Annotated in this window: 44 protein-coding genes (1 of these 44 running past the window's edge); 17 read left to right on the forward strand and 27 right to left on the reverse strand. The window is 57.7% G+C overall.

Features of this window, described 5'->3' with window-relative positions; translation table 11 throughout:
- The 5 genes in view from ACMGGH_RS15895 to ACMGGH_RS15915 are tightly spaced (each overlapping or abutting the next) and all read left to right on the forward strand, a layout consistent with a single transcriptional unit that may run on beyond the window.
- On the forward strand, positions 1–272 hold the final stretch of the coding sequence (locus ACMGGH_RS15895) for a DUF1365 domain-containing protein (RefSeq protein WP_232948205.1). Its footprint begins 451 nt before the window's first position; the window shows 272 of its 723 coding nt (coding positions 452–723); its start codon lies beyond the left edge, outside the window; it ends in the stop codon at positions 270–272.
- Positions 269–1,489, forward strand: a complete 1,221-nt coding sequence (locus ACMGGH_RS15900) for an SAM-dependent methyltransferase (protein ID WP_232948206.1) — start codon at positions 269–271, stop codon at positions 1,487–1,489. The genes ACMGGH_RS15895 and ACMGGH_RS15900 overlap by 4 nt, the downstream gene beginning before the upstream one ends.
- Positions 1,486–1,971 (forward strand): DUF2878 domain-containing protein, encoded by a 486-nt coding sequence (locus ACMGGH_RS15905; RefSeq protein ID WP_028013061.1) that lies wholly within the window; start codon positions 1,486–1,488, stop codon positions 1,969–1,971. Before ACMGGH_RS15900 ends, ACMGGH_RS15905 begins: the two co-directional genes overlap by 4 nt.
- Positions 1,968–2,492, forward strand: coding sequence for a hypothetical protein (locus ACMGGH_RS15910; RefSeq protein ID WP_048960633.1), 525 nt, complete (start codon positions 1,968–1,970; stop codon positions 2,490–2,492). Before ACMGGH_RS15905 ends, ACMGGH_RS15910 begins: the two co-directional genes overlap by 4 nt.
- A complete protein-coding gene (locus ACMGGH_RS15915) occupies positions 2,489–3,022 on the forward strand; it encodes a DUF3833 domain-containing protein (protein WP_100170340.1) in 534 nt (177 codons plus the stop codon). Before ACMGGH_RS15910 ends, ACMGGH_RS15915 begins: the two co-directional genes overlap by 4 nt.
- Here ACMGGH_RS15915 and ACMGGH_RS15920 read toward each other — a convergent pair.
- Both ACMGGH_RS15920 and ACMGGH_RS15925 read right to left on the reverse strand, forming a co-directional pair.
- Entirely contained in the window at positions 3,019–3,477 is a 459-nt protein-coding gene (locus tag ACMGGH_RS15920; RefSeq protein ID WP_028013064.1) for a DMT family transporter, read from the reverse strand. The two genes, ACMGGH_RS15915 and ACMGGH_RS15920, sit on opposite strands and share 4 nt — an antisense overlap.
- Positions 3,478–3,481: 4 nt before the next feature.
- Complete coding sequence (locus ACMGGH_RS15925) at positions 3,482–3,916, reverse strand: DMT family transporter (protein WP_028013065.1); 435 nt, start codon at positions 3,914–3,916, stop codon at positions 3,482–3,484.
- A gap of 95 nt (positions 3,917–4,011) precedes the next feature.
- Between ACMGGH_RS15925 and ACMGGH_RS15930 the strand changes: the two genes are divergently transcribed.
- Positions 4,012–4,944: a LysR family transcriptional regulator gene (locus ACMGGH_RS15930; RefSeq protein WP_048998481.1), complete on the forward strand. Its 933-nt coding sequence runs from the start codon at positions 4,012–4,014 to the stop codon at positions 4,942–4,944.
- Between the two features lie 5 nt (positions 4,945–4,949).
- Here the strand turns inward: ACMGGH_RS15930 and ACMGGH_RS15935 are convergent, their stop codons facing one another.
- The 4 genes from ACMGGH_RS15935 to ACMGGH_RS15950 all read right to left on the reverse strand — a co-directional run bounded on the left by ACMGGH_RS15935 (position 4,950) and on the right by ACMGGH_RS15950 (position 8,422).
- Entirely contained in the window at positions 4,950–5,978 is a 1,029-nt protein-coding gene (locus ACMGGH_RS15935; protein ID WP_041910105.1) for a methionine synthase, read from the reverse strand.
- Between the two features lie 23 nt (positions 5,979–6,001).
- Positions 6,002–6,976: a DUF1852 domain-containing protein gene (locus ACMGGH_RS15940; protein ID WP_420299137.1), complete on the reverse strand. Its 975-nt coding sequence runs from the start codon at positions 6,974–6,976 to the stop codon at positions 6,002–6,004.
- 179 nt (positions 6,977–7,155) lie between these two features.
- Complete coding sequence (locus tag ACMGGH_RS15945) at positions 7,156–7,647, reverse strand: Hcp family type VI secretion system effector (RefSeq protein WP_232948209.1); 492 nt, start codon at positions 7,645–7,647, stop codon at positions 7,156–7,158.
- A 253-nt stretch (positions 7,648–7,900) separates the two neighbouring features.
- The gene (locus ACMGGH_RS15950; RefSeq protein ID WP_232948210.1) at positions 7,901–8,422 is read right to left on the reverse strand and encodes a DUF2778 domain-containing protein; all 522 of its coding nucleotides are present in this window, start codon (positions 8,420–8,422) and stop codon (positions 7,901–7,903) included.
- Positions 8,423–8,689: 267 nt separating this feature from the next.
- Here ACMGGH_RS15950 and ACMGGH_RS15955 point away from each other — a divergent pair, with 267 nt between their 5' ends.
- A complete protein-coding gene (locus ACMGGH_RS15955) occupies positions 8,690–9,229 on the forward strand; it encodes a DUF2058 domain-containing protein (RefSeq protein ID WP_049137897.1) in 540 nt (179 codons plus the stop codon).
- Positions 9,230–9,236: 7 nt separating this feature from the next.
- Here ACMGGH_RS15955 and ACMGGH_RS15960 read toward each other — a convergent pair whose 3' ends face one another.
- Together ACMGGH_RS15960 and azoR are read right to left on the reverse strand one after the other, a co-directional pair.
- Positions 9,237–9,923, reverse strand: a complete 687-nt coding sequence (locus ACMGGH_RS15960; RefSeq protein ID WP_232948211.1) for an RluA family pseudouridine synthase — start codon at positions 9,921–9,923, stop codon at positions 9,237–9,239.
- A gap of 89 nt (positions 9,924–10,012) precedes the next feature.
- Entirely contained in the window at positions 10,013–10,618 is a 606-nt protein-coding gene (gene azoR, locus ACMGGH_RS15965) for an FMN-dependent NADH-azoreductase (RefSeq protein WP_232948212.1), read from the reverse strand.
- A gap of 205 nt (positions 10,619–10,823) precedes the next feature.
- On the opposite strand from azoR, the gene hrpA reads away from it, so the two are divergent.
- On the forward strand, positions 10,824–14,726 hold the full coding sequence (gene hrpA / locus ACMGGH_RS15970; RefSeq protein ID WP_232948213.1) for an ATP-dependent RNA helicase HrpA: 3,903 nt from the start codon (positions 10,824–10,826) through the stop codon (positions 14,724–14,726).
- Positions 14,727–14,780: 54 nt separating this feature from the next.
- Here hrpA and ACMGGH_RS15975 read toward each other — a convergent pair whose 3' ends face one another.
- The 4 genes from ACMGGH_RS15975 to ACMGGH_RS15990 all read right to left on the reverse strand — a co-directional run bounded on the left by ACMGGH_RS15975 (position 14,781) and on the right by ACMGGH_RS15990 (position 19,676).
- Positions 14,781–15,440 (reverse strand): O-methyltransferase, encoded by a 660-nt coding sequence (locus ACMGGH_RS15975; protein ID WP_047368505.1) that lies wholly within the window; start codon positions 15,438–15,440, stop codon positions 14,781–14,783.
- Between the two features lie 102 nt (positions 15,441–15,542).
- Positions 15,543–16,922: an efflux transporter outer membrane subunit gene (locus tag ACMGGH_RS15980; RefSeq protein WP_232948214.1), complete on the reverse strand. Its 1,380-nt coding sequence runs from the start codon at positions 16,920–16,922 to the stop codon at positions 15,543–15,545.
- Positions 16,919–18,001, reverse strand: a complete 1,083-nt coding sequence (locus ACMGGH_RS15985; RefSeq protein ID WP_063437349.1) for an HlyD family secretion protein — start codon at positions 17,999–18,001, stop codon at positions 16,919–16,921. The genes ACMGGH_RS15980 and ACMGGH_RS15985 overlap by 4 nt, the downstream gene beginning before the upstream one ends.
- Before the next feature lie 22 nt (positions 18,002–18,023).
- Positions 18,024–19,676: an MFS transporter gene (locus ACMGGH_RS15990; RefSeq protein WP_032644875.1), complete on the reverse strand. Its 1,653-nt coding sequence runs from the start codon at positions 19,674–19,676 to the stop codon at positions 18,024–18,026.
- Between the two features lie 202 nt (positions 19,677–19,878).
- Here ACMGGH_RS15990 and ACMGGH_RS15995 point away from each other — a divergent pair, with 202 nt between their 5' ends.
- Positions 19,879–20,673 (forward strand): YdcF family protein, encoded by a 795-nt coding sequence (locus tag ACMGGH_RS15995; protein WP_232948215.1) that lies wholly within the window; start codon positions 19,879–19,881, stop codon positions 20,671–20,673.
- A 53-nt stretch (positions 20,674–20,726) separates the two neighbouring features.
- On the opposite strand, the gene gap is transcribed toward ACMGGH_RS15995, so the two are convergent.
- Positions 20,727–21,728, reverse strand: a complete 1,002-nt coding sequence (gap, locus tag ACMGGH_RS16000) for a type I glyceraldehyde-3-phosphate dehydrogenase (RefSeq protein WP_333021351.1) — start codon at positions 21,726–21,728, stop codon at positions 20,727–20,729.
- Between the two features lie 189 nt (positions 21,729–21,917).
- On the opposite strand from gap, the gene cybB reads away from it, so the two are divergent.
- Positions 21,918–22,448, forward strand: a complete 531-nt coding sequence (gene cybB / locus ACMGGH_RS16005) for a cytochrome b561 (protein ID WP_232948217.1) — start codon at positions 21,918–21,920, stop codon at positions 22,446–22,448.
- A gap of 44 nt (positions 22,449–22,492) precedes the next feature.
- Here cybB and ACMGGH_RS16010 read toward each other — a convergent pair whose 3' ends face one another.
- Together ACMGGH_RS16010 and ACMGGH_RS16015 are read right to left on the reverse strand one after the other, a co-directional pair.
- On the reverse strand, positions 22,493–23,560 hold the full coding sequence (locus ACMGGH_RS16010; RefSeq protein ID WP_232948218.1) for an oxidoreductase: 1,068 nt from the start codon (positions 23,558–23,560) through the stop codon (positions 22,493–22,495).
- Between the two features lie 13 nt (positions 23,561–23,573).
- Positions 23,574–24,317 carry a DeoR/GlpR family DNA-binding transcription regulator gene (locus ACMGGH_RS16015; protein WP_028013082.1) on the reverse strand — a complete coding sequence of 248 codons (744 nt, stop codon included), beginning with the start codon at positions 24,315–24,317 and terminating at the stop codon, positions 23,574–23,576.
- A gap of 716 nt (positions 24,318–25,033) precedes the next feature.
- On the opposite strand from ACMGGH_RS16015, the gene ACMGGH_RS16020 reads away from it, so the two are divergent.
- From ACMGGH_RS16020 to ACMGGH_RS16035, 4 genes are all read left to right on the forward strand, one after another.
- A complete protein-coding gene (locus ACMGGH_RS16020) occupies positions 25,034–26,371 on the forward strand; it encodes a TolC family outer membrane protein (protein WP_232948219.1) in 1,338 nt (445 codons plus the stop codon).
- Between the two features lie 121 nt (positions 26,372–26,492).
- Positions 26,493–44,498, forward strand: a complete 18,006-nt coding sequence (locus tag ACMGGH_RS16025; protein ID WP_232948220.1) for an Ig-like domain-containing protein — start codon at positions 26,493–26,495, stop codon at positions 44,496–44,498.
- Positions 44,499–44,570: 72 nt separating this feature from the next.
- On the forward strand, positions 44,571–46,751 hold the full coding sequence (locus tag ACMGGH_RS16030) for a type I secretion system permease/ATPase (RefSeq protein ID WP_232948221.1): 2,181 nt from the start codon (positions 44,571–44,573) through the stop codon (positions 46,749–46,751).
- On the forward strand, positions 46,748–47,923 hold the full coding sequence (locus ACMGGH_RS16035) for an HlyD family type I secretion periplasmic adaptor subunit (RefSeq protein ID WP_028013086.1): 1,176 nt from the start codon (positions 46,748–46,750) through the stop codon (positions 47,921–47,923). The genes ACMGGH_RS16030 and ACMGGH_RS16035 overlap by 4 nt, the downstream gene beginning before the upstream one ends.
- A 34-nt stretch (positions 47,924–47,957) precedes the next feature.
- Here the strand turns inward: ACMGGH_RS16035 and ACMGGH_RS16040 are convergent, their stop codons facing one another.
- Complete coding sequence (locus ACMGGH_RS16040; RefSeq protein ID WP_028013087.1) at positions 47,958–48,842, reverse strand: hypothetical protein; 885 nt, start codon at positions 48,840–48,842, stop codon at positions 47,958–47,960.
- A gap of 280 nt (positions 48,843–49,122) precedes the next feature.
- Here ACMGGH_RS16040 and ACMGGH_RS16045 point away from each other — a divergent pair, with 280 nt between their 5' ends.
- Entirely contained in the window at positions 49,123–50,586 is a 1,464-nt protein-coding gene (locus tag ACMGGH_RS16045) for an EAL domain-containing protein (RefSeq protein WP_232948222.1), read from the forward strand.
- Between the two features lie 25 nt (positions 50,587–50,611).
- Here ACMGGH_RS16045 and ACMGGH_RS16050 read toward each other — a convergent pair whose 3' ends face one another.
- From ACMGGH_RS16050 to ACMGGH_RS16060, 3 genes are all read right to left on the reverse strand, one after another.
- The gene (locus ACMGGH_RS16050; RefSeq protein ID WP_028013089.1) at positions 50,612–50,884 is read right to left on the reverse strand and encodes a DUF883 family protein; all 273 of its coding nucleotides are present in this window, start codon (positions 50,882–50,884) and stop codon (positions 50,612–50,614) included.
- Between the two features lie 119 nt (positions 50,885–51,003).
- Positions 51,004–51,672 (reverse strand): epoxyqueuosine reductase QueH, encoded by a 669-nt coding sequence (locus ACMGGH_RS16055; protein WP_232948223.1) that lies wholly within the window; start codon positions 51,670–51,672, stop codon positions 51,004–51,006.
- Between the two features lie 122 nt (positions 51,673–51,794).
- Entirely contained in the window at positions 51,795–52,271 is a 477-nt protein-coding gene (locus tag ACMGGH_RS16060) for a GNAT family N-acetyltransferase (RefSeq protein WP_045260478.1), read from the reverse strand.
- A gap of 89 nt (positions 52,272–52,360) precedes the next feature.
- Here ACMGGH_RS16060 and ACMGGH_RS16065 point away from each other — a divergent pair, with 89 nt between their 5' ends.
- Positions 52,361–53,299, forward strand: a complete 939-nt coding sequence (locus tag ACMGGH_RS16065; RefSeq protein WP_232948224.1) for a LysR family transcriptional regulator — start codon at positions 52,361–52,363, stop codon at positions 53,297–53,299.
- A gap of 106 nt (positions 53,300–53,405) precedes the next feature.
- Here the strand turns inward: ACMGGH_RS16065 and ACMGGH_RS16070 are convergent, their stop codons facing one another.
- Together ACMGGH_RS16070 and xisR are read right to left on the reverse strand one after the other, a co-directional pair.
- On the reverse strand, positions 53,406–54,686 hold the full coding sequence (locus tag ACMGGH_RS16070; protein ID WP_420299138.1) for a tyrosine-type recombinase/integrase: 1,281 nt from the start codon (positions 54,684–54,686) through the stop codon (positions 53,406–53,408).
- Entirely contained in the window at positions 54,686–54,898 is a 213-nt protein-coding gene (xisR, locus tag ACMGGH_RS16075) for an excisionase family protein (RefSeq protein WP_032657248.1), read from the reverse strand. Before xisR ends, ACMGGH_RS16070 begins: the two co-directional genes overlap by 1 nt.
- 176 nt (positions 54,899–55,074) lie before the next feature.
- Here xisR and ACMGGH_RS16080 point away from each other — a divergent pair, with 176 nt between their 5' ends.
- Positions 55,075–55,566 (forward strand): hypothetical protein, encoded by a 492-nt coding sequence (locus tag ACMGGH_RS16080; RefSeq protein WP_420299139.1) that lies wholly within the window; start codon positions 55,075–55,077, stop codon positions 55,564–55,566.
- A 1-nt stretch (position 55,567) separates the two neighbouring features.
- On the opposite strand, the gene ACMGGH_RS16085 is transcribed toward ACMGGH_RS16080, so the two are convergent.
- The 6 genes from ACMGGH_RS16085 to ACMGGH_RS16110 all read right to left on the reverse strand — a co-directional run bounded on the left by ACMGGH_RS16085 (position 55,568) and on the right by ACMGGH_RS16110 (position 57,664).
- Positions 55,568–55,786 carry a TraR/DksA family transcriptional regulator gene (locus ACMGGH_RS16085; protein ID WP_032657245.1) on the reverse strand — a complete coding sequence of 73 codons (219 nt, stop codon included), beginning with the start codon at positions 55,784–55,786 and terminating at the stop codon, positions 55,568–55,570.
- A 91-nt stretch (positions 55,787–55,877) separates the two neighbouring features.
- A complete protein-coding gene (locus tag ACMGGH_RS16090) occupies positions 55,878–56,069 on the reverse strand; it encodes a DUF1382 family protein (protein ID WP_022650956.1) in 192 nt (63 codons plus the stop codon).
- Positions 56,066–56,383: a hypothetical protein gene (locus tag ACMGGH_RS16095; protein ID WP_420299140.1), complete on the reverse strand. Its 318-nt coding sequence runs from the start codon at positions 56,381–56,383 to the stop codon at positions 56,066–56,068. Before ACMGGH_RS16095 ends, ACMGGH_RS16090 begins: the two co-directional genes overlap by 4 nt.
- Positions 56,380–56,598 (reverse strand): hypothetical protein, encoded by a 219-nt coding sequence (locus tag ACMGGH_RS16100; protein WP_023300422.1) that lies wholly within the window; start codon positions 56,596–56,598, stop codon positions 56,380–56,382. The genes ACMGGH_RS16095 and ACMGGH_RS16100 overlap by 4 nt, the downstream gene beginning before the upstream one ends.
- On the reverse strand, positions 56,595–57,254 hold the full coding sequence (locus ACMGGH_RS16105) for an MT-A70 family methyltransferase (RefSeq protein WP_420299141.1): 660 nt from the start codon (positions 57,252–57,254) through the stop codon (positions 56,595–56,597). The genes ACMGGH_RS16100 and ACMGGH_RS16105 overlap by 4 nt, the downstream gene beginning before the upstream one ends.
- A complete protein-coding gene (locus ACMGGH_RS16110; protein ID WP_126811198.1) occupies positions 57,251–57,664 on the reverse strand; it encodes a hypothetical protein in 414 nt (137 codons plus the stop codon). Before ACMGGH_RS16110 ends, ACMGGH_RS16105 begins: the two co-directional genes overlap by 4 nt.
- Positions 57,665–57,671 lie beyond the last annotated feature (7 nt).

The following is a 57,671-nucleotide window of genomic DNA, read 5'->3' on the forward strand; positions in this document are numbered from 1 at the left end:
ACCCGATGGACATGGTCTACCACTGGCGCTTCAACAACCCGGACAACACGCTGCATATGCACATTGAAAATCATCAGGAAGCGAAGGTCTTTGACGCCACGCTGGCCCTGCGCCGGGAGCCTCTGACCCGCCCGGCGCTGCGCTCGCTGCTGCTGCGCATCCCGCTGATGACTCTGAAAACCGTTTTCGCCATTTACTGGCAGGCGCTGAGGCTGTGGCTCAAGCGCGTGCCGCTTTATAACCATCCCGTCAGCAGGAGTGAACGCTCATGACCGATCCCGTCTTTGCGCTAGAACCCGATATCCCGCGCAACGTCCGCATCGCGCGATGGCTGCTGTTTCGTCTGTTAAGCGGCATTCGCGGCGGCTCACTCACCCTGCGTGAAGGGGTGCAGACCTTCCATTTTGGCGAGACATCCTCCGCGCTGCACGCCGACGTGCAGATCCTCACGCCCGGCGTCTACTGGCGCGTCTTAACGGGCGGGAGCCTTGCCGCCGCAGAAGCCTGGATGGACGGCGAATGGGAGACCGCGCAGCTTACGCCGCTTCTGCAAATTCTGGCCCTCAACGGTGAGGTGCTTGGTCGTCTGGAGAACGGGTTCCGGCTGCTTGGCCGACCGCTGGAGCGGCTGCGCCACTGGACGCGGCGCAACTCTCGTACCCAGGCCCGCGAAAATATTGCCGCCCATTACGATCTGGGCAACGCTTTCTATGCCCATTTTTTGGATAAGGAACTGCTTTACTCCAGCGCACTGTTTACCGCGGACGAAGAGGATCTGACGGCGGCTCAGCAGGCCAAAATGGCGCGCCTGTGCGAGCAGCTGGCGCTAAACCCGGGTGATCACCTGCTGGAAATTGGCACCGGCTGGGGGGCGATGGCGGAATACGCCGCCCGTCACTACGGCTGTCGGGTGACCACTACCACGCTGTCGCAGGAGCAATATATCTGGGCGACCGAGCGCATTGCCCGCGCCGGGCTGCAGGATCGGGTTGAGGTACTGCTCTGCGACTATCGCGACCTCACCGGGCAGTACGACAAGCTGGTCTCGATAGAGATGATTGAAGCCGTCGGGCAACGCTATCTGCCTACGTTCTTCCGTACCTGTCAGGCGCGGCTGCGCCCCGGTGGACGGATGGCGATTCAGGCCATCACCATTCAGGACCAGCGCTACCGCGACTACAGCAAAAGCGTCGATTTTATCCAGCGCTACATTTTCCCCGGCGGCTTCCTGCCGAGCATTACGGCGATGAACGAGCTGATGACGCGCCACACCGATTTCGTGGTGCGCAATCTCTTCGACATGGGACCGGACTACGCCCGCACGCTGGCCCACTGGCGGCAGCGCTTTGTCCACGCCTGGCAGGAGATTGAAAAGCTTGGCTTTGATGAACGGTTCCGCCGCATGTGGCTGTACTACTTCGGCTACTGCGAAGCCGGGTTTAACGCCCGCACCATCAGCGTGGTGCAGTTGACCGCCGAGCGCGTATGAGACGCTACCTTCAGGTCTTTCTGCTGGCCGTCGCGTTCGATCTCTACTGGGCGCTGGTAGTGCTGTTTCGCGAACAGGGCCTGATTATCTGGCTCGGGCTGGCGATCCTGGCGTGCCTGCTCTTGCCGTCAGCATACCGTCTTTACGCCATTGGGCTGGCCGCGGCGGGCAGCCTGCTGGATGCGCTCTGGGCGTTGACGGGGCTGATTGCCTTCACGGGCGACTCCCTGATGCCGCTATGGATGGTGGCATTGTGGTTGATGTTCGCCGTGGTCTGGACGCAGCTTGCGCGTACCACCACGTTACCCGGCTGGCTGCTGACCCTGCTGGCGGCCGTGGGAGGCCCGGTGGCCTACCTGATTGGCGAGCGGTTGGGCGCCATCACGTTTCTGGAGCCGACCTTTATCGTCGTCAGCTGGATGGCGCCGGGCTGGCTGGTGCTGATGCTGTTTTTCCACCTGCTAATGGGGAGACAAAAATGAGGACTGCGGTTCTGCTGTTTTGGCTCATGCTGGTTGTTCCTGGTGCTCAGGCCGCCGACTGGCTGGCCTGGCGCAAGGTGGGCGACGCCACGCTTACCTGGGGGCCGTTCACGGTCTATACCTCTCAGCTCCGCACGCCGGATGGCCGTTACAGCCGGGACGATCAGGATCAGGCGCTGATTATTACCTACGCGCGCGACATAGATCGCGATGAACTGGTTGAGGCGACCCGCGACCAGTGGCAGGCGCAGGGGATCCTGACGCAGGAACCGCAAAGTGAAGCCTGGCTAAGGATGCTCCAGTCCCTGTGGCCGGATGTCAGACCGGGTTCACAGCTGGCGTTTGTTCTCAACGATAAGCAGGGGCAGTTCTGGTACCGCGCGTCGTCGGCGCAAAAATCTTTTATTCCGCTCGGTCCGCGCCAGTCAGAAGCGTTCAGCACCCGCTTTCTGGCCATCTGGCTCGATCCCCGCACGCAATATCCTGAGCTGCGTCAGCAGCTAATCGGAGGCAAAAAATGAAACGAATCCTGACGCTGGCGCTGGCATTCACGATGCTGCTGGCCGGCTGCAGTACGGAGGTGTCCGAGTATCGTCAGCAGCAGCCGCGGCTTGATATCTTCCACTACTTCCAGGGCAAAACTGAAGCGTGGGGCATGGTGCAGGATCGCAGCGGCAAGCAGATCCGCCGCTTTCACGTTGAGATTGCCGGGGACGTCATCGGCGATACGCTGACGCTGAACGAGCGCTTCGTTTACGACGACGGCGAGAAGCAGCAGCGGGTATGGCACATTCGCCGCGTGGGGAACGACCGCTACGAGGGAACGGCAGGTGATATTGAAGGGATTGCCACCGGGCAGGCCGCAGGCAACGCCTTTAACTGGCATTACAGCATGAACGTGAAGGCCAACGGCAAAACGTGGCTGCTAAACTTTGATGACTGGATGTACCTGCAGGATGAGACGCATCTGTTCAATAAAACCGAGATGAAGAAATTTGGCGTCACCGTCGCCACGGTGACGCTGTTCTTTACCCGGAATACGGAAGCTTAGTCGCGAACATCGCCGGTTTTGCTGCTGGAGTAAATGAAGTACAGGGCAATCCCCAGGCACACCACCGCGCCCAGACGGCTCGGTGAAAACGGAATAGCGGGATTGTTCAACCAGCCAAAGTTATCTATCAGCATGCTCATGGCGAGCTGGCCGAATATCACCGCCACCGTGGCGACGGCGGTGCCGATGCGCTGCACGGCGAGCACCATGATCACAATGTAGGGCACGCCGAACATCGCCCCGAGGAGCTGCCATTTCGGCACGTCCAGCAGCGTGACCGTCTGCTTAGGCTCAAAGAAGAAAATGAGCAGGGCGGTCACCAGCGCGCCGACGGAAAACGTCAGAAACGCGCTCTTGAAAACGCCCACGCTGCTGCCGAGCTGTCCGTTAATTGCGGCCTGTATGCTCAGCGTCGCGCCGCCGCAGATGGCCAGAATTATCATCATCAGTGTCATGTGCTTACCCCTTTGCGACCAGTACCAGTGCGGCAATAATAAAAACCAGCGCCACGATGCGTCTTGCGTTTATCTTCCTGTGCGGCGTACCCAGCAGGCCAAAGTGGTCAATGATCAGGCTTTTAAAAACCTGACCTGCCAGAATGCCGATCATCGTCAGAGCGATGCCGATAGCGGGGGTGGCGATAGTCAGAATGACAACGTAAACAGGACCCAGCACGCCGCCAAGCAGCTGCCAGCCGGGCTGTGCGAAAAACGACGGACCGTTGCGCGGGCTGAAAAACAGCATCAGCAGAAAGGTCAGCGCGGCGCCGACCCCGAAAATGCTGAACGTGGCCCATAAATCGCCTACTTCTCCCCCTAACGGCCCCAGCAAACCCGCCTCGACGGAGAGGCCCATCCCGCCGGCAATCACCAGTAAAATCAATACAAACTGCATTATGCTTCCTCCGTTTTCAGGCGAAGAAGATTACGTCGGTAGACATGTGAGAAAAATGCCATAATGCAGGAAACACCTTTGCAGGAAATGCATTAATGTCAGATGCCGGAAGCATGAACCTTCGCTCACTGCTGCTGTTTATTGCCGTCTATGAAACGCAGAACTTTTCCGTCGTTGCGCGACGGGAGGGAATTTCTGCCTCGCAGGTGTCGCGGATTATTCATCAGCTTGAGGACGCGCTCGGCCAGCAGCTGTTCTATCGCAATACCCGGGCGGTGATCCCCACGGAAAACGGGCATCTTTTTATCCGCTATGCCCGGGCGATGGTCGATAACTTCGAAGAGGCGCGTCGGGAGCTGGATGAACGTTCGACCGAACCCTCCGGCACGGTACGCATTAATGGGCCGGTATTTTTTGGACAGAGGCACGTTGCACCCGGCCTGGCAGGCCTGGCCGAGCGTTATCCACGGTTAACCATAGAGCTGACGCTGACCGATGACTTTATCGACCCGCACCGGGATGCCGCCGACCTCATTTTTCGCATCGGCACCCTGACGGACTCGACGTTCCACGCCCGCATCTTCGGGCAGCAGCGCTACCATCTTGCCGCGTCGCCCGCGTATCTGCGTCAACACGGCGTACCGGCCGACCCGGCCGAGCTGAGCCAGCATAAATGCCTGGTGTATCGCGGTTCGTCTGGCCCTAATCGCTGGCTTGTGCGACGCAAGGGGGAGAATTGGGTGCACTATCCCGTGGCGCCGCTGATGACGTCCAATAATGCGGAGTCGCTGCTCATTGCCGCGCTGGGTGGAATGGGGATCGTCCTGTTTCCGGACTGGCTGATTGGCGACAGGCTGCAGCGGGGGGCGCTGGTCGCACTTATGCCGGAAATGGCGTGCGCTATCAATACGGAGCCGCTGAATATTGCGGCGATCTATCCTCACGCACGTCATCCGCCCCTGAACGTCAGGGCGGTGATTGATTATTACGTGGCGTTTTTCGGCTCGCCGCCGTACTGGCAAACGTAAGGCAATTACGCGCCGAGCTCCTTGCGGATAATTTCTGCGCCGGCGCTGAGCGCTTTCAGCTTACCGTTAGCCACCTGACGGGAGAGGGGAGCCATGCCGCAGTTGGTTGAGGGGTAAAGCTTGTCGGCGTCGACGAACTGCAGCGCTTTACGCAGGGTGTCGGCGACCTCTTCTGGCGTTTCGACGGTGTTGGTTGCCACGTCAATCGCCCCAACCATCACCTTTTTACCGCGAATCAGCTCCAGCAGATCCATCGGTACGCGGGAGTTGTGGCACTCCAGGGAGATGATGTCGATGTTAGAGGTTTGCAGCTTAGGGAAGGCCTCTTCATACTGGCGCCATTCTGAGCCGAGCGTCTTTTTCCAGTCGGTATTGGCCTTGATGCCGTAGCCGTAGCAGATGTGTACCGCGGTTTCGCATTTCAGACCCTCAATGGCGCGCTCGAGCGCGGCGATACCCCAGTCGTTGACCTCATCAAAAAAAACGTTAAACGCCGGCTCGTCGAACTGGATAATATCCACGCCCGCGGCTTCTAATTCGCGCGCTTCCTGGTTGAGGATTTTGGCGAATTCCCAGGCCAGCTTTTCGCGGCTTTTATAATGCGCGTCGTAAAGGGTGTCGATCATGGTCATTGGCCCAGGCAGGGCCCATTTGATCGGCTTGTCCGTGAGCTGGCGCAGGTACTTTGCATCGTCCACGAATACCGGCTTCTGACGCGCAACGGCAGAAACCACGGTCGGCACGCTGGCGTCGTAGCGGTTACGAATGCGCACGGTCTGGCGATTTTCAAAATCGACGCCGCTCAGGTGTTCAATAAAGGTGGTGACGAAGTGCTGACGGGTCTGTTCCCCGTCGCTGACAATATCGATTCCCGCACGGATCTGCTCGTCAAGAGACAGGCGCAGTGCATCCTGTTTACCCGCCAGTAATTCCTGATCCTGCAGTTTCCACGGAGACCAGAGCGTTTCAGGTTGCGCAAGCCAGGTCGGCTTAGGCAGGCTGCCAGCCGTAGACGTCGGGAGCAATGTTTTCATAATAAAAGACCTTTTTTGATGAATTAAAGCGTGTAGTTATCAGACCACTGCTCGAGAATGTGTTTATAAGGCTTAATGAAATATTCTTCGGTAAATCGACCCTGTTCAATCGCCAGCCGGCTTCGCTCTTCGCGGTCATAAACAATTTTGGTTAATGAATGATCCTGCTGGTTCAGGTCCGGGCGATAAAACAGTCCCGCCGCCGAGTTCGCGTTATAAATTTCCGGGCGATAGATTTTCTGGAACGTTTCCATCGTGCTGATGGTGCCGATCAGTTCCAGATCGGTGTAATCGCTCAGCAAGTCTCCGGTAAAGAAGAACGCGAAAGGCGCCACGCTGTTCTCAGGCATGAAGTAGCGGACCTTCAGGCCCATTTTTGCGAAGTACAGTTCCGTTAACGATTCGCCATCCGGCGCGTACTCAATACCCAGAACAGGGTGCTGGTTACCGGTGCGGCGATAGGTGTCTTTGCTCGAGACGCTCAGGCAGATCACCGGGCCCTTTCTGAAGTTCTCTTTGTATTCCGGCGAGTTCACAAAATGGTGGAAAATATTGCCATGCAGTTCGCCAAACTTTTCCGGAATACTGAAGTGCTGCTGGTTCTTGTTGTGATCCAGCAGCAGGACGCTGAAATCATAATCCCGCACGTAAGAGGAGAAGTTATTCCCGACAATGCCTGCGATACGCTGGTTATTTTTTTTGTCGACAATATACGTCTGCAAAATCTCGATGGCCGGGAACGGCTTTTCCGCGCCAATGTTCAAATCGACAGAGATGATTTCAAGCTCAACCGCGTAGCGATCGGCGGTCGGGTTATCCCAGCGCGCCAGGGCGTTAAAGCGGTTGTTGATCATCACCAGCGTATTGCGCAGGTTTTCCTGACGTTTTTCCCCACGCGCCAGGTTGGCAAAGTTGGTGGTCGTACGCGTATTTTCTGACGGGTTGTAATTCTCATCGAAGCAACTGCGCTTAAGGGTATATGTGAAAGCTTTGCTCATTGTGGTTATGCATCCTAAGTTCATGTTGCTAAGAAGTTACTAATGCATAATTTATGCCTGAGCCCGCGGCGCAGGGGAAGTGACTTAATTTCAATGCAACATGAGGGAAGTTCATGAACAGTATTGCGAACAGGACGGAGAGGGAAGTGAACGGGTAAGGGGCATCGCGCCCCTTAGCGTTATGCTGAAGGACGTTCGTTCCAGGCGTCACTGTGCAAGATATTCCCGTCGACAATGCGCCAGGTAATTTTATCGTACTGCAGGCTTACGCTTTCAACATGGTTCATTTTATCATTGGCAGCGATTTTCACGTTTGGCACGCTGCAGTTAACACCGGTAACCTTTACGTTCTCCATTAGTACGGTGTAATAACAGACTTCCTGTCCGGCATCATTAATATGATAGAAGTTGATTTCAGCGCTTTTAAGTGCCTGACCGGTAGATGCCGCTTTGTAGAGATAGGGCGTGGAGCTATCAACTTCCTTTTCAATCCGCATGGATGAGTGTTGACGCGTGCCGGTGATCTTGCCGTTAGCGCTGTCTACCGGGAGGTTAATGCCATGGCTCAGCCCAATTATCTCAATGCTACCTTCACGGTCCTGAACATCTACAGAACCTTTAATATGTGCTCCACCGTCGTCTTTTAGCCACATGTAGGGAGGAATTGGCATTCTTTATTTCCTTATTTTATTGAGTAACAGTGTTGTTAAGCGATAAATAACCGTGGTGAGGGTAAGTACGATTAAAATATCGACATTGGTATATGTGTCGTAAATTGTTTCAGCATTCACATCGCCATAAATAAAATTACATATTGATGAGACCACGTCATAATCAAGATAGTGTTCAGCGGGCCCAAGTGTGCGGCCTACAAAAATGCTGATGCACAGAAACCAGACCGTTTTGAATAGCCTGATTCCCCATTTAAGGGCAAGTGCTGATATATCCACTTTCAATCACCTCAACCCAGCCGCGTGCCATAAGTGAACGCATACAGGGAACCTGAATTAGCTCTGTACTCATGAGTGCATTCCGGATCAATGCGTAATCAGAATTATGGGCAATAGTGATACATCCTTCAGATACCGTACCTGGATGCAGCCGAAACAAACCCCGATAGATGTTATCAATCCAGGTACCATCATCGATTCCCCAGTCATCCTTGTATAAAGCAAACCACTCATCGCGGCCAAATTCTGCGCCGGTTCTGACCTGGTTCCACCGATCCTGAACTTTTGCTTTTAACCCTGAAAAGAAACCTCCAGTCCCTCTGTCAACAATCCAGTATTTTCCTGGGGGAATTGGACCTGCGCCTTTAACTGCACCACAAAATCCATTGTTTTTGTAAATTCCCTGCCCGGAATGCGCCATAAACACACCCACGCCGTGCAGATTAAAAGGCGCATAGTCTGCACCATTGAGCATCATCGTTCCTTTTAAGGCCATATTTTCTCCGCTGCCTTGTAATAAGAAAAAGGCAGCCTACGCCTGTAGTGGGTAGAGATATTTAACACACATCATATTTATGAACTGCGCATTTTTTTTAAGAAAATGACTCGACAATTTTTAATCACTATTCAGCCATTAATGTGAGTTAATGCTAAAAAATAATGAACCAGGCTCAGGCAACCCATCTCCATGCCTACTTCTCTGGTACACGCTCCGCAATTCCCGCTATAATCCCCAAAATTTCCAACCGGTTTAGAAACGATCATGACAAAACTCACCTTACAAGAGCAGATGCTGAAAGCGGGCCTGGTCAGCAGCAAGAAAGCGGCGAAAGTGCAGCGCACGGCAAAGAAATCACGCGTTCAGGCACGTGAGGCTCGGGAAGCGGTAGAAGAGAACAAGAAGGCGCAGATCGAGCGAGACAAGCTGCTGAGCGAGCAGCAGAAGCAGGCCGTACTCGCGAAAGAGTTTAAAGCGCAGGTGAAGCAGCTGATCGAGATGAACCGCATCACCGTGGCGAAGGGCAACATCACCTTTAACTTCACCGACGGTAATCTGATCAAAAAAATTGAGGTCGACAAGCAGACGCAAACCCAGCTGATCAACGGCCGTCTGGCCATTGCGCGCCTGGTGCTCAATGCAAACGGCGATTGTGAATACGCGATCATTCCGGCGGTGGTGGCTGATAAAATTGCCCAGCGCGATGCCGACAGCATCGTGTTAAACAGCACGCTCAGTCAAGAAGAGCAGGACGAAGACGATCCGTACGCGGACTTCAAAATTCCTGACGATTTGATGTGGTAAACCGCGTTCAAAACGGGGCGGCGTGGCGGGCGTTAACCGGCTCTCCGCTCACGGGATGAATAAAATTCAGCTCGCTGGCATGCAGCATCAGCCGGGGCGTTTCCTTAGCCCCCGGCGCGTCAAGACCGCCATACAGATCGCAGCCCAGAATAGGGTGCCCCAGCTGTTGGCAATGGATGCGCAGCTGGTGGGTTCGCCCGGTTTCCGGCGTCAGTTCCACCCGCGTTAACGGCACTCCTGTCCCCCGAAAAAAACGTTCCACCACCCGATAGCGGGAACGGGCGGGTTTACCGTTGATGGCGCAGATCGACATCAGCGGGAACAGCGCCGGGTCTTTGGCAATGGGCGCGTCTATTATTCCCTCGTCGTTCTCCAGATGCCCATAAAGCAGGGCGCTGTAGACTTTCTCCACGCTGCGCTGGCTGAACTGCTGGCAAAGCGCCGCGTTGATGGCCTTATTGCGCGCAACCACCATCAGCCCGGACGTGCCGAAATCCAGACGGTGTACCAGCGTGCAGCCGGGGAACGTCTGCACCAGACGATAATGAACAGAATCGAGGTTTTGCGGGTTTTTGCCCGAGAGGCTGAGCAGGCCAGAAGGCTTATTAATCAGCAGCAGATGTTCATCCTGCCAGAGGATCTCAATGTCGTCGTGACACTGTGGAGCAATAAAAGAATCGATAATCGCAGACATCAGGCCGCCCGGCTGGAGATTGGATGCGGATGATAGCGAAATGCGGGGAAAAGAAAAACCCTCCCACCGGGCGGTGAGAGGGGGAAATCTTACGCGGCTACCAGGCTGTCGATGGCGGCTTTCGCGTCGGTCTGCGCTTTGGTCGCCACTTCAGGACCGTAAGCGATGCCTTCCGCAAACACGAAGTTCACGTCAGTGATGCCGATGAAGCCCAGGAACAGGCTCAGGTACGGCGCAACCAGGTCAGTTGGGGTATCTTTATGGATACCGCCACGGCTGGTCAGGACGATCGCACGCTTGCCTTTTACCAGACCTTCAGGGCCGTTCTCGGTGTAGCGGAAGGTTACGCCAGCGCGCGCCACCAGGTCGAAGTAGTTCTTCAGCTGGGTAGGAATGTTGAAGTTGTACATTGGAGCGTTGATGACGATAACGTCGTGCGCCTGCAGCTCAGCAATCAGCTCGTCGGACAGGGCCAGGGCTTCCTGCTGACGCGGGGACAGTGGCGCATCGCTTGGGCGCAGCGCGCCAATCAGCTCGCCGTCCAGGACAGGAATGGGGTTTGCTGCCAGGTCACGCACGGTGATTTCGTCTGCAGAATGCTGTTCACGCCACTGTTCAACGAAGTAATCAGACAGCTGACCAGACTGAGAGTACCCTGCCAGAATACTGGATTTCAAAACTAATACTTTGCTCATGGGTGATTCCTGTTGTTGCATTTGATTGAAGGGGGGTGCCCCGTTGCTTGTTGACACTTTATTCACAATCCTGCCACAGAGATAGCGCAATATATCGAAGCCTATGTTCGAATTTTTTGAATAAGGCGCTAAAAGCGTCAATGTGGTACTCTATAGCAATCATTAAAAAGAGATTTTATCCGGCAGAGCACTGCCCGTTAACGCTATGACAGAACAACCCAAAATCACCTTCCCGTTGCTCCTGCAACAGCTTGATTCCCTGATGCTGCGCGATAAACAGCGGTTTTCCCGCCGGCTGCACGGCGTGAAGAAGGTTAAAAATCCTGATGCACAACAGGCCATTTACCAGGAGATGGCCAAAGAGATTGAACAGGCGGCAGGGAAGGTTGTGCTGCGCGAAGCCGCGCGTCCGGCGATCACCTACCCGGAAAACCTGCCTGTCAGCCAGAAGAAACAGGACATCCTTGAGGCCGTCCGCGACCACCAGGTGGTGATTGTCGCGGGGGAAACCGGTTCAGGCAAAACCACCCAACTGCCGAAAATCTGTATGGAGCTGGGCCGCGGGGTGAAGGGGCTGATTGGCCACACCCAGCCGCGTCGTCTGGCGGCGCGCACCGTGGCGAACCGTATTGCCGAAGAGCTGCAGTCGGAGCCGGGCGGCTGCATCGGCTACAAGGTACGATTCAGCGACCATGTCAGCGACAACACCATGGTCAAGCTGATGACGGACGGTATCCTGCTGGCGGAAATACAGCAGGACCGCCTGCTGATGCAGTACGACACCATCATCATCGATGAAGCGCACGAGCGCAGCCTGAACATCGACTTCCTGCTTGGCTACCTTAAAGAGCTGCTGCCGCGTCGCCCTGATCTGAAAATTATCATCACCTCCGCGACCATCGACCCGGAGCGCTTCTCAAAACACTTCAACAATGCGCCGATTATTGAAGTGTCGGGCCGCACCTATCCGGTGGAAGTGCGCTATCGCCCGATTGTGGAAGAGGCGGACGATACCGAGCGCGACCAGCTGCAGGCCATCTTCGACGCCGTTGACGAGCTGGGCAACGAGAGCGCGGGCGACATCCTGATCTTCATGAGCGGCGAGCGCGAAATTCGCGATACCGCCGATGCGCTCAGCAAGCGCGACCTGCGCCACACCGAGATCCTGCCGCTGTATGCCCGCCTGTCCAACAGCGAACAGAACCGCGTCTTCCAGCCGCACGGCGGGCGCCGCATCGTGCTGGCGACCAACGTGGCGGAGACCTCGCTGACCGTACCGGGGATTAAATACGTTATCGACCCGGGCACGGCGCGCATCAGCCGCTACAGCTACCGCACCAAAGTTCAGCGCCTGCCGATTGAGCCGGTCTCCCAGGCGTCTGCTAACCAGCGTAAGGGCCGCTGCGGCCGCGTGTCGGAAGGGATCTGTATTCGTCTTTATTCCGAAGACGATTTCCTGTCGCGCCCGGAGTTTACCGACCCGGAAATTCTGCGCACCAACCTGGCGTCCGTTATCCTGCAGATGACCGCGCTGGGGCTGGGCGACATCGCGGCGTTTCCGTTTGTGGAAGCGCCGGACAAGCGCAACATTCAGGACGGCGTGCGTCTGCTGGAAGAACTCGGGGCGATTACCACCGACGAGCAGGCGAGCATCTATAAGCTGACACCGCTGGGCCGCCAGCTCAGCCAGCTGCCGGTCGACCCGCGCCTGGCGCGCATGGTGCTGGAAGCGCAAAAGCACGGTTGCGTGCGCGAGGCGATGATCATCACCTCGGCGCTCTCCATTCAGGACCCGCGCGAGCGTCCGATGGACAAACAGCAGGCGTCGGACGAAAAGCACCGTCGCTTCCACGACAAAGAGTCCGATTTCCTCGCCTTTGTGAACCTGTGGAACTACCTCGGCGAGCAGCAGAAAGCGCTCTCCTCGAACCAGTTCCGCCGCCAGTGCCGCGTGGATTTCCTTAATTATCTGCGCGTGCGTGAATGGCAGGATATCTACACCCAGCTGCGCCAGGTGGTGAAAGAGCTGGGCATTCCGGTGAACAGTGAACCGGCGGAGTACCGCGAAATTCATATCGCGCTGCTGACTGGCCTGCTGTCCCATATCGGGATGAAGGATGCGGATAAGCAGGAATATACCGGCGCGCGTAACGCGCGTTTCTCCATCTTCCCGGGTTCCGGCTTGTTCAAGAAGCCGCCGAAGTGGACTATGGTCGCGGAGCTGGTGGAAACCAGCCGCCTGTGGGGGCGCATTGCCGCGCGCATCGACCCTGAATGGGTTGAGCCGGTGGCTCAGCACCTGCTGAAACGTTCGTACAGCGAGCCGCACTGGGAGCGCGCGCAGGGCGCGGTGATGGCGACCGAAAAAGTGACCGTTTACGGCCTGCCGGTGGTCGCCGCGCGTAAGGTCAACTACAGCCAGATCGATCCGGCGCTCAGCCGCGAGCTGTTTATCCGCCACGCGCTGGTGGAGGGGGACTGGCAGACGCGCCACGCGTTCTTCCGTGAAAACCTGAAGCTGCGCGCCGAGGTGGAAGAGCTTGAGCACAAGTCCCGACGCCGCGACATTCTGGTGGACGATGAGGCGCTGTTTGAGTTTTATGACCAGCGCATCAGCCATGATGTTATCTCCGCCCGCCACTTTGACAGCTGGTGGAAGAAGGCCAGCAAAGCGACGCCGGACCTGCTCAACTTCGAAAAGAGCATGCTGATTAAAGAGGGGGCGGAGTCGGTCAGCAAGCTCGACTACCCGAACTTCTGGCATCAGGGCAACCTCAAGTTGCGTCTGACCTACCAGTTTGAACCGGGCACCGACGCGGACGGCGTAACCGTCCACATTCCGCTGCCGCTGTTAAACCAGGTCGACGAGAGCGGGTTTGAGTGGCAAATTCCCGGCCTGCGCCGCGAGTTGGTGATTGCGCTGATCAAATCCCTGCCGAAACCGGTGCGGCGCAATTTTGTGCCAGCGCCAAACTATGCGGAAGCGTTTCTGGGCCGCGTCACACCGCTGGAACTGCCGCTGCTGGACGCGCTGGAGCGTGAGTTCCGCCGCATGACCGGCACCACCATCGACCGCGAAGACTGGAACTGGGATCAGGTGCCCGATCACCTGAAAATCAGCTTCCGCGTGGTGGATGATAAAAACAAAAAGCTGCTGGAAGGGCGTTCCCTCAGCGAGCTGAAAGAGGCGCTGAAAGGCAAAGTTCAGGAGACGCTTTCTGCGGTGGCGGACGACGGCATTGAGCAGAGCGGGCTGCATATCTGGAGCTTTGGCCAGCTTCCGGAAAGCTACGAGCAGAAGCGCGGCAACTATAAGGTCAAAGCCTGGCCGGCGCTGGTGGACGAACGTGACAGCGTGGCGATCAAACTGTTTGATAACCCGCAGGAACAGCAGCAGATGATGTGGCGCGGGCTGCGCCGCCTGCTGCTGCTCAACATCCCGTCGCCAATCAAGTATCTGCACGAGAAGCTGCCGAACAAAGCCAAGCTGGGGCTCTACTTTAACCCGTACGGCAAAGTGCTGGATCTGATTGACGACTGCATCTCCTGCGGCGTGGACAAGCTGATCCACGAGGCGGGCGGCCCGGTCTGGACGGAAGAAGGTTTTGCGAAGCTGCATGACAAGGTTCGCGCCGAGCTGAACGACACCGTGGTGGAGATTGCCAAACAGGTCGAGCAGATCCTCACCGCCGTGTTCAACATCAACAAGCGCCTGAAGGGGCGCGTGGATATGACCATGGCGCTGGGACTGTCGGACGTGAAGGCGCAGATGGCGGGGCTGGTGTACCGCGGCTTTGTCACCGGCAACGGCTTTAAGCGTCTGGGCGATACGCTGCGCTATCTGCAGGCGATTGAAAAACGTTTGGAGAAAATGGCGATCGATCCGCACCGCGATCGCGCGCAGATGCTGAAAGTGGAGAGCGTGCAGCAGGCGTGGCAGCAGTGGTTAAACAAGCTGCCGCCGGCGCGCCGCGACGATGAAGATGTGCAGGAGATCCGCTGGATGATCGAGGAGCTGCGCGTCAGCTTCTTTGCCCAGCAGCTCGGTACGCCGTATCCGATTTCGGATAAGCGTATATTGCAGGCGATGGAGCAGATTTCCGCTTAACGTCCTTGCCCGGTTTTCTCCCTCTCCCTGTGGGGGAGGGTCGGGCTGATGCCTTCACCCATTCACAATCGCCAGCGTAAACCCATCCCATCCCTTAACCCCCACCGTTTGCAGTGCGGTGGCGGTTAAGCGCGGGTTATCCCCCGTCATCTCGATAAAACGCCGCACGCCCAGCACGCGCGCGTCGTCGCTTTGCCCGTTAATGACCTCGCCGTCGCGGACCACGTTATCGCCGATGATCACCGTGCCGGGACGGGAATAGTGCAGCGCCCACTCCAGATAGCCGGGATTGTTTGGCTTATCGGCATCAATAAAGATCAGGTCGAACGGTGGAACGTCACCGAAATTCTCCAGCGAGTTCAGTGCCGGGCCTTCAATTAATTCAATACGATCGTTCAGCCCCGCGAGGCGAATATTCTGGCGGGCAACATCAGCATGCGTTGGGTCCGCCTCGAGCGTAATCAGCTTTCCGTCCGGCGGCAGGGCGCGTGCCATCCAGATTGAGCTATATGCACCCAGCGTACCGATCTCAAGAATGCGTCTTGCCTGCGTCATGCGCACGAACAGCGCCAGCAGCTGTCCCTGATTGGCCGCAACATCGTGTTCGGGTAGCCCGGCGCGTTTGTTGTTTTCAAGAACCTTCTGAAGAACCTCATCCTCAGGGATAAGCGAAGAAATCATGTAATTATCTACTGCAGACCATTGTTGTTGCATAGATTGACTCCTTAAGAGGGATTGCCGGGTGGCGGCTACGCCTTACCCGGCCTACGGGTGCGAAATGCAGGTCCGGTAAGCAAAGCGCCACCGGGCAGGTTTTCAGGCATTGACCCAGCCCCCGCCCAGCGCTTTATACAAATCAATCTGCGCCAGCAGCAGGTTATTTTTGACCTGCACCACGCTGGTCTGGACCGAGTACAGCGTGCGCTGCGCGTCCAGCACGTCAAGATAGGATGAATAACCGTTGCGATAGCGGTTCTGCGCAATGCGCAGCGTCTCCCGGGCCACATCCTGCTGGGCAAGCAGCTCCGTCAGCTGTTCCTGATAGCGCGTAATGGCATCAAGGCTGTTGTTCACTTCGGCAAACGCGTTACGCACGGTTTTTTCATACGCATACAGCGCCTGGTTACGCTGGGACTGGGAAATATCCACCTGCGCGTTCAGCGCCTGGCGGTTCAGCAGCGGGGCGAGAATGCTGCCGCCTGCGCTCCAGAGCTGGAGCGGGTTGTCCAGCAGGCCGGAAAGGGTGCGATCCTGGATCGATCCGGTTGCGGTCAGGTTGATCGACGGCAGCAGGCTGGCGCGTGACGCGGCAAGCGAGGCATCAGCCGCGACCAGCTGTCGCTCGGCCTGCACGATATCCGGCCGCCGATTCAGGAGCGTGGAGGGCAGCTGTGACGGCAGCGTGAGCGGCGTCAGCGCCGCAAAGCTTTCGCTACGCGCTACCGCACCGGGATTGCTTCCCAGCAGCAGGCTCAGGGCATTCTCCTGCTGCGCAATCTGATGCCGCAGCTCGGGCACCTGCGCTCGCGTTGAGCGAAGCTCGGAATCCGACTGCATCAGCTCCAGGCGCGAACTGTAGCCCGTCTCAAGCTGGCGTTTGGCAAGATTAAACGCTTCTTCGCGCGATTTCAGCGTGGATTCGGTCACGCGCAGCTGTTCATCAAGCGAGAGCAGGGTGACGTACCCGGAGGCAACGGACGAGGCGACGGTGAGATCCGCAGCCGCGGCGGCGGCTTTTTGCGCCTCCAGCGAGGCTTCGGCGGCATTGGACGTGCTGCGGTTGACGCCCCAGATATCAACGTCATAGCTCGCCGTCAAGCTGCCTCTGTACAGCGTGCTGTAGACCGGCAACCCGGTGGCGGCGGATTGAGAACGGGCGCGCGTCCCGGTTACGCCCGCGTCGAGTGAAGGAAACAGGCTGCCGTCGGCGGCAAAGACCCGCGCCTGATATTCGTTTATCCGCTCGCGGGCAATCAGCACATCGCTGTTATTTTTTAGCGCCTGGTCCACATAGCGGTTGAGGTTGTTGTCATGAAAATTGCGCCACCAGAGCTGTTCCGTCGGGCTGGTTGGCCCTGAGACGGCGCGCCATTGAGCCGGAATTTGCAGGGTCGGCTGCGCCGGCTTGACGTCAACGGACTGGCATCCGGCCAGCATGAGCGCCCCCACCAGCGCGGCTATCGGGCGAAGAATCATGGCTTCGCCTCCCGCGTATCGATCGTCACCTGGACCGACATACCCGGACGCAGCAGCGCAGACTCTTCAGGCTTACCAAGCACCTCAATGCGCACCGGAATGCGCTGGGCAATTTTGACAAAGTTCCCGGTGGCGTTATCCGGCGTGATAGCGCTGAATTCAACCCCGGTCGCCGGAGAGATGCTCTCCACGCGCCCCTGATACGCCTTGTTGTTCAGGGCATCAACGGTGAACTTCACCGGTTGACCGACGCGCAGCTCCGCGAGCTGGGTCTCTTTGATGTTGGCGATCACCCAGTGCTGCGGCGGTACCAGCGTAGTGAGGTGCGTTCCGGCGGTCACGTACGCGCCGAGACGCACGGCAATCTGGCCGAGCTGGCCGTCGCGCGGGGCGATAATGCGGGTGTTTTGCAGGTCAATCTGCGCCAGCTCCAGCGCCGCTTTGGCGTTTTCAACATCTGCCTCCAGCGCGCCGCGGTTCACAATCACCGTCTGCAGATCCTGACGCGACATCTCAAGCGAGGCTTTCGCCTGGTCGATATCTGCGCTGCCCTGAGCCGCACTAGCCAGCGCGGCATCGCGCTCGCGAATGGAAAGCGACCCATCCGCCGTCAGATCCTTCACGCGCTTTAAATCCGCCTGGGTTTTCAGGCTCTGGGCGCGGGCATTTTTCAGCGCGGCTTCATTTTTGGCAATGGTCGCTTCGGCGCTTTTCCGCTGCTGCAGGTTGTTATTCAGCGCGGCTATTTTCATCGCCAGCTGCGCCTCGGCCTGATGGACGCGCTGACGATAGATGCGGTCATCGATCTGCAGCAGCAGATCGCCTTTTTTGACCTGCACAAAGTCCTGCACCTTCACCTCGGTGATATAGCCGTTAACCTGGGGGCTAATGAACGTCGTCTGGCCGCGCACGTAGGCGTTGTCTGTAAACTGCGCGTGGCGGGTAAACGGCGGCAGCTGCCAGGCGTAAAGAATGACCAGCACGCCGACAATACCGATGGCAGCGGCGGTGAAAACGGAAACAATGCGCACATTTTTGCGGGTGTTGGCCTGCTCTTTGGCGGCATCCTGCTGACTCATAAACTCTCCAGAAATATTACAATTATTTGTTGCCGGTGGCGTTCTTCAGCGCCATACGGGCAGTAATGCGCAGGCGCAGCAAGCGCCATAAAATCCAGACCAGCGTGGCGGCAGCGATGCTTGCCGTCAGCAGATAAGTATCGTTGTAGGCCAGAATATTTGCCTCAAGGCTGGTCACCGTCTGTAGCTGGGTAATGGCCTGCGTTCCCAGCAGCGTACTGTCGCCGATCAGGCTTTTATACATCTGGGTATAAAGCTGAATCCGCTCGTTGACCAGCGGGTTAAGCGTGGTGAGCTGATCCGCCAGCAGGCTGGAGTGGTATTTCTCGCGCCAGGTCTGGAAGGTGCCGAGAATCGCCGATCCCAGCAGGCCGCCGAGGTTCTGGCTCATGCCAAACATGACCGAAAAGCTGACCAGGTTACGCGGGTCGGCAATTACCCCGCCAATGGCGGCCAGCATGGCGGGCGCCAGGAAGAAGGCGCTGCCGAAGCCCAGCAGAAACTGGCTGACCATCAGCTGATCCGGGCGGGTCAGGTTATTGGACTGGCTGTCCAGCAGCGAGGCAACAATCATCAGCGCCAGAGAGGTGATAATCGGCCACGCCAGCTTTGTGGGCTTGATGGTGAGGCAACTGGTGACGATCCCGCAGACGATCCCGGCGAAAATGGACCACGCCAGATGGGTCATCTGCTCATTCTGTAACCCCACGTACTGCAGCCAGCCGATGACGCCGGTATTTTGCTCCGCCAGCACGATGCGGATCAGCAGCATGATCAGCCCCAGGCGAACGATGCTGCCGCTCGACAGCCAGCGGGTGTTCAGCAGCGGGTTGGCGCGGTTATGTTCAAACACGATGGCGGAAACAATCAGCACCAGCGATAGCGCCAGCGACCAGCCGATCCACGGCGCCTCAAACCACCAGTCAAGACGGCCTAAAGAGAGCACGGCGCAGAGCAGGGCCATTCCGGGAGCCAGTAAAAAGAAGGTGACAAAGTCTTTCTTCTCGAAGACCTTGCGTCGGTCACCCGGAGGCAGTTTTAAGGCGATTACGCAGGCCAGGGAGATCAGCGCCAGCCCCAGTTCAAAGAAATAGAGCCCGCGCCACTCGTCCAGCTGGAGAAGCTCAGTGGAAAACAGACGCGCCAGCGGAATAGCGAGCGACGATCCGGTGATCCCGATGGTAAGCGCCTTCAGGCGATGCTTCGCAGGCCAGGCCTGGATTTGGTAGTAAATCCCCAGCGAGCTGAGCGCGGCGGCCACCATCCCGTGCGCGGCGCGTACCATTAGCGCGGAGCTGAGGTCGTTAACGAACAGGTGGAAAAAGGTGACCAGCACGTACAGCACCAGAAAACCTTCCGTAAAGGCGCGCAGGCCGTACTGTTGACGAAATTTGACCAGCAGCAGGTTAATGGAGATGTTGGTCATCACATAGACTGCGGGCAGCCAGGCGATTTCGGTCGACCAGGCCCCGAAGGTCCCCTGCAGGTTTTGCAGGTTGGCGGTGACCACCGCATTGCCCAGCGCCCCCGTCAGGCAAACCAGCAGCCCAACGACGCCATAGGCGACGCGTTTTGGCGTACTGTGCTCGGGGGTGGAAGGCGAACCCAGCAGGGCGGGTTTCTCATGGGGCTGCCACTCGCGAGGAGCATAAGGGTCGCGTTCGGGCAGGCGCATAACGTCATTACCTTAGAAATGATTGAATAATTAGCGGGCTAGCGATTCTACGTCTGCCGCAAATGATAATTCAAGTGAATATGATTTGCGCATGTTAATCAAATGTACGAAAGAAATTTAAGGAAAAAGAGCGGCCCGATGTCGCCGTTGTGTTGAGAACCTGAAGTCGCTACCCTGCAGGGATAGCGAGAAGGAGTTCATCATGGAACAGACCCATTTTCCCATCCTGCCGGATGCCACACTGGCGGCCATTAATACTGTCGGTGAATGGCTGGCGCAGGATGACCTGAGCGGCAGCCGCCTGCACCCGGACGTCGATGCGGTAATTCTGGCAGGGAACGCGGTGATCCCGACCATTGAGGCAGCCTGCCGTATTGCCGCGCAGCGAGAAATCCCGCTCCTTATTAGCGGCGGTATTGGTCATTCAACCGCGTTTTTATATTCAGCTATCGGCAATCATCCGCGTTATCACACCTTACAAGTCGAAGGGCGGGCCGAAGCGAGCATTCTCGCTGACATTGCTCGGGCGTTCTGGCAGATCCCCGAGGCGCGCCTGTGGGTTGAAGATCGCTCCACCAACTGCGGTGAAAACGCGCGCTTTAGCTGGAACATGCTGAAAGAGCGTCAGCGGACAAGCGGACGCGTGCTGGTGGTGCAGGACCCAACGATGCAGCGCCGCACGATGGCGACGTTTGCCCGCGTGTGCCGCGATGAACCCGCATCACCGCAGTGGATCAGCCATCCCGGGTTTACGCCAGTGCTGCAAAACGGCACTGAGGGCGTGGAGTTTAGTGGGGGCAACGCCGGACTGTGGCCCGTTGACCGTTATCTTTCACTGGTTATGGGGGAACTGCCGCGCCTGTATGATGACGTCAACGGCTATGGCCCGGCCGGGCGGGATTTTATCGCGCACGTTGCCTTTCCGGAGGCGGTGACTGCCGCGTGGAAACAGCTACAGCAGGATCCTGTCCTGAAGGGCGCACGTAAAATAATGTAGGCATGGAACAATCCCCTCGCCCCATTGGGGAGAGGGTTAGGGTGCGGGGAAAATCACAGCGCCGCAAACTTATCCAGCGTCCGCACCAGCTGCGTCACAAACCCATACTCGTTGTCATACCAGGCAACGGCTTTCACCAGCTGCAGGTCTCCCGCTTCTGACACCTCCGTCTGCGTGGCGTCAAACACCGAACCATAGTGCGAGCCAATCACATCTGACGACACGATCTCGTCATCGGTATACCCGAACGATTTATTACCCTGGGTCGCCTTTTTCAACGCGGCGTTGATCTCCTCGACCGTCACCTTTTTACCCAGAATCGCTACCAGCTCGGTTACCGATCCGGTTTTCACCGGCACGCGCTGGGCGTGACCCTTTAGTTTGCCGCTGAGCGCGGGGATCACCAGGCCGATGGCTTTCGCCGCACCGGTGGTATGCGGAATAATATTTTCTGCCGCCGCCCGCGAGGCGCGCAGATCTTTCCCGCGCGGGCCATCCACCAGCGCCTGGGTGCCGGTATAGGCATGAATGGTGGTCATGGTGCCCACTTTAATTTCAAACGCGTCGTTCAGGGCTTTTGCCAGCGGGGCGAGGCAGTTGGTGGTGCAGGACGCGACGGAAATAATAGTATCACTGGCGTCAATGGTATCTTCATTCACGCTATAGACGATGGTCTTCATCTCACCCGCGGGCGCCGAAATCAGCACTTTCTTCGCACCGGCGTCCAGGTGCGCCCGCGATTTTTCTTCTGAGGTATAAAAGCCGGTGCACTCCACGACGATATCCACGCCCGCGGCTTTCCACGGAATGTGCTTTGCCTCTTTTTCGGCGTACACCGCGATGGTTTTACCGTCGACAATCAGCGCATCCTCGGTGAAGTCCACGCTCCAGGGGAAGCCACCGTAGTTGGAATCATGCCTGAGCAGGTAGGCCAGGACTTTCGGGGAGGTGAGGTCGTTGATGGCGACGACGGTATTACTGTCCTGGGTTTCAAGAAGGCGGCGCAGCACAAGGCGTCCAATGCGTCCAAATCCGTTAATGCCAATTTTACTCATGGTGTTCTCCTGTGAACGTGTCGATACGACAGTTTGAACTCATCCAGGCTTAGACCATCACGGGCAGGGCAGCAATTGAAGATGCTTCATGCGAGGGGAAGTATTTGAAAAACCATACAGAAAAGTTAATGAATTTTTAAGGAAAGGAGATTATGTTGGCGCGGTGACTGTTTTTTTTCAGGAAATCCCATGCGCACTAAATATACAAGCCTGCAAATCACGATTCACTGGCTGGTGTTTTTGTTAATCGTCGTCGCCTACTGCGCGATGGAATTCAGGGGCTTTTTCCCGCGTTCCGACCGACCGCTTATTAACATGATCCACGTCTCCTGCGGCATCTCGGTTCTGGTGCTGATGGTGGCGAGATTGCTGATCCGCCTGAAGTTTCCCGCACCGCCCATTCAACCTAAACCCAAAGCGATGATAACCGGCATGTCCCACCTTGGGCATCTGATCGTCTATCTGCTGTTTATTGCGCTTCCGCTGATTGGCATCGTGATGATGTATAACCGTGGAAACGACTGGTTCGCCTTTGGTCTGGCGATGCCTCAAGCGGCGGAAGGGAATTTTGACCTGGTGGATGTGCTGAAGGAGTGGCACGTTACGCTGGCAAACCTGGGCTATTTCGTGATTGGTCTGCACGCCTTTGCGGCGCTGATGCACCACTATTTCTGGAAAGATAATACTCTTTTGCGCATGATGCCGAATAAGCGTCAGTAGTCTTTAACTCGTGCCGGGCGGCGCAGCGCCACCCGGCTTGTTTTTTAACCCAGAAGAGCACGCTCTTCATCAGTTAACGCCAGCGTCTGTGTTGACCCCGTCTCTGACGATTTCACCGCCGCTTCCAGAACAGCCATGACCGCTAACGCCTCGACAGGATGAACGGGATTGGCGATCTTCCCGAGTATCGCATCCCGCACGTTGATGTAGTACTGCCGCTGATCGCCCTTTGGCGTGGCAATCGTTTGGGGTTCACCATCAGCTCCGAAGAACACCATGCTGTCGTCGTCTTCGCCCCAGGCGTCGCTGCCGGGGATTACGCCAGCCAGCAGCTGCGCTTCCTGCTGATCGATTCTGGCTTTCACCACGCTGCCTTTGTCCCCGTGAACGGTAAAGCGCGCCGTACCGCCAGCCACCAGCATGCTGGCGTGCAGAACCACCTTATGATCCGGGTAATTGAGGACCACGTGCGCCCAGTCGTTAACCTCTGCGCCGTCGCGCAGCGTGGCGATATTTCCCTGAACAGACTCTGGCAGGCCAAACAGCTGAAGCGTCTGGTCGATCAGGTGAGGGCCCAGGTCAAACCACAGACCGCTGCCGGGGACGTTCTGCTCGCGCCAGCGCACGCGCACTTCCGGGCGGAAGCGGTCAATATGCGACTCCAGATGCTTAACCTTGCCAACCGTGCCTTGCTCAATAATCTGCTTAATGCCGAGGAAATCGCTGTCCCAGCGGCGGTTGTGGAAAACGGAGAGCAGAAGCTGCTTTTCATCCGCCAGGGCAATCAGGTCCCGGGCTTCCTGCATGTCCAGGGTGAAAGGCTTATCCACGACCACGTGTTTTCCCGAGTTCAGGGCCAGCGTCGCCAGCGGCGCGTGGGTGGCGTTAGGGGAGGCAATGACCACCAGGTCGACATCAGGATGTTGAATGGCTTCTTCGGGCGTGGCTACCACCAGCACATCCGGAAGATCGCGCTTCACTTTCTCTTCATCACGGGAAGAGACCACCGCCAGCTTGAGCCCGTCCACGGACTGGATCAGCGGGGCATGGAAGGTTTTACCGACAAAACCATACCCGATCAGCGCAATGTTGATTGTTTGAACTTTACTCATGACCTTCTCCACGTTATTGCGCGCACACCGTGACCCGTAATGCGCCAGGGTCCCCAAGCTCAGGCCAGGGACGATCTAAAAAGAGTTGATGAATATCGGTTAGCCCGGAGACCAGATACGGCTCGCAGCGGTTAACTTTCAGGTGATCGGCAACAATCCAGTGCGCATGGCTTGCGGCGAGCATCGCGCGTTTCACCTCGGCATCCGCTTCTTTACCGGCACTCAAACCGAGTTCGGCATGAAGGGCGCACGCACCGAGAATGGCGATATCGGCCCGATAGCGTGACAGCAGGGACAACGTGGCGCTGCCGGCAAACAGGCGCTGCTTCGGGTCCCATTTTCCACCGAGCAGAATAAGCTCAATGTCTTCCCGGTCGCTAAAATGCTGGGCGATATCCAGCGAGGTAGTGATCACGGTGTGAGGCCCCTGCAGAAAAGTGGCGACGGCCATCACCGTACTGCCGGCATCCAGAAACAGGGTGGAACCCGGCGGAACCGCCTGCGCAACCTGTTTCCCCAGGCGCTGCTTGGTTTCCGGCAGCAGGGTATTGCGGCCCTGACGATTCATGGCCGAAAGATTCAGAGCAATAGCCCCGCCGTGATTCTTCTGGGCAAGCCCCTGATTTTCCAGATCGGTCAGATCCCGACGAACCGTGTCCGCCGAAACCTGCAGCTTTTCTGCCAGCTCGGTGATGCTGGCCTGACCTTGTTCACTGAGAATATCAAGGACATAGCGTTGACGTGCGGTTTTGTGCATGGGCAGCAATCCTGCAAAATGTCGCAATAAATTGCATAATACAGCATTTTGACGCAGAAGGAAGGAGTATCGTAAACCAGGTTGATGTTTAATTATTGGAATTATATTAAGCGGATATCATTAAGCCGTTCTGAATGTTAACCACAGTGTTAATGTTATGTTTTAATCAACGATTTGGGTTATGTAACCAATGCATTGTCATTAACTGGTGGAATGTGCTGATATGTAATTAAAATAAAGCATTTAATGTCTGATTTATGTTTTTTATTGGAATTATTTTTCAACAAATCGATGGCTCTTACTTAAGTTGACACTTCTTTGAAAATCTTTGTGTCTGACCCGCTCAGAAATTAACGCAAAAATGTGCGCAGAGGAGATTAAGAATTTTCCTTAAATTACAGTGTGTTTTGATGTTTCATCTGAAAGGCTACTTTCGGAGTTTTGTCCAGAAACCCCATGTTTTTTCTTATATGTAACACCGCATTAACATTGTGGGTGTAGTGGCCTATACCACATTTTGTTATGCTGCAAATCAACTTATGAAATAAGTAATTTCTTAAATTTAATAAGACAAAGGCGGATCTCATCTCCATCGGAAATGGGTATGGGGAGCTTTACCTGAAATTTAGCGAGGAAGTTAAATAAGATATTTGTCTAATTATCTGTACCTCTTTTTGGGTAATTGCTTGAGTATCACTCAGAGTCAGGGAGATAAAATGACGATATTACGCAAGCCTGTTTCACGCCAATTTATAGCTACGCTGGCGTTAATTTCACTAGCACTAAATACGGCTTATGCCAATAGTGGCGCAGTGGGTATTGCCCCGATGGCAACGACGACCTTAAAGGAAAGTATTCTTTTCGCTATCGATCGCGATCCGTCAATTAGCCAGCAGGCCGCGCAGTTAGGTATTGGTCAGGCGCAAATAGACGAGGCGCGCAGCGGCTGGATGCCGCAAATAGCGTTGAACGGAAGTACGGGGCATAGCCAGACCACCGATTCCAGCGGTTCGCTGAAGAATTCTGCGGCCTGGGGGGTGAGCCTGACCCAGCTGATATACGATTTTGGCAAGACCAACAACAGCATCAGCCAGTCTTCCGCCCAGCGCGATAGCTACCGCTACCAGCTGATGAGCACGCTTTCTGACGTGGCGGAAAAAACGGCGCTCGGCTACGTGGAGGTCAAACGTTATTCCGACCTGCTACAGGCGGCAAAAGAGAATGTTCAGGCACTGAAAAACGTGGAGCAGCTGGCAAAACTGCGCGCCGATGCGGGCGTGAGTTCCACCTCCGATGAACTCCAGACCCGCACGCGTATTGCCGGCATGCAGGCGACGGTGGCGCAGTATAACGCCGCATTGAACAGCGCCCGCGCAAGGCTCGCGGTATTAACCGGAATGCAGGCAGATCATTATTCGCCGGTACCCGCAAACCTCGCCGTTGAGCCGGATTCGCTCAACCGCATTGATTATTCGTTAATACCGGCGGTAATGGCCGCGCAGAATATGGAACGTTCGGCCCAGTATGGCGTTGAAACGGCGAAGTCCCAGCACTGGCCAACCCTGAGCCTGAAGGGGGGACGCACGCGTTACGAGTCGGACAACCGCTCATACTGGGACGACCAGATCCAGCTCAATATTGACGCACCGCTTTATCAGGGCGGCGCGGTATCCGCACTCGTGCGTCAGGCTGAGGGTGCACGGGCGATGGCGTCCTCTCAGGTCGATCAGGCGCGTTTCGACGTGCTGCAAAAGGCCTCCGTCGCGCAAGCTGACTGGACCGGCGCACGGGGAAGAATGGAGGCCGGGAAGCGGCAGCTGGAAAATGCGCTGCGGGCCCGCGAGGTTTATAAAAATGAATACACCCTGAGCAAGCGGAGCATTAATGATTTGCTCAGCGTTGAGCAGGATGTCTGGCAGGCCACGTCGGCGAAAATAATTGCCGAGTATGATGGCTGGAGTTCGGCAATTAATTATGCTTCCGCGGTTGATAATTTAATGCCGCTTATTGGAATAGAGAAAAACGCTGCCGCAAAATTACCCGATTTGAGTTAACAAAAGCCACGCATAGCTGCACGAAATAAGTCTGAAAATAATGGGTGTTTTTTCCCAGGGATAGCTACATCCGTCTGGTGGATATATCCACAGGGATCCGTACACCTGCAAGGAGAGGAATATGAGTAACGTAAAGGTTGTTGATGTCATCATTCGCAAAACGGCGGAGAAAACGAAATTAACCGGCGAAGGAAATCTGTCGGTCTCTATTTCATCGCCGAGCGTGATTGAAATTCAGGGCTCTGCTCAGGACGTGATACGTTATGTCCGCCAGGGTAAAGACCTTCTCATTTATATGAAGGACGGCAGCGTTATTCGCTGCAATAACTATTTTGTTGAAGATCCTGAAACCCAACATCAGTCAGAGCTGGTGTTCAACGACGGGCAGGAACTGACTCATCTCTCTTTTGCCGATGCCGGGGAAGCGTCAGGCGTTGCCGCTACTGAATTAACCGCGCAGGCCACACCCATTAGCAGCATTGAACCCTTCCTGGAGCAGGGAAGCGCCCTGAGCGATGCCCCGTGGGGCTGGATTGCAGGGGCGGCATTAGGCGGCGGTGCTATCGGCGCACTGCTGGCCCACGGCGGTGACGGCGAAACCAAAACGAAAGTCATTGATAACACCAAAGAAGTGGAAAGCGCCACGCCGACCTTCCTGCTGTCGGACAAGGTGGGCGACAAGCAGGGAGTGCTGAGCGCAAACGCCCTCACGGACGATAACGCGCCGACCTTCAGCGGTACCGGTCAGCCGGGCGCGACCATCCAGATTAAAGACGGCAGCGGCAGCACCATCGCCAGCGCGATGGTCGGTAAAGACGGCACCTGGACGGTAAAACTCCCGACCCAGGCCGACGGAGAGCACACCTGGTCGGTGGTGCAGATCGACGGCAGTAAAACCACGTCAGCGGGCAACATCACCGTGACCGTTTCTACGTCCGAGGCCACGCTTTCGCTGGCGACAACGGCGGGTGACAACGTGATTAACGCCAGCGAACAGTCCGCAGGCTTTACGCTGTCCGGCAGCAGCCAGCATCTGGCGCAGGGAACCGACGTTTCCGTAACGCTGAACGGCAAAACCTACACCGCTCAGGTGGGAGCAGACGGCGCGTGGAGCGTTAACGTGCCTGCGGCAGACGCGCAGGCGCTCAGCGACGGTACCTGGACCGTTAGCGTCAGCGGCAAAGACGCGGCGGGTAACACCGTGAGCGGAAGCCAGACGATTGGCGTGGATACCGCTGCGCCAACGCTCTCCGTCGATACGCTCGCGCAGGACAACATCATTAATGCCGCTGAGCACAACCAGCCGCTGACGCTGAGTGGTAAAACCAACGCGGAAGCCGGGCAGATTGTGACGGTGACGCTGAACGGCAAAAATTATAACGCCACGGTGGGCAGCGACGGTACCTGGTCCGTCACGCTGGCGGCCAGCGAGGTGCAGGCCCTTAATGAGGGTCACCACACCCTGACGGTGAACGTCAGCGACAAAGCAGGCAACGGCTCGTCCGTGACCGCGGATTTCACGGTAGATACCAACGCGCCGGTCGTCACCATCAACACCGTCGCGGGCGACGATATCCTCAACACCAGCGAGCAGGGCCAGGCGCAGATTATTTCCGGGCAGGCGAGCGGCGCGGCGGCAGGCGATGTCGTCACCGTGACCGTTGGCGGCCAGACCTTCACCGGCGTCGTACAGGCAGACGGCAGCTGGAGCGTGGGCGTTCCTGCCTCCGTCGTCGGCGCGCTGGGTGAGGGCAACCACACCATTGCCGTCTCCGTCACCGACGCAGCGGGGAACACCGGTAGCGCCACGCACGGCATTTCGCTGAGCGGCAACCCGCCGGAATTTACGATTGACGCCATCAGCCAGGACAACGTGCTGAATGCCCGGGAGGCGATGCAGCCGCTGAGCCTGAGCGGCACCAGCAACCTGCCGGACGGCAGCGCCGTTACCGTGACGCTGAACAACGTCAACTATCAGGCGACCGTCGAAAACGGTATCTGGGCGGTTCAGGTGCCGGTATCCGACGTCCTGAATCTGGCGAACACCCTCTATAGCGTCAGCGTCAGCGGCACCGACAGCGTGGGTAACAGCGGCTCCGCAGAGGCGAATCTGCTGGTCGATACCGTGCTGCCGAAGGTGATCATTAACACCTTTGCGGGGGATAACCTGGTTAATAACGCCGAAGCGGGAGTGGACCAAACCCTCAGTGGCCGCGTTACCGGCGCGGCGGCGGGCGATATGGTGTCTGTTACCGTTGGCGGTAAGAGTTACAGCGCCACGGTGGGCAGCGATCTGACCTGGAAGGTCACAATCCCTTCAGCGGATCTTCAGGCGTTCGGCGACGGGGATTTGACCTTTACCGCCTCCGTGACCAACGGGCACGGTAATACGGGCACCGGCGAGCGCGATATCAATATCAACGCGGAACTGCCGGGTCTGCGCGTAAACACCATTTCCGGCGATGACGTGATCAACGCCATCGAGCAACAGCAGGACCTGACCGTCACCGGCGCCAGCACCCATCTGGCCGCAGGTACGCCGATTGTCGTCACCATCAACAACGTCGAATATCAGGCCGTGGTGACCGCCAGCGGCGGCTGGAGCATTGGCGTTCCTGCTGCGGATCTGCAGGCCTGGACGGCCGGAGGTATGACGGTCAGCGTCAGCGCAGAAGATGCCTGGGGCAACACCGTTGCGGCTGAACACCCGATTGAACTCGATCTCAACGCCTTGGCGGTCACCATTGATACCGTCTCCGGTGATGACCTGCTGAACGCGGCAGAAAAAGGGAGCGATTTAACCCTTTCCGGCCAGACGCAGGGCGTGGAAGCGGGGCAAACCGTGGTGGTGAAATTTGCCGACCAGACTTTTACCGCGCAGGTGCAGCAGGATGGCTCATGGAGCCTGACCGTCCCGGCGAACGCCATGGAAACGCTGATTGACGGGCGGGCGCAGGTAAGCGTTAGCGTGACTAACGTCAGCGGCAACAGCGCGGACGCCTCACGCGTGGTGACCGTCGATACGCAACCGCCGGCCATTACGCTCGATAATCTGACCGACGACAACATCATCAATGCGGCAGAAGCGCAGCAGGATCTGGTGCTCAGCGGCAGCACAACCGCTGAAGCGGGCCAGACGGTCACCGTGACGCTGAACGGCAAAAACTATCAAACTACCGTGCAAGCTGACGGCACCTGGACGCTGAACGTGCCTGCCGCCGACGTTGGCGCGCTGGCAGACGGCACTGTCACCGTGACGGCCTCCGTCAGCGACGTGGCAGGTAACAGCAGCAGTGCGGACCGCGTTGGTCTGGTGGATGCCACCGTGCCGCAGGTGACCATTAATGACTTTGTCACCGACACCAACACCGTTAACCAGCAGGCCCATTCTCAGGCGCAGATCCTGAGCGGCTCCGTCACCGGCGCGGCGGCGGGCGATTTGGTCACCATCACTATTAACAACGTGGACTACACCACCGCGGTGGACGCGGCGGGCAACTGGAGCCTCGGCCTGCCTGCATCCGTCGTTCAGGGGCTGACGGACGGCACCTGGACCATTAACGTCTCCGTGACCGATCGCTCCGGCAACACCGGCAGCAGTTCTCTGGATGTGGTGGTGAATACCGTGACGCCTGTTATCGGTATTAACACCCTGGCCGTAGATGACGTGATCAATGCGGCAGAGAAGGGCGAAGATCTGCTGCTTTCCGGTACCAGCAACCAGCCGGAAGGGACCACCATCACCGTAAACCTGAACGGTATCAACTACACCACCACCACTAACGCCAGCGGCAGCTGGAGCGTCACCGTGCCCGCCTCTGCGGTGAGCGCGCTGGGCGAAGCCAATTACACCGTGACGGCGAGCATTACCGATAATGTGGGCAACAGCGCCTCAACCTCGCACGATGTGCTGGTGGACAGCGCGTTGCCGGTAGTCACTATCAACACTTTCGCGACCGACAATATCGTCAACGCGGCGGAAGTCACCGCAGGGCAAACCCTGACCGGGAAGGTCTCTAACGCGGCATCGGGCGATACCGTCACGATTATCCTCGGCGGTCAAACATACACCGCTACCGTGCAGGACGATCTCTCATGGAGTCTGCCGTTAACCGAGAGCCAGTTAACCGCGCTCGGCAACGGCGAACTGACCGTATCGGCCAGCGTCACCAACGCGCACGGCAACACCGGTTCGTCTTCGCTGGACTTCACCATCGACGCCCAACTGCCGGGCCTGCGTATTGATACCGTGGCGGGTGATGATGTCATTAACGTCATCGAGCACGCTCAGAACCTGATTGTTTCCGGTTCAAGCACCGATCTGGCAGCGGGCAGCACCGTCACGGTGACCATTAACGGTAAGATCTATTCCGCAACCGTACTGGCGGACGGTACCTGGCAGGCGGCGGTTCCGGCAGCGGACGTGTCCCAGTGGGCGGACGGTTCGCTGGATATCAAGGCAAGCGCGCAGGATCCTTCCGGCAACCCGGTGACTATCGGCACCATCGTGGACGTCGATCTCGCGCCGGTCGCCGTCAGCATCAACAGCGTGACCGCGGACAACGTGCTCAACGCGGCAGAAAAAGGTCAGGATCTGGTGCTTTCCGGCTCCTCCGCGAACGTAGAAGCGGGCCAGACCGTCACCATCACCTTTGCGGGTAAAACCTACACCACGACGGTGAACGCCAACGGCGACTGGACGTACACCGTACCGGCAGCCGATTTGAGCGGCCTGAAGGACGGCGACGCCAGCGTGCAGGTCAGCGTGAGCAACGTGAACGGTAACGCGGCGTCGTCTGCGCAGGAGTTCAGCGTCGATACCGCCGCGCCAACGGTGACCATCAATACCATCAGCGGCGACAACATGCTGAACGCGGCTGAGGCAGCGCAGGATCTGACCCTGAGCGGAACGTCCACTGCCGAAGCAGGCCAGACGGTCACCGTAACCTTCAACGGCAACCAGTACACCGCGCAGGTGCAGGCCGACGGTAGCTGGACGCTGGACGTGCCGTCAGCCGATCTGGCGGGCATCACCGACGGTAACGCCACGGTCACGGCTTCCGTATCCGACAAAGCGGGCAACCCGGCCAGCGCGGACGCCTCCGTGCTCGTGGATACCACCGTGCCGCAGATTAGTTTTAACATCGTTGCGGGCGACGACATCGTGAATATTGCCGAGCACGGCCAGGCGCTGATCGTCTCCGGCAAGGTCACGGGCGCGCAGGCGGGTGACGTCATTACCGTCACCCTGAACGGCAAAGACTACACCGCGATGCTGGACGCGTCCGGAAGCTGGAGCGTGGGCGTTCCGGCGGCAGACGTGGGCGCGCTGGCTAACGGCGAGCAGACGATTTCCGCGACCCTCACCGACAAAGCGGGTAACAGCACTACCGCCACGCATGAATTTGACGTCTCCCTGGCTGCGCCGGAGATTGCCATCAATACCCTGGCGCTTGACGACGTGATTAACGCGGTCGAGAAAGGCCAGGATCTGCTGATTTCGGGCACCAGCAACCAGCCGGAAGGTACAGCCATTACGGTGATCCTGAACGGCATCAGCTACGCCGCGACCACCAACGCCAGCGGCGGCTGGAGCGTGACCGTTCCGGCGGCGAACGTCACTGCGCTGGGCGAAGCGAGCTATACCGTCACGGCAAGCGTGACCGATAGCGCAGGCAACGGCGCGAACGCCAGCCATAGCGTGCTGGTCGACAGCGCGTTGCCGCAGGTCACCATTAACGCAATCGCCATCGATGACGTGATTAACGCGGCGGAAGTCGCTTCCGGACAAACCCTGAGCGGGAAGGTGAGCGGCGCGGCGAGCGGTGACACTGTCACCCTTTCAATCGGCGGCAATACGTATACCGCGACGGTTCAGGACGATCTGAGCTGGTCGGTCAACGTGCCTTCCGCGGTCTTAACCGCTATCGGTAACGGCGATCTGACGGTGTCAGCCAGCGTCACTAACGGCCACGGCAACACCGGCTTCGGCGAGCGCGACATCACCATCGACGCCAATCTGCCGGGCCTGCGCGTCGATACCGTGGCGGGCGACGACGTGATTAACAGCATTGAGCATGCGCAGAACCTGATTATTACCGGCTCCAGCGACGGCCTGGCAGCGGGCGCGGCGCTGAGCGTGATCGTCAACGGCAAAACCTACGCGGCCACGGTGCTGGCAGACGGTACCTGGACGGCGGCCATTCCGGCGGCAGACGTCAGCGCGCTCAGCGCAGGCACGGTCACCGTGAAGGTCGAGGGAAATAGCGCGGCAGGCAACCCGGTCTCCATCAGCCACGACGTGAAGGTCGATCTGGCGACGGTTGCTATCAGCATTGACGCGATTGCTACCGACGACGTGATTAATGCGTCAGAAAAAGGCGCAGATTTGGTGCTTTCAGGTTCCACCAGCAACGTGGAAGAGAACCAGACGGTTTACATCACGTTCGGCGGCAAGTCCTACACGGCGAAAGTGGATGCCAGCGGCAACTGGACGGCGACCTTGCCGTCGGCAGATCTGGCTGGCCTGAAGGATGGCGACGCCAGCGTGCAGGTGAGCGTCACCAACGTGAACGGCAACAGCGCCTCGGCGGGACGCGAGTATGGCATAGACGCCACCGCGCCGACGGTCTCCATCGAAATCGTCAGCGACAACAACATCATCAATGCCGCCGAAGCGCAGCAGGATCTGGTCATCAACGGCGTCTCTAACGCCGAAGCGGGCCAGACCGTGACCGTCACGCTGAACGGCGTGGATTACACCACCATCGTGCAGGCAAACGGCAGCTGGAGCGTGACCGTGCCTTCTGCGGATCTGGGCGCGATTACCGACGGGAACTATACCGTCAGCGCCGCCGTGTCGGACAAAGCGGGCAACCCGGCCTCCGCGGCTCGCGATGTGCTGGTCGATACCACCGTGCCACAGCTGACCATCAACACCGTTTCCGATGACGACGTGATCAACAGCGCCGAGCACGGGCAGGCTCTGATCGTCACCGGCTCAGTGACCGGCGCGGCGGCGGGCGACGTGGTGACCGTCACCATCAATAACAAAGATTACACGGCGACGCTGGATGCGTCCGGCAACTGGAGCGTGGGCGTGCCTGCGGCGGACGTCGGTGCCCTGACCGCCGGGGATTACACCATCACCGCGGCGCTGACCGACAAAGCCGGAAACAGCAACAGCGCGACGCGCGAGGTGGAAGTCAACCTGAGCGCGCCGGTGCTGACCATCGACACCGTCTCCGGTGACGATGTGATCAACAGCAGCGAGAAAACGCAGGATCTGACCATCACCGGTACGGCTTCCGGACTGGCGGCGGGCGCGGTGGTGACCGTGATGCTCAACGGCAAAGCCTACAGCGCCACGGTTGAGGCCAACGGTAAATGGTCCACGACGGTTCCGGCGAGCGAAGTGGGTCAGTTGGGTGAAGCGCTTTACACCGTCACTGCCTCGGCAACGGACAGCGTCGGCAACGGCACCAGCACCTCGCACACCGTCAACGTGGAGTCCGTTCTGCCGGGGGTGATTATCAACACCGTCGCCGGTGACGACGTGATTAACGCGGCGGAGCTGGCTGCTGGCCAGACCATTAGCGGTAAGGTGGTGAATGCCGAGGCGGGCAACACCGTGACCGTAACGATTGGCGGCAACAGCTACACCGCAACGGTACAGAGCGATCTGACCTGGTCCGTCGATGTACCGGAATCGGTCCTGACGGCGCTGGGCAACGGCGATCTGACTGTAACCGCCAGCGTGACGAACGGCGTGGGCAACAGCGGCAGCGGCGAGCGTGAGATCGCGATAGACGCCAGCCTGCCGGGCCTGCGCGTGGACACCGTGGCGGGCGACGACGTGATCAACAGCATCGAACACGGACAGAACCTGATTATTACCGGTTCCAGCAATGGTCTGAGCGCAGGCACGGCGCTGACCGTTACCGTCAACGGCAAAACCTATCCCGCGACGGTACTGGCGGATGGTACATGGAGCGCGGCTCTCCCTTCTGCGGACGTAAGTGCCCTGGCAGCGGGCACGGTCACCGTGACCGTTGAGGGCCAGAGCAGCGCGGGCAATCCGGTTTCCATCAGCCACGATGTGACGGTGGATCTGGCGAACGTCGCTATCAGCATCGACGCCATTGCCACCGACGACGTGATTAACGCGGCGGAGAAAGGGGCGGATCTGGTGCTCTCCGGCACCACCTCAAACGTGGAGGAAAATCAAACCGTCACCATCACCTTCGGCGGCAAGAACTACACCGCCACGGTGGACGCGGCGGGTAAGTGGACCGCCACGGTGCCGGCTGCGGATCTGGCGGGCCTGAAGGACGGTGACGCCAGCGTGCAGGTAAGCGTCACCAACGTCAACGGCAACAGCGCCTCGGCGGGCCGCGAGTACAGCGTGGATGCCACCGCGCCATCCGTCACCATTAATACTATTGCGACTGACGACATCCTGAACGCCACGGAAGCGCAGTCTGACCTGACGGTTTCCGGCACCAGCACCGCCGAAGCGGGCCAGACCGTGACCGTGTCGCTGAACGGCAAGGACTACACCACAACCGTCAGCGCGGACGGCAGCTGGACGCTGAACGTTCCGGCAGCGGATCTGGCGTCGCTCAGCGACGGCAGCGTCACCGTGACCGCGAGCGTAAGCGACAAGGCGGGCAACCCGGCATCCGTAAACCATAACCTGACGGTGGACGTGACCGTACCTGCGGTCACCATCAACGCCGTGGCGGGCGACGACGTGATTAACGTCGCCGAGCACGGTCAGGCGCAGATTATCAGCGGCACCGCCACCGGCGCAGCAGCGGGCGATAAGGTCACCGTCACGATTGGCGGCCAGACGTACACTACCGTGCTGGACGCGGCGGGGAACTGGAGCGTGGGCGTTCCGGCCAGCGTGATTTCCGGTCTCAGCGACGGCACCGTGACCGTCACTGCATCTGTTACCGACGCGGCGGGCAACACCGGCAGCGGCAACCATAACGTCACCGTGGACACCGGGCTGCCGTCCGTGGGCTTTAACGCCATCAGCGGCGATAACGTTCTGAATGCGGTGGAAAAAGGTCAGGATCTGAGCGTCAGCGGCACCAGCGCCAACCTGGCGGAAGGCACCGTGGTAACCGTGACCCTGAACGGTAAAAACTACACCGCAACGACGGCGGCGGACGGCACCTGGAGCCTGACGGTTCCGGCTGCGGATCTGGCCGGTCTCGGTCAGGCCAGTTACACCCTCAATGCGACCGCCACCAACGGGGTGGGCAACAGCGTGAGCAGCGCTGCGAACCTGCTGGTCGACACCGCGCTGCCGACCGTCACCATCAACACCGTGGCGGGCGATAACGTTATCAACGCGGCGGAAGTGGCGGCAGGCCAGACCCTGAGCGGTACCGTGGCGAATGCCGAAGCGGGCAACACCGTAACCGTGACCATTGGCGGCAACAGCTATACCGCAACGGTGCAGAACGATCTGAGCTGGTCCGTGAACGTGCCGTCTGATGTGCTGACCGCACTCGGCAACGGCAGTCTGAGCGTGACGGCAACCGTCACCAACGGCCACGGCAACACCGGCAGCGGCGAGCGTGAGATCGCGATAGACGCTAACCTGCCGGGCCTGCGCGTGAACACCGTGGCGGGCGACGACGTGGTCAACAGCATTGAGCATGCGCAGAACCTGATCGTTTCCGGCTCCAGCGACGGGCTGGCGGCAGGCGCGGCGCTGACCGTTACCGTGAACGGCAAAGACTATGCGGCGACGGTGCTGGCGGACGGCACCTGGAGCGCGGCGGTTCCGTCTGCGGACGTGAGCGCGTGGCCGGAAGGCACAGTAAAAATCAGCGTCACCGGCGACAGCGCGGCGGGTAACCCGATTACCATCAGTCACGACGTGACCGTCGATCTGGCTACCGTTGCCATCAGCATCAACGCCATTGCCACCGACGACGTGATCAACGCGGCGGAGAAAGGGGCGGATCTGGTGCTGTCCGGCGCGACCACCAACGTGGAAGCCGGGCAGACCGTCACCCTGAGCCTGAACGGTAAAATCTACACCACTACCGTAGAAGCAGACGGCAACTGGACCTATACCGTGCCGGCTGCGGATCTGGCGGGCCTCAAGGACGGCGACGCCAGCGTGCAGGTGAGCGTCACCAACGTGAACGGTAACAGCGCCTCGGCGGGCCGCGAGTACAGCGTGGATGCCACTGCGCCATCCGTCACCATTAATACGATGGCGACTGACGACATCCTGAACGCCACGGAAGCGCAGTCTGACCTGACGGTTTCCGGCACCAGCACCGCCGAAGCGGGCCAGACCGTGACCGTGTCGCTGAACGGCAAGGACTACACCACAACCGTCGGCGCGGACGGCAGCTGGACGCTGGACGTTCCGGCGGCGGATCTGGCGTCGCTCAGCGACGGCAGCGTCACCGTTACCGCATCGGTCAGTGACAAGGCGGGCAACCCGGCATCCGTAAACCATAACCTGACGGTGGACGTGACCGTCCCTGCAGTCACCATCAACGCCGTGGCGGGCGACGACGTGATTAACGTCGCCGAGCACGGTCAGGCGCAGATTATCAGCGGCACCGCCACCGGCGCGGCAGCGGGCGATAAGGTCACCGTGACCATCGGCGGCCAGACTTACACCACCGTGCTGGACGCAGCAGGTAACTGGAGCGTGGGCGTCCCGGCCAGCGTGATTTCCGGCCTCAGCGACGGCACCGTGACCGTCATTGCGTCTGTTACCGACGCGGCGGGCAACACCGGCAGCGGCAGCCATAACGTCACCGTGGACACCGGGCTGCCGTCCGTGGGCTTTAACGCCATCAGCGGCGATAACGTCCTGAACGCGGTGGAAAAAGGTCAGGAACTAAGCGTCAGCGGCACCAGCGCCAACCTCGCGGAAGGCACCCTCGTGACCGTGACCCTCAACGGAAAAAGCTACACTGCAACGACCGCCGCAGACGGCACCTGGAGCCTGACGGTTCCGACGGCGGATCTGGCGGGTCTGGGCGAAGCGAATTACACCCTGAGCGCAGCCGCGACCAACGGCGTGGGCAATAGCGTCAGCAATACGGCGAACCTGCTGGTCGACACCGCGCTGCCGACCGTCACCATCAACACCGTGGCGGGTGATAACGTCATCAACGCGGCAGAAGTGGCGGCAGGCCAGACCATCACCGGTAAGGTGGCGAACGCGGAAGCCGGTAACACGGTGACGGTGAACATCGGCGGCAACAGCTACACCGCGACGGTGCAGAGCGATCTGACCTGGTCCGTGAGCGTGTCGGAGTCCGTCCTGACGGCGCTGGGCAACGGCGATTTGACTGTGTCGGCGACCGTCACCAACGGCCACGGTAATACCGGCGCGGGCGAGCGCGAAATCGTTATAGACGCCAGCCTGCCGGGACTGCGTATTAATACCGTGGCGGGCGATGATGTGATCAACAGCATCGAGCACGGACAGAACCTGATCGTCACCGGTTCCAGCGACGGGCTGGCGGCGGGCACCACGCTCACCGTGACCGTTAACGGCAAAACCTATGCGGCCTCCGTGCTGGCGAACGGTACCTGGAGCGCGGCGATCCCGGCCGCAGACGTGGGTGCCCTGGCAGCAGGCGCGGTGACCGTCACCGTGGCAGGCCAGAGCAGCGCGGGCAACCCGGTCTCCATCAGTCACGACGTCACCGTCGATCTGGCGGCCGTGGCGATCAGCATCGATGCGATCGCCACCGACGACGTGATTAACGCGGCGGAGAAAGGCGCGGATCTGGTGCTATCGGGCAGCACCTCGAACGTGGAGGAAAACCAGACCGTCACAATCGCCTTCGGCGGCAAAACCTACACCGCGAAAGTGGATGCCGACGGCAACTGGACGGCCACCGTGCCTTCCGCGGATCTCGCGGGCCTGAAGGACGGCGACGCCAGCGTGCAGGTGAGCGTCACCAACGTGCACGGCAACAGCGCGACGGCAGGCCGCGAGTACAGCGTGGATGCGACCGCGCCGACCGTGACGATTGATACGGTGGCAGGTGATAACGTGATTAACGGCAGCGAAGCGGCTGCGGGCGTGGCCATCTCCGGCACCACCACGGCGGAAGCCGGGCAGACGGTCACCGTGACGCTGGGCGGCAAGGGCTATACCGCTCAGGTGCAGCAGGGCGGTATCTGGAGCGTCAACGTACCGGGCACTGACCTCTCCGCACTGGCCGATAACGGTTACACCGTGCAGGTCAGCGTGAGCGACGCCGCGGGTAACCCGGGCAGCGCGGGCAAAGCGATTACGCTTGATACCACGCCGCCGTCCGTCAGCTTTAAGGCTGTGGCGGGCGATGACGTCATCAACAGCGTGGAGCACGGGCAGGCGCAAATCGTGAGCGGCACGGCAACCGGCGCGAGCGTCGGCGATAAGCTGGTCATCACCATCGGTTCAAACCAGTACACCACCACCGTTGACGCCAGCGGCAACTGGAGCGTGGGCGTTCCGGCCAGCGTGATTTCTGCCCTGACCGACGGCACCGTGACCATTAGCGCGACCATTACCGACAGCGCGGGCAACAGCAGCACCCAGACTCACGATGTGGTGGTGAATACGGCTTCCGTGGCGCTGACGGTGAACACCCTCAGCGGTGACGACGTCATCAACGCGACAGAAGCGGGTAGTTCGCTGGTGATTAACGGCTCCAGCGCCCAGTTCGCCAGCGGGACGCAGGTCACCGTGACGCTGAACGGCAAGACCTATACGGCCACCATCCAGAACGACGGCAGCTGGACGACCACCGTTCCGGCCGCAGACGTGGGTGCCCTGGCCGATGGCGCGAGCTATCAGGTATCCGTGTCGGCGCAGGATAGCGCGGGCAATAGCGCCTCGGCGACGCACGGCATCAGCGTGGATACCACCGCGCCTGTCGTGAGCATTGCGACGCTGTCGGGTGACGACATGCTGAACGCGCTGGAAGCGCAGCAGCCGCTGACGGTACACGGGTCGACCAGCGCGGAGGCGGGCCAGACCGTCACCGTGACGCTGGGCGGCAAAACCTACACTGCGCTTGTGGGCAGCGACGGCACCTGGACGCTCGATGTGCCGGCGGCAGATCTGGCTATTCTGAGCCAGGGGGCGCTGACGGTCACCGCGTCGGTCAACGACAAAGCCGGTAACGGCGGCCAGACTACGCACACCTTAACGGTGGATACCGCTGCGCCGACCCTGACCATCAGTACCGTGGCGGATGACGATATCGTCAACAACGCGGAGCAGCTGGCGGGTCAGACCATCCGCGGCACCACCACGGCAGAACAGGGCCAGACGGTGACCGTTTCCTTCAGCGGGCACAGCTATCAGGCGACCGTCGGGGCGGACGGAACGTGGTCGGTCTTCGTGCCGGGGCGTGATTTCCTCGGCCTGAGCGACGGGGATTACACCATTACCGCGTCGGTAAGCGACAGGGCGGGCAACCCGGGTAGCGCAACGCATGACGTGACGCTGAACGGCGATGTCCCAACCATCACCATTAACACCTTTGCGCAGGACGATATCGTCAACGCGGCCGAACACGGCACGCCGCTGGTCGTCAGCGGCACCACCGACGCGCCTGCGGGCCAGACGGTGACCATCACCCTGAACGGCAAAACCTACGCGGCGACCGTGCAGAATGACGGCACCTGGAGCTACACGGTGGGCAGCGCAGACGTCACCGCGCTGGCAGACGGCGGTTCGTACATGATTAAGGCGCAGGTCAGCAACGCCATCGGCAACAGCGGCAGCGATAACCACACCGTCACCGTCGATCTCACCGCGCCGTCGATGGGCATCAGCATTGATTCGCTGCAAAACGACACCGGCCTGAGCGCGACGGATTTCATCACCAACGATAAGCAGGTAGTGGTCAACGGCTCCCTGACCGCGCAGCTCGGCAATAACGAGAAGGCGCAGATCAGCCTCGACGGCGGCACCACCTGGATTGACCTGACGGTGACCGGCACCACGTGGCGCTACACCGATGGCCGCACCCTGACGGACGGTACGTATCAGTACCAGGTGCGGGTGATTGATAGCGCGGGTAACGTGGGGGCAACGGACAGCCAGGACGTGGTGATTGACCTGACGAAGCCTGCTGCAACGACCATTACCGTGGATTCCGTTACCCAGGATACCGGCCTGTCCGGCAGCGACTTTATCACCAGCGACAACCAGATCAGCCTGAAAGGGACGCTCGGCGCGGCGCTGGGCAGCGGCGACCACGCGCAGATCAGCCTCGACGGCGGCGTCACCTGGACCGACGTCAGCGTGAGCGGCCTGACCTGGACCTACGTGGACGGTCGTACGCTGGCCGACGGGGATTACAACTACCAGCTGCGCGTGATTGACGACGCGGGCAACATCAGCGCCACCGCCAGCCAGGTCGTGACGATTGATACGGTTGCGCCGGACGCCAGCAAAACGATCGCTATCGACAGCATCAGCGACGATACCGGCCTGAGCAGCAGCGACTTTATCACCAACGATACGTCCCTGACGCTGCACGGCTCGCTCGGCGCGACGCTGGCCGACGGCGAGTATGCCCAGATCAGCATCGACGGCGGCGTCACCTGGCAGAACGTAATCGTCACCGGCAACAGCTGGTACTACGTGGACGGACGTACGCTGGGTAACCAGACCTATGACTACTACGTGCGCGTGGTGGATGCGGCGGGCAACGTGGGCGCCAGCGCCCATCAGCAGGTGACCGTCGATACGGTCGCCCCGGATGCGGCGATTACGGTGACGGTGGATAACATCACCGTGGATACTGGCTTCGACAATAACGACTTCCTGACCAGTTCGACCTCGTACACCCTGCATGGCACGCTTGGCGCAGAGTTAGGGGCGGGTGAGTACGTGCAGGTGAGCATGGACGGCGGCAGCACCTGGGTGTATGCCACGGTAAGCGGTACCCAGTGGCGCTATAACGACACGCGCACCCTGGCCGACGGCGATTACAGCTATCAGGTGCGGGTAGTCGATCAGGCGGGCAACGTTGGTGCTACTACCACCCAGACCGTGACGGTAGATACCCAGGCGCCGCAGTACGGCATCACCATTGACAGCATCAGCGAAGATACCGGCCAGTCCGGGAGTGATTTCATCACTATGGACACCACCCTGACCATCAACGGCTCGCTGGGCAGCGCGCTGGCGAGCGACGAGAGGGTGCAGATCAGCCTTGACGGCGGAAACACCTGGGTTGACACCACGGTGACTAATCAGCGCTGGACCTACACCGATACCCGCGATCTGCCTGACGGGGATTACACCTACCAGGTGCGGATTATCGACCAGGCGGGCAACGTCGGCTCCACCGCCTCTCAGGTGGTCACGGTGGATACCACGCCGCCAGCTACGGTAGGCACGGTGGTCAGCTATACCGACGGTGAAGGCGAGCGTCAGGGCACCTTTGGCAGCACGGTGGCCACGGACGATAACGCACCGCTGATCAACGGTACGCTCAACCGCGCCCCTGAAGACGGCGAGATCGTCCAGCTATACCGCGACGGCGTTCTGCTCGGTCAGGTGACCATGAACGGCAGCGCAAGCTGGTCCTTCCAGGATAACGGCCTGAGCGATGGCAACCACACGTACATCGTGCGTGTGACCGACAAAGCCGGTAACTACACGGAATCCGACGGCTTCGTGCTGAACGTTGATACCAGTATCCCGACCACCACGGCGGCGATTACCGCCCAGACCACGTCAGATACCACCCCAATCGTCAGCGGTACCGTCTCCGCCGACCTGGTGAATGGCGAGTATCTGGTGGTGACGGTGAACGGGAAAACCTACACCTCCCAGACGGGGGGGGCCGTGGTAGTCGACCCGGATCACAATACCTGGTACCTGCAGATCCCGGACGGCGATGCCCTGAGCGTGGCGGGCTACAGCGTGACGGCGCAGGTGAAGAGCAGCGCGGGTAACGGCAATACCACCGGTACGGCGACCGGCAGCCTGGTGATTGATACCACCACGGTGAATACCGACTGGGCAACCACGGCGGGGAACAGCAACAACTCCACCATGACCCTCGGCATGAACAGCAGCGGTCTGTGGAATATCATTGCGAACACTCAGGCTTACTCCAGTAGCGATAGCTCGACCTATGCCGGCAATACGCTGACTAACACCCGCGGCTACTACGTGGTGAGCCAGACCGCCGCCGACTTTGACCGTAACGGCACGCAGGATATCTTCGCGACCGAGAATACCTACGCCGGGTCTACTCAGGTGATGTGGACCTACGATGGCAGCACCTATAACGCCAGCCAGCTGGCGATGGGGACCACCATCTGGTACGGCGGCGTGATTGCGTACGATAAAACCGGCGATGGCTATCTGGATCTGGCTTACGGCGATGCCGGTATGGACTCACTGACCTACCTGGTGAACAACAACGGCGTTCTGTCGCCGGACGGCACCGGCGGGGAGGGCGGTTTCTACGGTCAGTTCGATTCCGGGCGTGAAATCTCCGGCGTCGACCTGAACAACGACGGTACGGTGGATATTGTCCAGCACACCAACCGCAGCGGCGCGTACTCGTTAACCGTGATCAACAACAACGGCAACGGCACGCTCTCCATCGGCCAGAACCTGACCAACGTGTTTGTGGTAAACGCCGCGAATACCACCACGGCGGCGTCCATGACGTGGGCGGATTTCAACGGCGATGGCTACATGGATCTGTACCTGGGCAGCAGCTACAACAACAACGGCGGGGTGATCTACTACAACGACGGTACCGGGAAGCTCTCGACCACCAAGAGCGCGGTGGAAGCCTCTAACGCCACGGCGGGGTATCTCTCGGTGGCGGTGGACTGGAACGGGGACGGGCAGATGGACATCGTCAAGCTCAGCACCTACGGCGGTTCACAGACGGCAACCCTGTTCACCAACAACGGCTACGGTTCCAGCTGGACCGCCAGCCAGCTTAAAACTGGCCTGGCCTACGCCACCGGCGTGGCGGCAGTGGACTACAACTGGGACGGCGCGAAGGATCTGCTGGTGTCGCAGCAGAACGGCAAGGTGGTGCTGGTGCAAAACAGCGCCAAAATTGCTGACGGTACCGCGATGCACCTGCACATTGTCGACAGCGAGGGCATCAATGCCTATTACGGCAACACGGTCAATCTGTACAACGCCGCGGGCGTGTTGGTGGCGTCGCAGATCATCAACGCCCAGTCTGGTATTGGTTCGAACGATACCTCTGCGCTGGTGAGCTTCTACGGGCTGGATCCGAATGAAACCTATTCGGCCGAGATCCTGAAGATTACCAACGGCGTGTCGGATAACGTCACCTGGAGCGGTCTGGAGGCGGGCAACGGCAAAGAGGGCTACGTCCTGACGGCCGAAGCGGCCACCGGCGGCCACAGCGGGACCCTCACCGGGACTGGGTATAACGACACCTTTATCGCAGAGGATGGCACCTATACCTACAACGGCTCCGGCGGCTGGAATACCCATTCCGACTACGACACCTGGAGCAACACCGGCGGGATGGACGTGGTGGATTACCGCAATGCGACCTCCGGCGTAACCGTTGATTTGCGTCTCTCTACCGCGCAGGACACCGGGTTCGGTACGTCACGACTGCTCAACATTGAGGGCATCAACGGCTCGAACTTCGACGACGTCATTACCGGCAACAGCGGTGATAACCAGTTCGAAGGCCGAGGCGGGAACGACACCTTCAATATCGGCAGCGGCGGTCACGATACGTTGCTCTACAAGCTGATCAACGCGTCGGACGCGACGGGCGGTAACGGTCACGACGTGGTGAACGGCTTCACCGTCGGCACCTGGGAAGGGACCGCGGACACGGATCGTATTGACCTGCGCGATCTGCTCTCCGGCAGCGGCTATACCGGCACGGGCTCGGCGAGCTACGTGAACGGCGTGGCCACGCTGGACAGCAGCGCGGGCAACATCACCGATTACGTCCGTGTGGTGCAGAACGGCAGCAATACCGAAATCCAGGTGGATCTGGACGGTACCGGCGGCCAGTTCTCGCCAACCACCCTGGTGACGCTGAACGGCGTGCAGACGGACCTGGCGACGCTGCTGGCGAATCATCAGCTGTTAATTGCGTAAACCAACGCCGCGGGGAGCAATCCTCGCGGCCTTTTGGCGTTTCTTTACACGAATGGCGTTAACCCGGAGATTATGAAGACACATCCACAGTACGAACCCTGGCTGCAGGGCATGCTCATCATCGCGAAGCACTACCGGCTGGACTTTTCGGTGGAGCACGTTCGGGTCACGATTAACCATGAAAGTCAGTCTCCGCGCCAGCTGGTGCTGGAGGAGATGGCGCGCCAGCTAGGGCTGGGAATGCGCGTGGCGACGGATGCAACATCTCTCGATCCGTGGCGCCTGCCGCTGCTGGCGGAATTCACTGGCGGTCAAATCGCGGTCATTAACCGCATGGACAACGAAGGCAACGTCAGCCTGCAGTTCAGCGGCGACGGCGGGCTGGAGACGACGCTAACGCGGGACGCGCTCGGCTCACGGTTGAAAACGCTGCTGGTGCTGCGCCCGCTTGAGTCTACGCCGGATGCCCGCGTGGACGACTACATCAAACCGTATGAGAAAAACTGGTTCTGGCAGCTGGCGCTGAAGGACTGGCGCCGCTACAGCGACATCATGCTGGTGGCGCTGGTGGCTAACGTGCTGGCACTCTCCGGCATGGTCTTCTCCATGCAGGTGTACGACAGGGTGGTGCCGTCGCAGTCGGAGGCCACGCTGTGGGTGCTGTTTGGCGGCGTTATGCTCGCCATCGTGTTTGAATTCATCATGCGCATGCTGCGCGTGCATATTTCGGACGTGGTGGGGAAACGCGCCGACCTGCGCATCTCAGAACGCGTCTTTGCCCACGCGCTGCGAATTAAAAACGGGGCGCGCTCCAAATCAACCGGATCGTTTATCGCCCAGATCCGAGAGCTGGAGTCGGTGCGCGAGCTCATCACCTCCACCACCATTGCGGCGATCTCAGACCTGCCGTTCTTCCTGCTGTTCGTCTTTATTCTGTGGATGATTGGCGGCCCACTGGTGCTGGTGGTCCTGCTCGCCGTGCCGCTGCTGCTTATTCCGGGCCTGCTGGTGCAGCGCCCGCTGGGGAAACTCTCCAGCGAAGGGATGCGCGAATCCGCCATTCGTAACGCGACGCTGGTAGAAGCGGTGCAGGGCATTGAAGACATCAAGCTGATGCGCGCCGAGCAGCGCTTCCAGAACCAGTGGAACAACACCAACGACGTGGCCGCCAGCGTCGGCATGAAGCAGCGCTGGCTGACGGGGCTGCTGTTGACCTGGACCCAGGAGGTGCAGTCCATCGTCTATGCGGTGGTCCTGCTGGTGGGCTGTTACCTGGTCATCAGCGGCGACATGACCACCGGTGCGCTGGTGGGAACCTCGATTCTGGCATCGCGTACCATCGCGCCGCTGTCGCAGATCTCTGGCGTGCTCTCGCGCTGGCAGTCGGCAAAAGTGGCCCGCAAGGGGCTGGACGACCTGATGCAGCGCCCGATTGACGATCCGCAGCACGGGAAGAAGGTGCATAAAGCCCACCTGCGCGGGGATTACCGGCTGGAAGACGTCGGCTTCTACTATGACGAAGAAGAGAAACTCACCGTGCTGAACATCGGCAAACTGCAGATTCGCGCCGGTGAGCGCGTGGCGGTGCTCGGGCGTAATGGTTCGGGGAAAAGCACCTTGCTGCATTTGCTGGCCGGAATGCAGCAGCCGCAGCAGGGGAGCATTCTGCTGGACGATATTGCTCTCAATCATCTGGACCCGGCCGATCTGCGTCGCGACATGCAGCTGCTTAGCCAGCAGGCGCGGCTGTTCTTTGGCTCCGTGCGGGACAATATCCTGATGGGGAACCCGCTCGCCACCGACGATGAAATTCATCAGGCGCTGGTCAATAGCGGCGCGCTGGAGTATGTGCGTAAGCAGAAAATGGGGCTGAACACCATCATCAACGAGGGCGGAACGGGCCTCTCCGGCGGACAGCGTCAGGCGCTGCTGCTGGCGCGCGCGCTGATCACTGCCCCGAATATCCTGCTGCTGGATGAGCCTACCGCCTGGCTGGACGAGATGAGCGAGAAGCAGTTTATTCAGCATCTTCACAAATGGCTGGGCAAGCGCCGGACGCTGGTGGTAGCAACGCATCGCCTGCCGATTCTGGATTTGGTCGACCGTATTATTGTACTGGAAAACGGCAAGGTGGTGATGGACGGCCCGCGCGACGCGATCCTGCATCAGCACGGGCTGGCGCCGCAAAAGGCGGCACAGCGCACCGTGACCATGAAGCCGGCGGCTGTTGCAGAGGAGGAGGGTGCGGCATGAACGATTTCTCCCGTTATAACAGCCGTCTGAAAGAGCCGCGCCTGCCGCGATCCTCGCTGGTGGCGTGGTCGCTGTTCGCCCTGCTGGCGGTGTTTATCGCCTGGGCGAGCCTGTTCCAGCTGGACGAAGTCACGACCGGCAGCGGCAAGGTGATCCCGTCCTCCCATGAGCAAGTGATTCAGTCCCTGGAAGGGGGGATTATCCACAGCCTGCTGGTTCGCGAAGGCGATATCGTTGAGCGCGGTCAGCAGCTGGCACAGCTTGACCGGACTAAAACCGAGTCCAGCGTGCTGGAGAGCGAGTCTCGTCTGAACGCGGCGCTGGCAACGGCTGCGCGACTGAAGGCCGAAGTTAACGACACGGAACTCGCGTTTCCCGAGGAGCTGGACGATGACGTTGAGCTGGTCAAACAGGAAACGGCGCTCTATCAGTCCCGTCGCGAGAGCCTTGAAAAAGGGCTGGCCGGCTTACGTCAGGGCGCCGAGCTGGTGCAGCGCGAGCTGTCGTTGACTCGTCCGCTGGTGACCCAGGGGGCGGCCAGCAAGGTTGAGGTGTTACGTCTTGAGCGTCAAAAAAATGAGCTTGAGAATAAAATCACCGAGATGAAAAATCAGTATTATGTCCGCGCCCGCGAAGAGCTGGCGAAAGCCAACGCGGAGATTGAAGCCCAGCGTTCGGTGATGAAAGGGCGTGAGGACTCCCTGACCCGGCTGACCTTCAACGCGCCGGTGCGTGGGATTGTGAAGGATATTGACGTGACGACCGTGGGCGGCGTTATTCCCCCGAACGGCAAGCTGATGAGTCTGGTCCCGCTGGACGACCAGATGGTGGTTGAGGCGAAAATCTCGCCGCGCGATGTCGCGTTTATCCACCCCGGCCAGAAAGCGCTGGTGAAAATTACGGCCTATGACTACTCCATCTATGGCGGGCTGGAGGGCGAGGTGACCATGATTTCGCCGGACACCCTGCAGGACGAGGTGAAAAGAGATGTCTACTACTACCGCGTCTATATCCGCACCGACAGTAACCACCTGACCAATAAGCAGGGCAAAGACTTTCCGGTCTTTCCAGGGATGATTGCAACGGTAGATATTAAAACCGGCAGCAAAACCATCCTGGATTATCTGTTGAAACCGCTGAACAAGGCAAAAGAGGCGCTGCGCGAGAGATAAAGATTGGCGTTCGGGATACCGAACGCCATTTGTATTATACCGTTGACGTTACGTTGTTTGGGTGGCGTCGCTCCTTCGGCACCACGTTAATGTAATGAGTAACATAGGCGAAATATAATCCGGCGTAGTTTTCGACCAGTTCGAAAAACGCCGGATACACCGACAGGCGACCGTCACCACGATCTTTAAGATAACCTGCCTCATGTGCCGATTTGATAATCCGGTTGACGTGGATCCGGGAGACAAAGAATTCTTTAGCGAGCGTGCTGGCGGAGTATTGAATAACCGCGCCGTGGGCGGATTTGTTTTTTATGGCCTGCAGGTAAAGATACAGCATAATCATGCGGCCTCCATCCTTATCAATAAATAACCCCACTTCCGGTAAAACTTTTCTGAACGTTAATCCCCGAAAAAGATATTCTGCCGCGCGGCGGAAGAAATTATTTCTCAATGTGTCATTATCCAGCAGGTTTACATCAATATTAAACGTCGGGTAAAGAATGCTGACGGGTAAAAATGCACCGGACATATAGCGTTTGAGTTCATTCAATCCTTTTTCGGTTGGGGCAATTCTCGTTTTTCGCCGGTCTTCCGTACAGCGCCAGGTCCTGATGCGTCCCGTGGTTCGGAGTAACGTAATGATCGCAATAACGCTGTTGGGGCTGGCTATTTTATAGCGGGAACATAACTCTTTTATCTCTGAGACGGATTCGGCCTGATTGCCAAATATAAAACAACACATGGAAAGAATAATGTTAAACCGAGATTCCTGAAGCATTGTCTTGTAGAACAAGGGTTGCTTTTTGTAGATGGCGTCATTGATTGTGTAGTGCTCTAATATTGCCTCGCTAAACCGCGGGTTGCTTTTTATAACATCCCTTCGATGTAGCAAGGCCCTGGATGAGATGTGATTATCCATAGCATTTTTCTCGTATTTGATGAGCCGATAGATGAAGTATCCAGCCTTCTTTTTCGGAATTTTCATTATACCTGAGAAAAAGTGGCTTGCGGTCGGTATTTTAAAAGAAATATAGAGTTATATTTATGCGTGGAAAAGGGTGATTAACGCAAAGATGTTACAGTGCATGGCGTTGATAACAGTATCTTAACCTGATGGTGTATTGTAAAATTATTATACACACCGCTGTTGGTTTACATACTCATAATAATAATGGCGCTTTCGTGCCCAGGAGCAGGTTATGACCCACCCAATTTCTCTCAGGAATGATGCGCGCAACGAGCAAAGATTTGTCATTTCAACCTGCGGCTTTACGTTTCAGGGATATCACCTGCTGCTCAAAAAGTATGGCATAGAGACTGCGCATATTCACTTTGATGGAGATGCGTTATCTGATCCTGACAAGGAAAATATCCTTATTCATCAAAACGCTCACATCGTAGTGTTCCTGGGAAAAGGTACGGTAGCTCTCCTGGAGAGCCTGACGCGACTGGCATCCGTACTCAATGCACTTCCTGTTATTCGTCGTGTTACCCTGTATGGTGATATACCGGACAGCTGGCTGTATCGAACCCTGGGTAGTCTTCTAAATAACAGTCATCAATTATCATTGATTCGCATAGCCAGCGTATCTGATGTAATAACCTGTTTCCACACCCACAATAATGGCTTTAAGGACCGCTCGCGCTTATTACGCGATTACTATCTGGACTGTTCTTCGTCAGAAAAGCTAAAATGGCTGACAAGAAGAGAGGTTGATGTTTTATTGAACTTCTATCGCGGTATGTCTATAAAAGACCAGTGCGACAAACTGAGGCTTTCTAATAAAACGGTCTACACCCATCGTAAAGAAGGTCTGCAGAAATTAAATTGTATCAAGCGATGGTTGAATGAACCGCGCAATGTAAAAGTGGAAACGCGGATTAAAAGCCAAAATCAAAGAGTGGACTTCACGGATAAAGAAGCGGAAGTTTTTAATGCGCTGGTGAAAAGGGAGATATTCCCCGCCTACCAGATCATTACCGATCGTGACAAGAAAGGAGTGGGGTTTGAGATACTTATTCGCTGGAATAAGAACGGTAAAATAGTCAAGCCAGCCCGTTTTCTGAATGACATCGCTAATTATGAAGTATGGCTAAAGATTACGGCTATGGTGATCCACGCCGCCGTGTCCGGGATTAATAAATATAACGGTAAATTCTATTTTTCCGTTAATATACCGCCTCGCCTGGCGTCCGGGAACGCGCTGCCAGAGATGGCCAGGAAAGCCATCGGCATGCTGCTTAACCCCCAGTGGGCGGAAAAGCTGGTCTTTGAATTCGCGGAAGATATTGATGTAACGAAAGATAAAAGCATCCCAGAAACCATGCGGCACCTGCGTAATACGGGGTGCAAACTGTTTCTTGACGACTGCTTCTCAAGCCATCATGCCATGTTCCCCGTGAGGCAGGTGCATTTTGATGGGCTGAAACTGGATCGGGACATCGTCGATCATTTTGTGGCGAACGACAACGATTATAATCTGATAAAAGCGATACAGATTTACAGCGACATGACCGGAACGGCTTGTATTGCAGAGGGCGTTGACAGTGAGGAGAAGTTTGAAAAATTAGTCGAGCTGGGTGTGAAAAACTTTCAGGGATATTATCTCTCGCGTGCCGTAAAAGAGGAGGAATTAGACCGCATGGTGAGATTGTTCAGCTAAAAAATAAAGCCCCGAAGGGCCTTGTTTATTTGCGTCCCAGCAACAGGCCAAGCACAATACCAACCGCACCCGCGGCGATAAGGCCGGTGAGCGGGTTATTTCTGACCGCTTCAGTCACGTCAGAGACAGCATCGCTGGCCTGTGCGGCATATTTTTTCGCAGCGCCTTTTACCTGATGCTTCGGTGAATCAACGAATTCACCGAACTGCTGCTGGGCTGAACCTGAAAGTTCATCAAATTTATTTTTTGCTTTGTCTTCAGCAAACTGGGTGTTTTTATCAGTACCGAAATCAGACATTTTTGCCTCCTTTTGTTGATAGTTAAAGGATAGCCTCTCTTTGAAAAGATGAGAGGCGGAACGCTAAATTTCGGAGGGAATTGGTCGGTTTTCGGATATATCTACACCAGAAGAGGGCGTTATTTTTCGTTCTCATCCTGGCCGTAATAGAGCTTGCCAATGCGGATAAGCGGGCGGCCCTGCGACTTGCGGTGCAGGTTGCTGTCCCGAAGGGAATACACGCAGCCGCAATATTCCTGCTGGTAAAACTGTTCCCGCTTGCTGATCTCAATCATGCGTGATGAGCCGCCCTGTTTGCGCCAGTTGTAGTCCCAGTAGACCACCCCCGGATAGCGCGCTGCCGCACGCTGGCCGCAGTCATTGATCTGCTGCATATTCTTCCAGCGAGAGATCCCCAGCGAGCTGCTGATAACGCTGAAACCATTTTCCGCCGCGTAGAGCGCCGTACGCTCGAAGCGCATATCGAAGCACATGGTGCAGCGGACGCCGCGCTCGGGCTCCCACTCCATGCCTTTGGCACGCTCGAACCAGTTATCAGTATCGTAATCGGCATCAACAAACGGCACGCCGTGTTTCTCTGCAAAACGAATGTTTTCTTCCTTACGGATGAGGTATTCCTTTTGCGGATGGATGTTGGGGTTATAGAAGAAAATGGTGTAGTCAATGCCCGAGGCCTGGATAGCTTCCATGACTTCACCGGAGCAGGGGGCGCAGCAGGAGTGCAGCAGAAGTTTATCGGCGCCGTTTGGCAGGGTGAGCTGCGGGCGGATGAAGGGGGTTGTACTCATGTTGTTCTACAATATGTTAATGAAATTTATGGAATTGTAGCACAAGTTATTAATGTCTTCAGACGGTACTGGCGGGAATCGAGGATCCCGTCTGGTCGGGATCCTCGCGCTGAGCGGTGCCGCTATTCGGCAAATTTGAGCAGCGCTTCGCCGTCAAGACGGTAGCGCACCCATTCGGACTGCGGCAGCGCGCCAATGCTGAGATAAAAATCGATGGCGGGCTGGTTCCAGTCCAGCACGCTCCATTCAAGGCGGCCACATTGCCGTTTTACCGCGAGTTGAGCGATATGTTTCAGCAGCGCTCTGCCTGCGCCTTTACCGCGGTAGTCCGGGGAAATGTACAGGTCTTCCATATAAATCCCGTTGCGTCCAAGCCAGGTCGAATAGCTGGTGAAGAACACGGCATAGCCGGCGATCCTGCCGTCAAACTCAGCGATCAACGCCTCGGTTTTACTACCCGCACCAAAGAGGGTTTCCCGGATCTCGTCCGGCGTGGTTACGACCTCTTCGGGGGCTTTTTCATATACCGCCAGCTCATAGATCATGGCGTAAATAGCCGCTGCATCTTCGGGACGGGCCTGACGAAGGGTTATGCTCATTGTTTTTCCTGTTATTTGCACGGTTCGCGATTGATGGCGTTAAGCATACGGAGTATTGTCCGAAGAATTAAGTGCAATGAAATCAACAAATGATGAATATTATGCATCCGGCGCTGAGACGTCTTGATTTAAACCTGCTGCCCGTTTTTGACGCCATTTACCGCCACCGTTCTGTTCGCCTCGCAGCCGACGAGCTGGCGATGAGCACCTCGGCGCTGAGCCATGCGCTGTCGCGTCTGCGCACGGCCCTTAACGATCCGCTCTTTTTTCGGGAAGGGCATCGTATGTCCCCCAGCGTGTACGCCTCTCAGCTTGCGCCTTCTATTGCTTCCGCATTGTCGTTCCTTAATCAGGAGTTGACCCCGCAGCCGGAGTTTGACGCCGCCAGCAGTACCGAAAGCTTGCAAATTGGGATTACGGATTTTACCGCGCTATGTATTTTTCCCGCCCTGATGCACAAGCTGCAGACTGCTGCCCCGGGCTTGCGTTTCGAATTGCGCTATCTGCCGCACAGCCCGGCGCTGACGGAGCTGCTGGCGGGAGAGGTAGATCTGGCGCTGGGTTTCAGCACCGAGGACGATATCCGCCATCCGGAACTGGAAGAGATCGGCTGGTTTGAGGATGAGTATGTGGTTATCAGCAACGCAAGCCGGACCCGGCTAACGCTGGAGGATTATCTCGCGGCCCGACACCTGGTGGTGACGCCCTGGAATGAAAAGCAGGGCGTCCTGGACGTGCGGCTCGAGCAGCTGGGCTATACGCGGCACATTGCGATCAAAACGCCGTCGATGCTGAGCGCGCCGTTTATCGTTTCGGAAAGCGACCTGCTGATGGCCATTCCTCGTTACGCCGCCGAGAAGCTGGTGGCGGCGGCGGAACTGAGGATTTTTGCCTTGCCGTTCTCTATTCCCAAATTTGAGGTGAAAATTTACTCGCATAAGCGCAGCGGCCAGCGGGGGGCGACCCGATGGCTTCAGGAGGAGCTGCAAATGCTGGCGCAAGATGGCAGGGGGATGAGTGCCGGATAAGCTCAGCGCGATCTAGATTTCACGTTAAAAGTAAGTTTACATATGTAAGATAACTCATATACCATACCCCCCTATAGTAGTGGGATATGCTTTTAACGTATTGATATTATTGGTTTATTTTAGATAATTTTGTTTTCAGGGGCATACTGGGGGCAAACCCTAACCGCTCGTTTAACAGTTCCACCTGCTCACCGTCAAACTCCTTGATCCAGGCTGAGTACACCCGATACACCATCTCAGCGTCTTCGTGCCCGAGCTGGCTGGCGATGAACGAAGGGTTTGCTCCAGCCGCAAGTGACCAGCATGCGTAAGTGTGTCGTGACTGATACGGCGTGCGTCGGCGAATACCGGCCTTTTTCACCGAGGCATCCCAGCGATCGGTAATTGACTGCGTCGAAAAATAATTACCCGGATTTTTTGTCCCCAGGCGCGGCAGAAACACAAAACGCTTCCTCTGTACTTCAGACTTCCCATACTCCCTGAAATGCTGAACGATCTCCGTTTCCGGCAGATGGCCAGTGAGGGCATATTGTGCACGCAGCGCATCAAGCGCAGGAGCGAGAAGGGTGATTATTCGATCCCCAGCCTTAGTCTTGGGCGGTACAAAATCACCCTGTCCCGTCAGGTTGCGCTGGATATGAACCTTTCCTGCATCAAGATCAACATCTTCCCACGACAGTGCCGCAATCTCACCGTGACGGGGGCCGGCGCCGATGGCGAACTGCCACATGTTTTTGTCCTGACCCGTCAGGGCCAGCATCATCGTGGCGTATTCATCACGCTGTAATGGATCCGGTTTCTTACGGTCCTTGTGCAGCTTTGTGATGTGCTCAAACGGTTTATCGGTGATGAATCGGCTACGGTGAGCAAAGCGCAGGATCTGACAGGTCAATGAAATGTAGTCGTTCACCGTGTTCACACTGCGGCCAGTCTTTTTTCTCTTATTACCCTCAGAGTAAAAGCTTTCTCCACGCAACAGCTCCTTTCTGTACTGCATCATGTCGCTGTGAGTAATATCGGAAATTAACGTGTTCCCTCCGATGACCTTATTCATCGTCCTGAGCTGCGCCTTAATTCGCGTCATGGTGTTTCTTGAAACATCCTCTTCCTTGGCATCCAGCCAGAGTTCGGTAAGTTCGTCCCAGGTGTAAGCAACACGCGTAGAGGTAAATTTCTTGACGCTTTTCGACTCAGGGAAGCGCCGAGCGTAATCGAATTCACCCAGCTGTATTTCACTTAATATGAGCGCGCGCAGGTTTCCCGCTTTTTTGATATTTGCAGGAGTGACCATCCAGCCTTTCAGCACTTCCCGGCAGCGTTTGCCGCGAAAGGTGAAAGTTAACCGGATTTTTCCATTGTGAATTTCAACACCTGTTGGGAAGGTCATTACAGCTCCTGCACTAACTGATTTATGCGAGGGTAGTTGTACCATAGCAAGCCACGCTTAGTTTCTCCTCCGTTCATTGCCTGTCGCTTGAAGTGGACACCTTCCAGCCATGGCCCGCTTCGGAGTGCTTTTATCTGGCGCTCTGTCAGGCCAGTAAGCGCCGTCAGTTCTGCCTCAACAACCCATTCTCTATTAAAAATGATTTGCGCCATGATGACTCCTGGCAACCGGCGTGAGTATACCCACGCCTGTTGCGTCGTGTTGATTATTCGAAATCAGGTAAAAAGAGGCCCCGACGAAGCGGGGCATGCACATTTTTTAGAAAATTAGTTGGGTAAATCCAATATCTGCCGATATGTTAGGAGTCACATTTGAGGGATCGACATCCATGAAAACAAAGCATTTGCTGCTGCTTGTGCTCTTAACATTGGCCCAATGTAGTCATGCTCAAGAACAATACAATTTTGAAGATGTAAAACCTGCAGTTATTGAATTCTTCAAGCGCGGGGCAGGGAATCCTGATGGCTGCGATGTGCTAAAAGAGCAAAGTGCAAAAAATCCAAAAGATGAGCAAGCAAGGAAAATGATGATAGGTTTTTGTGACAGCGACTTAGATACATCTAAGCCAGTAACTTTCACAGAAATGTCATCGCATAGTTCTGAAGGGCATCCGTATGTTTGCGGCGTCATATCTGGTCAGACACAACTTGGCCGTAAAATAGGTGCGCGTTTTATTGCTGCCGAACCATATCATTTAGTTCTGGGCTTCAAGTATTCACGACGACCGATAGCTTACGCAACGGATGATGGTTTTTTGGTCGATGAGTTTCGTTCTCAGCTGAAAGCCTTCAACGAGCTATATGCAAAAGCATGTAAATGAATTAAATCCCTCTCTGCTTATTCTTCAACTCGATAACAGATTGGCACTCTGCGCACGTCTGGCATCCCGGAACGGCAACGCGCCGCGGCGCAGGGATATCCTCGCCGCATTCAGCGCAATGCTCTGCTGATACGGCGTTGCGGTTGAGCCGGTGGGCGGAAAGGGCTGCGTTACGCTGAAGCTCTTCAATCTCTGCTGCGGTATCGATGATGTCGGCCATGGTCAGTGCTCCCGGAACTGTCGGTTAATTCGGTTGAAGGTGAACGGCAGCAATAAAAAGGGAGCCTTAAGCTCCCGGGTGATTAGTGCCTTCATGCGGCACCGCCTTCATTCTTTTCGGCTTCGACTGCCATCTGCTCAAGCCGTCGCGATAACTCGGCGGCCAGTGTCTGGAATTCTTCCTCGGTCGCAACCGGGATCGGCACAAAGCGAATTCCGATGTGCGCCAGGTGGTTGGCAATTTCGAGGCTTTTCCTCAAATCAACGGGCGAGGCTCTGTTCATGCGGCGCCGCCAGCGTGCCGCAGCCAGATGCAGACCGCACCATCTTCCGTGTCGTGAATTGAACCGACAAACCAACCATCGCCGGCGGGTGTTTCTGGCTGCCACGCTGAGATGTCATAACCGTCCACATCGGGATCGACGTCATCCTCATCGCGGTACTCCACTTTCCACTCAAGGCCGTTCTTATCCAGCCAGGCGTTAAATTGATCAGGAGAGATAGATTCACGCCCATCGCAAAATTCATCGTAAAGCGGGTGAGTCCAGTAACCGTACTGGTCGCGTTCGACTGGTAGCGCTTTAAATTCTGTTGTCATTGTTCGGCTCCAAACCGCCCGTTCAGGCGGCCAGTTTTGACGACGAACTCCAGGAGGCTAACTCCCAGAGCTTCAATTTTCTTGTGATGCTTGTTGATGATGGGGGGCACCGTTTCGTTCCAGTTAGGCTTTGGCTTTTTGCGCATGGCCTGCTGGATTTCCTCGGTGCAGCGGCGGCAGGCGGCGCGGATGGCGTTGTCTGTTTCTGGCGTCATGCGGCCTCCGTTTTCAAAACGTCGATGGCACAGCCTGGTAGCAATTCAACCGCGGCGGTGGCGCACTGATTTCCCCAGTGGTGCCAGCCTGGCGCCGCGCTGCGGCTAAACAGCTCGATGCGCGGCACATCTCCGTAAAGCAACTCCAGTCGGTGGCGCACTTCCCAAGGCTTTTCGCTGTGCGCGCCGAGCGGGCTGTAGACCACCTGCTTAATCCCGGCATGATTTCGCTCCAGCCCGGCGCCGCGGATGGCAATCAACAGGTCTTCAGTGTTGGCCCGGGTGTGGTTTCCGCCGTTCATGCGCGTCTCGGCGTTAAGCAGATCGAGGAAGTCGTAAAAGTCGGTGACTTCACCCTCGGCCAGCGCCTTGTTGATGCGCAGCTCTGCGTTCTGATTCAACTTCACCCAGGTGAAGCCCTTCATCGTGCGAACGGTAAAGCCCCAGGCCTCTGCCAGTTCGATAGCCTCCTGGTTATGCGTGCCGGTGTACCACATCGCCAGCACCGAGTTTTCGGCGGAAAGTTCCCACACAGGCAGGCGCTTGATGTCGATTAACTTCATGGTGGAGTAGTGATCGGCAGCAGCCCCGTTGCTGATGGTGTTGCCATAAGACCAGGGTGGATCAGCGTAGATAAGAGAGTATTTTCCGGTCATGCCGCCTCCAGTCTGCGTGCCAGCAACGGCCCGTCGTGTCCTGCGTTAAAGCTTTCAACCATCGCCCGGCAACACGCCGGACAGCAGCTATAGGTCCTTTGCGGCTCTCCGTCGAATTTCCAGTAAGAGGAACGCATAGACGCGGAGAACGTGCCGCAGATATCACAATGAAAGGATTCTGTTTCCAGAACCCTCATTAGCTGAGGCTCGGAGAGCTCGAACTTTCTGGCGATAACCGCATGCTCAAGACCGGCATCAAGCAGGGCTTCAATCAGCTGCAGATCGTCGATGGTTAACTTCCCGCAGCGGTAAAGACCCATGCTGCTGGCCTTCATCTGGATAGCCGCTTTGGTGCGCTGTAACGTTGCGCACAGTTCATCCATATCCATGTACAGATAAGTTTTGGACAAAAAAATG

Origin of the sequence: Enterobacter sp. BNK-16, from assembly GCF_048684955.1 — a bacterium.
GTDB lineage: Bacteria > Pseudomonadota > Gammaproteobacteria > Enterobacterales > Enterobacteriaceae > Enterobacter > Enterobacter bugandensis.

Coding starts and splice junctions, on each gene's coding strand:
- ACMGGH_RS15900 (WP_232948206.1), top strand. CDS start 269: ATGACCGATCCCGTCTTTGCGCTAGAACCCGATATCCCGCGCAACGTC.
- ACMGGH_RS15905 (WP_028013061.1), top strand. CDS start 1,486: ATGAGACGCTACCTTCAGGTCTTTCTGCTGGCCGTCGCGTTCGATCTC.
- ACMGGH_RS15910 (WP_048960633.1), top strand. CDS start 1,968: ATGAGGACTGCGGTTCTGCTGTTTTGGCTCATGCTGGTTGTTCCTGGT.
- ACMGGH_RS15915 (WP_100170340.1), top strand. CDS start 2,489: ATGAAACGAATCCTGACGCTGGCGCTGGCATTCACGATGCTGCTGGCC.
- ACMGGH_RS15920 (WP_028013064.1), bottom strand. CDS start 3,477: ATGACACTGATGATGATAATTCTGGCCATCTGCGGCGGCGCGACGCTG.
- ACMGGH_RS15925 (WP_028013065.1), bottom strand. CDS start 3,916: ATGCAGTTTGTATTGATTTTACTGGTGATTGCCGGCGGGATGGGCCTC.
- ACMGGH_RS15930 (WP_048998481.1), top strand. CDS start 4,012: ATGTCAGATGCCGGAAGCATGAACCTTCGCTCACTGCTGCTGTTTATT.
- ACMGGH_RS15935 (WP_041910105.1), bottom strand. CDS start 5,978: ATGAAAACATTGCTCCCGACGTCTACGGCTGGCAGCCTGCCTAAGCCG.
- ACMGGH_RS15940 (WP_420299137.1), bottom strand. CDS start 6,976: ATGAGCAAAGCTTTCACATATACCCTTAAGCGCAGTTGCTTCGATGAG.
- ACMGGH_RS15945 (WP_232948209.1), bottom strand. CDS start 7,647: ATGCCAATTCCTCCCTACATGTGGCTAAAAGACGACGGTGGAGCACAT.
- ACMGGH_RS15950 (WP_232948210.1), bottom strand. CDS start 8,422: ATGGCCTTAAAAGGAACGATGATGCTCAATGGTGCAGACTATGCGCCT.
- ACMGGH_RS15955 (WP_049137897.1), top strand. CDS start 8,690: ATGACAAAACTCACCTTACAAGAGCAGATGCTGAAAGCGGGCCTGGTC.
- ACMGGH_RS15960 (WP_232948211.1), bottom strand. CDS start 9,923: ATGTCTGCGATTATCGATTCTTTTATTGCTCCACAGTGTCACGACGAC.
- azoR (WP_232948212.1), bottom strand. CDS start 10,618: ATGAGCAAAGTATTAGTTTTGAAATCCAGTATTCTGGCAGGGTACTCT.
- hrpA (WP_232948213.1), top strand. CDS start 10,824: ATGACAGAACAACCCAAAATCACCTTCCCGTTGCTCCTGCAACAGCTT.
- ACMGGH_RS15975 (WP_047368505.1), bottom strand. CDS start 15,440: ATGCAACAACAATGGTCTGCAGTAGATAATTACATGATTTCTTCGCTT.
- ACMGGH_RS15980 (WP_232948214.1), bottom strand. CDS start 16,922: ATGATTCTTCGCCCGATAGCCGCGCTGGTGGGGGCGCTCATGCTGGCC.
- ACMGGH_RS15985 (WP_063437349.1), bottom strand. CDS start 18,001: ATGAGTCAGCAGGATGCCGCCAAAGAGCAGGCCAACACCCGCAAAAAT.
- ACMGGH_RS15990 (WP_032644875.1), bottom strand. CDS start 19,676: ATGCGCCTGCCCGAACGCGACCCTTATGCTCCTCGCGAGTGGCAGCCC.
- ACMGGH_RS15995 (WP_232948215.1), top strand. CDS start 19,879: ATGGAACAGACCCATTTTCCCATCCTGCCGGATGCCACACTGGCGGCC.
- gap (WP_333021351.1), bottom strand. CDS start 21,728: ATGAGTAAAATTGGCATTAACGGATTTGGACGCATTGGACGCCTTGTG.
- cybB (WP_232948217.1), top strand. CDS start 21,918: ATGCGCACTAAATATACAAGCCTGCAAATCACGATTCACTGGCTGGTG.
- ACMGGH_RS16010 (WP_232948218.1), bottom strand. CDS start 23,560: ATGAGTAAAGTTCAAACAATCAACATTGCGCTGATCGGGTATGGTTTT.
- ACMGGH_RS16015 (WP_028013082.1), bottom strand. CDS start 24,317: ATGCACAAAACCGCACGTCAACGCTATGTCCTTGATATTCTCAGTGAA.
- ACMGGH_RS16020 (WP_232948219.1), top strand. CDS start 25,034: ATGACGATATTACGCAAGCCTGTTTCACGCCAATTTATAGCTACGCTG.
- ACMGGH_RS16025 (WP_232948220.1), top strand. CDS start 26,493: ATGAGTAACGTAAAGGTTGTTGATGTCATCATTCGCAAAACGGCGGAG.
- ACMGGH_RS16030 (WP_232948221.1), top strand. CDS start 44,571: ATGAAGACACATCCACAGTACGAACCCTGGCTGCAGGGCATGCTCATC.
- ACMGGH_RS16035 (WP_028013086.1), top strand. CDS start 46,748: ATGAACGATTTCTCCCGTTATAACAGCCGTCTGAAAGAGCCGCGCCTG.
- ACMGGH_RS16040 (WP_028013087.1), bottom strand. CDS start 48,842: ATGGATAATCACATCTCATCCAGGGCCTTGCTACATCGAAGGGATGTT.
- ACMGGH_RS16045 (WP_232948222.1), top strand. CDS start 49,123: ATGACCCACCCAATTTCTCTCAGGAATGATGCGCGCAACGAGCAAAGA.
- ACMGGH_RS16050 (WP_028013089.1), bottom strand. CDS start 50,884: ATGTCTGATTTCGGTACTGATAAAAACACCCAGTTTGCTGAAGACAAA.
- ACMGGH_RS16055 (WP_232948223.1), bottom strand. CDS start 51,672: ATGAGTACAACCCCCTTCATCCGCCCGCAGCTCACCCTGCCAAACGGC.
- ACMGGH_RS16060 (WP_045260478.1), bottom strand. CDS start 52,271: ATGAGCATAACCCTTCGTCAGGCCCGTCCCGAAGATGCAGCGGCTATT.
- ACMGGH_RS16065 (WP_232948224.1), top strand. CDS start 52,361: ATGATGAATATTATGCATCCGGCGCTGAGACGTCTTGATTTAAACCTG.
- ACMGGH_RS16070 (WP_420299138.1), bottom strand. CDS start 54,686: ATGACCTTCCCAACAGGTGTTGAAATTCACAATGGAAAAATCCGGTTA.
- xisR (WP_032657248.1), bottom strand. CDS start 54,898: ATGGCGCAAATCATTTTTAATAGAGAATGGGTTGTTGAGGCAGAACTG.
- ACMGGH_RS16080 (WP_420299139.1), top strand. CDS start 55,075: ATGAAAACAAAGCATTTGCTGCTGCTTGTGCTCTTAACATTGGCCCAA.
- ACMGGH_RS16085 (WP_032657245.1), bottom strand. CDS start 55,786: ATGGCCGACATCATCGATACCGCAGCAGAGATTGAAGAGCTTCAGCGT.
- ACMGGH_RS16090 (WP_022650956.1), bottom strand. CDS start 56,069: ATGAACAGAGCCTCGCCCGTTGATTTGAGGAAAAGCCTCGAAATTGCC.
- ACMGGH_RS16095 (WP_420299140.1), bottom strand. CDS start 56,383: ATGACAACAGAATTTAAAGCGCTACCAGTCGAACGCGACCAGTACGGT.
- ACMGGH_RS16100 (WP_023300422.1), bottom strand. CDS start 56,598: ATGACGCCAGAAACAGACAACGCCATCCGCGCCGCCTGCCGCCGCTGC.
- ACMGGH_RS16105 (WP_420299141.1), bottom strand. CDS start 57,254: ATGACCGGAAAATACTCTCTTATCTACGCTGATCCACCCTGGTCTTAT.